The 55,770-nt window shown below is 71.7% G+C and carries 55 protein-coding genes and 1 pseudogene (1 of these 56 running past the window's edge); 34 read left to right on the top strand and 22 right to left on the bottom strand.

The annotated features are described in order from the left end of the window. The 3 genes in view from ACZ7EC_RS30900 to ACZ7EC_RS30890 are tightly spaced (at most 13 nt apart) and all read left to right on the top strand, a layout consistent with a single transcriptional unit that may run on beyond the window. Positions 1-730 carry the 3' portion of an ABC transporter permease gene (locus tag ACZ7EC_RS30900; protein WP_471067898.1) on the top strand. Its footprint begins 251 nt before the window's first position, so only the last 730 of its 981 coding nucleotides appear in the window; the start codon falls outside the window, past its left edge; the stop codon is at positions 728-730. Positions 731-743: 13 nt separating this feature from the next. Further along, positions 744-1,766: an ABC transporter ATP-binding protein gene (locus tag ACZ7EC_RS30895; RefSeq protein ID WP_471067897.1), complete on the top strand. Its 1,023-nt coding sequence runs from the start codon at positions 744-746 to the stop codon at positions 1,764-1,766. Positions 1,767-1,778: 12 nt separating this feature from the next. After that, the gene (locus ACZ7EC_RS30890) at positions 1,779-2,918 is read left to right on the top strand and encodes an ABC transporter ATP-binding protein (RefSeq protein WP_471067894.1); all 1,140 of its coding nucleotides are present in this window, start codon (positions 1,779-1,781) and stop codon (positions 2,916-2,918) included. Positions 2,919-3,073: 155 nt separating this feature from the next. On the opposite strand, the gene ACZ7EC_RS30885 is transcribed toward ACZ7EC_RS30890, so the two are convergent. The 5 genes from ACZ7EC_RS30885 to ACZ7EC_RS30865 all read right to left on the bottom strand — a co-directional run bounded on the left by ACZ7EC_RS30885 (position 3,074) and on the right by ACZ7EC_RS30865 (position 9,199). Further along, on the bottom strand, positions 3,074-4,117 hold the full coding sequence (locus tag ACZ7EC_RS30885) for an ABC transporter ATP-binding protein (protein ID WP_471067892.1): 1,044 nt from the start codon (positions 4,115-4,117) through the stop codon (positions 3,074-3,076). 25 nt (positions 4,118-4,142) lie between these two features. Beyond that, positions 4,143-5,174 (bottom strand): ABC transporter ATP-binding protein, encoded by a 1,032-nt coding sequence (locus tag ACZ7EC_RS30880; protein ID WP_471067890.1) that lies wholly within the window; start codon positions 5,172-5,174, stop codon positions 4,143-4,145. 52 nt (positions 5,175-5,226) lie between these two features. After that, entirely contained in the window at positions 5,227-6,207 is a 981-nt protein-coding gene (locus ACZ7EC_RS30875; RefSeq protein WP_471067887.1) for an ABC transporter permease, read from the bottom strand. A gap of 119 nt (positions 6,208-6,326) precedes the next feature. After that, positions 6,327-8,090, bottom strand: a complete 1,764-nt coding sequence (locus tag ACZ7EC_RS30870) for an ABC transporter substrate-binding protein (protein ID WP_471067884.1) — start codon at positions 8,088-8,090, stop codon at positions 6,327-6,329. An 80-nt stretch (positions 8,091-8,170) separates the two neighbouring features. Beyond that, complete coding sequence (locus ACZ7EC_RS30865; protein ID WP_471067881.1) at positions 8,171-9,199, bottom strand: ABC transporter permease; 1,029 nt, start codon at positions 9,197-9,199, stop codon at positions 8,171-8,173. 474 nt (positions 9,200-9,673) lie between these two features. Here ACZ7EC_RS30865 and ACZ7EC_RS30860 point away from each other — a divergent pair, with 474 nt between their 5' ends. Genes ACZ7EC_RS30860 through ACZ7EC_RS30840 form a run of 5 tightly spaced genes read left to right on the top strand, consistent with a single transcriptional unit; the run spans position 9,674 to position 15,228 of the window. Continuing rightward, positions 9,674-11,290: a peptide ABC transporter substrate-binding protein gene (locus ACZ7EC_RS30860; protein ID WP_471067879.1), complete on the top strand. Its 1,617-nt coding sequence runs from the start codon at positions 9,674-9,676 to the stop codon at positions 11,288-11,290. A 5-nt stretch (positions 11,291-11,295) separates the two neighbouring features. After that, the gene (locus tag ACZ7EC_RS30855) at positions 11,296-12,219 is read left to right on the top strand and encodes an ABC transporter permease (protein WP_397984209.1); all 924 of its coding nucleotides are present in this window, start codon (positions 11,296-11,298) and stop codon (positions 12,217-12,219) included. Next, positions 12,212-13,192, top strand: a complete 981-nt coding sequence (locus ACZ7EC_RS30850) for an ABC transporter permease (protein ID WP_471067877.1) — start codon at positions 12,212-12,214, stop codon at positions 13,190-13,192. Before ACZ7EC_RS30855 ends, ACZ7EC_RS30850 begins: the two co-directional genes overlap by 8 nt. 7 nt (positions 13,193-13,199) lie before the next feature. Beyond that, entirely contained in the window at positions 13,200-14,183 is a 984-nt protein-coding gene (locus ACZ7EC_RS30845) for an ABC transporter ATP-binding protein (protein WP_471067875.1), read from the top strand. Continuing rightward, entirely contained in the window at positions 14,167-15,228 is a 1,062-nt protein-coding gene (locus ACZ7EC_RS30840) for an ABC transporter ATP-binding protein (RefSeq protein ID WP_471067873.1), read from the top strand. The genes ACZ7EC_RS30845 and ACZ7EC_RS30840 overlap by 17 nt, the downstream gene beginning before the upstream one ends. A gap of 128 nt (positions 15,229-15,356) precedes the next feature. On the opposite strand, the gene ACZ7EC_RS30835 is transcribed toward ACZ7EC_RS30840, so the two are convergent. Beyond that, positions 15,357-17,471: a S9 family peptidase gene (locus ACZ7EC_RS30835; protein ID WP_471067870.1), complete on the bottom strand. Its 2,115-nt coding sequence runs from the start codon at positions 17,469-17,471 to the stop codon at positions 15,357-15,359. Between the two features lie 177 nt (positions 17,472-17,648). Between ACZ7EC_RS30835 and ACZ7EC_RS30830 the strand changes: the two genes are divergently transcribed. The 8 genes from ACZ7EC_RS30830 (at position 17,649) to ACZ7EC_RS30795 (ending at position 25,232) form a co-directional block, all read left to right on the top strand. Beyond that, positions 17,649-17,843 (top strand): hypothetical protein, encoded by a 195-nt coding sequence (locus tag ACZ7EC_RS30830; RefSeq protein WP_037659963.1) that lies wholly within the window; start codon positions 17,649-17,651, stop codon positions 17,841-17,843. A 40-nt stretch (positions 17,844-17,883) separates the two neighbouring features. Beyond that, positions 17,884-18,762, top strand: coding sequence for an N-acetyl-1-D-myo-inositol-2-amino-2-deoxy-alpha-D-glucopyranoside deacetylase (gene mshB, locus ACZ7EC_RS30825; protein WP_471067866.1), 879 nt, complete (start codon positions 17,884-17,886; stop codon positions 18,760-18,762). Positions 18,763-18,797: 35 nt separating this feature from the next. After that, positions 18,798-19,190, top strand: a complete 393-nt coding sequence (locus ACZ7EC_RS30820) for a DUF6113 family protein (protein ID WP_471067995.1) — start codon at positions 18,798-18,800, stop codon at positions 19,188-19,190. 209 nt (positions 19,191-19,399) lie between these two features. Next, the gene (locus ACZ7EC_RS30815) at positions 19,400-21,607 is read left to right on the top strand and encodes a hypothetical protein (protein WP_471067863.1); all 2,208 of its coding nucleotides are present in this window, start codon (positions 19,400-19,402) and stop codon (positions 21,605-21,607) included. A gap of 145 nt (positions 21,608-21,752) precedes the next feature. Next, complete coding sequence (locus ACZ7EC_RS30810; protein ID WP_471067860.1) at positions 21,753-22,688, top strand: ABC transporter ATP-binding protein; 936 nt, start codon at positions 21,753-21,755, stop codon at positions 22,686-22,688. Continuing rightward, complete coding sequence (locus tag ACZ7EC_RS30805) at positions 22,685-23,422, top strand: ABC transporter permease (protein WP_471067857.1); 738 nt, start codon at positions 22,685-22,687, stop codon at positions 23,420-23,422. The genes ACZ7EC_RS30810 and ACZ7EC_RS30805 overlap by 4 nt, the downstream gene beginning before the upstream one ends. After that, positions 23,419-24,621, top strand: a complete 1,203-nt coding sequence (locus ACZ7EC_RS30800) for a sensor histidine kinase (RefSeq protein ID WP_471067853.1) — start codon at positions 23,419-23,421, stop codon at positions 24,619-24,621. Before ACZ7EC_RS30805 ends, ACZ7EC_RS30800 begins: the two co-directional genes overlap by 4 nt. Then, on the top strand, positions 24,618-25,232 hold the full coding sequence (locus ACZ7EC_RS30795) for a response regulator (RefSeq protein WP_471067849.1): 615 nt from the start codon (positions 24,618-24,620) through the stop codon (positions 25,230-25,232). Before ACZ7EC_RS30800 ends, ACZ7EC_RS30795 begins: the two co-directional genes overlap by 4 nt. A gap of 19 nt (positions 25,233-25,251) precedes the next feature. On the opposite strand, the gene ACZ7EC_RS30790 is transcribed toward ACZ7EC_RS30795, so the two are convergent. Further along, a complete protein-coding gene (locus ACZ7EC_RS30790) occupies positions 25,252-26,118 on the bottom strand; it encodes a transglutaminase family protein (RefSeq protein WP_471067846.1) in 867 nt (288 codons plus the stop codon). A 28-nt stretch (positions 26,119-26,146) separates the two neighbouring features. Next, a complete protein-coding gene (locus ACZ7EC_RS30785) occupies positions 26,147-27,220 on the bottom strand; it encodes a GNAT family N-acetyltransferase (protein WP_471067843.1) in 1,074 nt (357 codons plus the stop codon). A 140-nt stretch (positions 27,221-27,360) separates the two neighbouring features. Here ACZ7EC_RS30785 and fdxA point away from each other — a divergent pair, with 140 nt between their 5' ends. Together fdxA and ACZ7EC_RS30775 are read left to right on the top strand one after the other, a co-directional pair. Beyond that, a complete protein-coding gene (gene fdxA / locus ACZ7EC_RS30780; RefSeq protein ID WP_018561461.1) occupies positions 27,361-27,681 on the top strand; it encodes a ferredoxin in 321 nt (106 codons plus the stop codon). A 121-nt stretch (positions 27,682-27,802) separates the two neighbouring features. Next, positions 27,803-28,897: a bifunctional succinyldiaminopimelate transaminase/glutamate-prephenate aminotransferase gene (locus ACZ7EC_RS30775; RefSeq protein ID WP_471067840.1), complete on the top strand. Its 1,095-nt coding sequence runs from the start codon at positions 27,803-27,805 to the stop codon at positions 28,895-28,897. Positions 28,898-29,007: 110 nt separating this feature from the next. Here ACZ7EC_RS30775 and ACZ7EC_RS30770 read toward each other — a convergent pair whose 3' ends face one another. Then, positions 29,008-29,421 (bottom strand): ATP-binding protein, encoded by a 414-nt coding sequence (locus ACZ7EC_RS30770; RefSeq protein WP_471067837.1) that lies wholly within the window; start codon positions 29,419-29,421, stop codon positions 29,008-29,010. Positions 29,422-29,711: 290 nt separating this feature from the next. Next, on the bottom strand, positions 29,712-30,704 hold the full coding sequence (locus ACZ7EC_RS30765) for a VldE C-terminal domain-containing protein (RefSeq protein ID WP_471067834.1): 993 nt from the start codon (positions 30,702-30,704) through the stop codon (positions 29,712-29,714). Between the two features lie 97 nt (positions 30,705-30,801). On the opposite strand from ACZ7EC_RS30765, the gene dapE reads away from it, so the two are divergent. Further along, positions 30,802-31,881, top strand: a complete 1,080-nt coding sequence (dapE, locus tag ACZ7EC_RS30760; protein WP_471067831.1) for a succinyl-diaminopimelate desuccinylase — start codon at positions 30,802-30,804, stop codon at positions 31,879-31,881. A 106-nt stretch (positions 31,882-31,987) separates the two neighbouring features. After that, positions 31,988-32,746 (top strand): LOG family protein, encoded by a 759-nt coding sequence (locus ACZ7EC_RS30755; RefSeq protein ID WP_471067828.1) that lies wholly within the window; start codon positions 31,988-31,990, stop codon positions 32,744-32,746. A gap of 177 nt (positions 32,747-32,923) precedes the next feature. On the opposite strand, the gene folP is transcribed toward ACZ7EC_RS30755, so the two are convergent. Continuing rightward, on the bottom strand, positions 32,924-33,784 hold the full coding sequence (gene folP, locus ACZ7EC_RS30750) for a dihydropteroate synthase (protein ID WP_471067825.1): 861 nt from the start codon (positions 33,782-33,784) through the stop codon (positions 32,924-32,926). Positions 33,785-33,922: 138 nt separating this feature from the next. Here folP and ACZ7EC_RS30745 point away from each other — a divergent pair, with 138 nt between their 5' ends. Continuing rightward, positions 33,923-34,279 (top strand): DivIVA domain-containing protein, encoded by a 357-nt coding sequence (locus tag ACZ7EC_RS30745; protein ID WP_471067992.1) that lies wholly within the window; start codon positions 33,923-33,925, stop codon positions 34,277-34,279. After that, entirely contained in the window at positions 34,276-34,848 is a 573-nt protein-coding gene (locus ACZ7EC_RS30740; protein WP_471067823.1) for a DNA-3-methyladenine glycosylase I, read from the top strand. The genes ACZ7EC_RS30745 and ACZ7EC_RS30740 overlap by 4 nt, the downstream gene beginning before the upstream one ends. Before the next feature lie 37 nt (positions 34,849-34,885). On the opposite strand, the gene chcB is transcribed toward ACZ7EC_RS30740, so the two are convergent. Then, entirely contained in the window at positions 34,886-35,689 is an 804-nt protein-coding gene (chcB, locus tag ACZ7EC_RS30735; protein WP_471067821.1) for a 2-cyclohexenylcarbonyl CoA isomerase, read from the bottom strand. A gap of 374 nt (positions 35,690-36,063) precedes the next feature. On the opposite strand from chcB, the gene ACZ7EC_RS30730 reads away from it, so the two are divergent. After that, positions 36,064-36,231: a DUF3117 domain-containing protein gene (locus ACZ7EC_RS30730; RefSeq protein ID WP_018544333.1), complete on the top strand. Its 168-nt coding sequence runs from the start codon at positions 36,064-36,066 to the stop codon at positions 36,229-36,231. A gap of 144 nt (positions 36,232-36,375) precedes the next feature. Here ACZ7EC_RS30730 and ACZ7EC_RS30725 read toward each other — a convergent pair whose 3' ends face one another. Further along, positions 36,376-37,077, bottom strand: coding sequence for an O-methyltransferase (locus tag ACZ7EC_RS30725; RefSeq protein WP_397987184.1), 702 nt, complete (start codon positions 37,075-37,077; stop codon positions 36,376-36,378). A gap of 233 nt (positions 37,078-37,310) precedes the next feature. On the opposite strand from ACZ7EC_RS30725, the gene sigE reads away from it, so the two are divergent. The 5 genes from sigE (at position 37,311) to ACZ7EC_RS30700 (ending at position 42,251) form a co-directional block, all read left to right on the top strand. Then, a complete protein-coding gene (gene sigE, locus ACZ7EC_RS30720; RefSeq protein ID WP_397984183.1) occupies positions 37,311-38,024 on the top strand; it encodes an RNA polymerase sigma factor SigE in 714 nt (237 codons plus the stop codon). Beyond that, complete coding sequence (locus ACZ7EC_RS30715; RefSeq protein WP_471067819.1) at positions 38,021-39,097, top strand: zf-HC2 domain-containing protein; 1,077 nt, start codon at positions 38,021-38,023, stop codon at positions 39,095-39,097. Before sigE ends, ACZ7EC_RS30715 begins: the two co-directional genes overlap by 4 nt. A 116-nt stretch (positions 39,098-39,213) precedes the next feature. Further along, positions 39,214-40,815, top strand: a complete 1,602-nt coding sequence (locus ACZ7EC_RS30710) for a S1C family serine protease (RefSeq protein WP_471067816.1) — start codon at positions 39,214-39,216, stop codon at positions 40,813-40,815. Between the two features lie 84 nt (positions 40,816-40,899). Further along, on the top strand, positions 40,900-41,355 hold the full coding sequence (locus ACZ7EC_RS30705) for a sec-independent translocase (RefSeq protein ID WP_471067813.1): 456 nt from the start codon (positions 40,900-40,902) through the stop codon (positions 41,353-41,355). 233 nt (positions 41,356-41,588) lie between these two features. Continuing rightward, entirely contained in the window at positions 41,589-42,251 is a 663-nt protein-coding gene (locus tag ACZ7EC_RS30700) for a hypothetical protein (protein ID WP_471067811.1), read from the top strand. Positions 42,252-42,315: 64 nt separating this feature from the next. Here ACZ7EC_RS30700 and ACZ7EC_RS30695 read toward each other — a convergent pair whose 3' ends face one another. The 3 genes from ACZ7EC_RS30695 to ACZ7EC_RS30685 are packed head-to-tail and all read right to left on the bottom strand — an operon-like array spanning position 42,316 to position 45,383. Next, positions 42,316-43,449, bottom strand: a complete 1,134-nt coding sequence (locus tag ACZ7EC_RS30695; protein ID WP_471067809.1) for an Mrp/NBP35 family ATP-binding protein — start codon at positions 43,447-43,449, stop codon at positions 42,316-42,318. A gap of 43 nt (positions 43,450-43,492) precedes the next feature. Next, positions 43,493-44,095: a DUF1003 domain-containing protein gene (locus ACZ7EC_RS30690; RefSeq protein ID WP_471067806.1), complete on the bottom strand. Its 603-nt coding sequence runs from the start codon at positions 44,093-44,095 to the stop codon at positions 43,493-43,495. Continuing rightward, positions 44,085-45,383, bottom strand: a complete 1,299-nt coding sequence (locus ACZ7EC_RS30685) for a magnesium transporter MgtE N-terminal domain-containing protein (RefSeq protein WP_471067803.1) — start codon at positions 45,381-45,383, stop codon at positions 44,085-44,087. Before ACZ7EC_RS30685 ends, ACZ7EC_RS30690 begins: the two co-directional genes overlap by 11 nt. A 261-nt stretch (positions 45,384-45,644) precedes the next feature. On the opposite strand from ACZ7EC_RS30685, the gene ACZ7EC_RS30680 reads away from it, so the two are divergent. Continuing rightward, complete coding sequence (locus ACZ7EC_RS30680) at positions 45,645-46,394, top strand: hypothetical protein (RefSeq protein ID WP_471067799.1); 750 nt, start codon at positions 45,645-45,647, stop codon at positions 46,392-46,394. A gap of 44 nt (positions 46,395-46,438) precedes the next feature. Here the strand turns inward: ACZ7EC_RS30680 and ACZ7EC_RS30675 are convergent, their stop codons facing one another. Continuing rightward, positions 46,439-46,954, bottom strand: a complete 516-nt coding sequence (locus ACZ7EC_RS30675; protein WP_471067796.1) for a hypothetical protein — start codon at positions 46,952-46,954, stop codon at positions 46,439-46,441. A 22-nt stretch (positions 46,955-46,976) separates the two neighbouring features. Beyond that, positions 46,977-48,104, bottom strand: coding sequence for a magnesium and cobalt transport protein CorA (locus tag ACZ7EC_RS30670; protein WP_471067793.1), 1,128 nt, complete (start codon positions 48,102-48,104; stop codon positions 46,977-46,979). 496 nt (positions 48,105-48,600) lie between these two features. Between ACZ7EC_RS30670 and ACZ7EC_RS30665 the strand changes: the two genes are divergently transcribed. After that, complete coding sequence (locus ACZ7EC_RS30665; protein ID WP_471067790.1) at positions 48,601-49,185, top strand: suppressor of fused domain protein; 585 nt, start codon at positions 48,601-48,603, stop codon at positions 49,183-49,185. 21 nt (positions 49,186-49,206) lie between these two features. Here ACZ7EC_RS30665 and ACZ7EC_RS30660 read toward each other — a convergent pair whose 3' ends face one another. Beyond that, on the bottom strand, positions 49,207-50,430 hold the full coding sequence (locus ACZ7EC_RS30660; RefSeq protein WP_471067787.1) for an MFS transporter: 1,224 nt from the start codon (positions 50,428-50,430) through the stop codon (positions 49,207-49,209). A 164-nt stretch (positions 50,431-50,594) separates the two neighbouring features. On the opposite strand from ACZ7EC_RS30660, the gene ACZ7EC_RS30655 reads away from it, so the two are divergent. From ACZ7EC_RS30655 to ACZ7EC_RS30645, 3 genes are all read left to right on the top strand, one after another. Next, complete coding sequence (locus ACZ7EC_RS30655; RefSeq protein ID WP_471067784.1) at positions 50,595-51,245, top strand: DUF6758 family protein; 651 nt, start codon at positions 50,595-50,597, stop codon at positions 51,243-51,245. A gap of 149 nt (positions 51,246-51,394) precedes the next feature. Next, complete coding sequence (locus tag ACZ7EC_RS30650; protein ID WP_471067781.1) at positions 51,395-52,252, top strand: PHP domain-containing protein; 858 nt, start codon at positions 51,395-51,397, stop codon at positions 52,250-52,252. A 72-nt stretch (positions 52,253-52,324) separates the two neighbouring features. Further along, complete coding sequence (locus ACZ7EC_RS30645) at positions 52,325-52,930, top strand: MarC family protein (protein ID WP_111584815.1); 606 nt, start codon at positions 52,325-52,327, stop codon at positions 52,928-52,930. Between the two features lie 74 nt (positions 52,931-53,004). Here ACZ7EC_RS30645 and ACZ7EC_RS30640 read toward each other — a convergent pair whose 3' ends face one another. Beyond that, on the bottom strand, positions 53,005-53,157 hold the full coding sequence (locus tag ACZ7EC_RS30640) for a hypothetical protein (protein WP_086805833.1): 153 nt from the start codon (positions 53,155-53,157) through the stop codon (positions 53,005-53,007). 236 nt (positions 53,158-53,393) lie between these two features. Here ACZ7EC_RS30640 and ACZ7EC_RS30635 point away from each other — a divergent pair, with 236 nt between their 5' ends. Continuing rightward, positions 53,394-54,290: an NYN domain-containing protein gene (locus tag ACZ7EC_RS30635; RefSeq protein WP_471067777.1), complete on the top strand. Its 897-nt coding sequence runs from the start codon at positions 53,394-53,396 to the stop codon at positions 54,288-54,290. Here the strand turns inward: ACZ7EC_RS30635 and ACZ7EC_RS30630 are convergent. Together ACZ7EC_RS30630 and ACZ7EC_RS30625 are read right to left on the bottom strand one after the other, a co-directional pair. Continuing rightward, positions 54,287-55,177, bottom strand: coding sequence for an alpha/beta fold hydrolase (locus ACZ7EC_RS30630; RefSeq protein ID WP_471067774.1), 891 nt, complete (start codon positions 55,175-55,177; stop codon positions 54,287-54,289). The two genes, ACZ7EC_RS30635 and ACZ7EC_RS30630, sit on opposite strands and share 4 nt — an antisense overlap. A 105-nt stretch (positions 55,178-55,282) precedes the next feature. Further along, a pseudogene (locus tag ACZ7EC_RS30625) lies at positions 55,283-55,770 on the bottom strand (DEAD/DEAH box helicase); the annotation flags it as partial.

The raw sequence follows: 55,770 nt of genomic DNA, 5'->3' as shown, positions 1-55,770 counted from the left end.
CCCGGCACCGTGCTTCGGATACTCGTACCACACCAACGACCCGGTCTGGTCCACCCTGATGGACCGGCTGCCCACCACCGTCTCGCTCACCCTGGGCGCGGCCGTCTGCTTCCTGGTCGTCGGCCTCGGCACCGGCCTGCTCGCCGCCTGGCGGCGCGGCACCCTGATCGACAAGACGGCCACCGCGGGCGCCATGGTCATCAGCGCGCTCCAGATCTACTTCCTCGGCCCGCTCGCCCTCGCGATCCTCGTCTACCAGACCCACTGGTTCGACAAACCCGCCTACAACGACTTCACCGGCGACCCGGTGAGCTGGTTCACCGGGCTGATCATCCCCTGGGTGGTGCTGTCCACGATCTTCGCCGCGCAGTACACCCGTATGGCGCGCTCCGCGATGATCGAGCAGCTCCAGGAGGAACACGTGCGCACCGCCCGCGCCAAGGGCATGTCCCGCAGATACGTCTTCTTCCGCTACGCCTGGCGCGGCTCGCTGATCCCGATCGTCACCATCTTCGGCATCGACCTCGGCTCCCTGCTCGGCGGCGCCATCATCACCGAATACACCTTCGGACTGCCGGGGCTCGGCCAACTCGCCGTGCAGTCCGTGTTCTTCAGCGATCTGCCGCTGCTGCTCGGGGTGATGCTGTTCGCCGCCACCATGATCCTGGTCTTCAACATCGTCGTCGACGCCGCCTACGCCTTCATCGACCCGCGCGTGCGGCTGGCCTAGAGGAGAGACACCCATGAGCACCCCTCTCCTGTCCGTGCGGGACCTGCACGTCAGCTTCAAGACCGAGGACGGCGTCGTACGGGCCGTGGACCGGCTCTCCTTCGACCTGGAACGGGGCCGCACGCTCGGCATCGTGGGCGAGTCCGGCTCGGGCAAGTCGGTGACGAACCTGACCGTCCTCGGCCTGCACAACCCGATGTTCACCACCGTCGAGGGCGAGATCCTGCTGGACGGGCAGGAGCTGACCACCGCCCGCGAGCCGGAGCTGGAGAAGCTGCGCGGCAACAAGGTGGCCATGATCTTCCAGGACCCGCTCACCGCGCTCTCCCCGTACTACACCGTCGGCCGGCAGATCGCCGAGCCGTACATGAAGCACAACGGCGCCTCCAGGAAGCAGGCATGGGAACGCGCCGTCGAGATGCTCGGCAAGGTCGGCATCCCCCACCCCCGGCAGCGGGCCAAGGACTACCCGCACCAGTTCTCCGGCGGCATGCGCCAGCGCGCCGTGATCGCCATGGCCCTGGTCTGCGATCCCGACCTGCTCATCGCGGACGAACCGACCACCGCGCTCGACGTGACCGTGCAGGCGCAGATTCTCGACCTGTTGAAGGACCTGCAACAGGAGTTCGGATCGGGCATCATCTTCATCACCCACGACTTGGGGGTGATCGCCGACATGGCCGACGACATCATGGTGATGTACGCGGGCAGCGCGGTCGAGCGGGGCACCACCGGACAGGTGCTGCGCTCGCCCCAGCACCCGTACACCTGGGGACTGCTGAACTCCATGCCGCGCCTGGACTCCGACACCGGCGCGCGGCTGTCCCCGATTCCGGGCGCCCCGCCCTCCCTGCTGCACCCGCCGTCCGGCTGCCGTTTCCATCCGCGCTGCGCCTTCCGGGACCGGGTGGCGGGAGCGGACCGCTGTACGACCGAACGCCCGCCGCTCGCCACCGACCGGGCGTCCGCCTGCCATCTGACCGCGGACCAGAAGCGCACCATCTTCATCGAGGAGATCAAGCCCCGCCTGGGCTAGGAGGACACTGTCATGACAGAGGACCTGGTCCTCCCGGCCCAGCGCCCGCAGGGCCCCGGCCCGGACGGCGAACCGCTGCTCGAAGTCACGGGCCTGACCAAGTACTTCCCGGTCAAGGGCGGCTTCCCGATCCGCCGCACCGTCGGGCAGGTGCAGGCCGTGGACGGCATCGACCTGAGCGTGCACACCGGCGAGAGCTTCGGTCTCGTCGGCGAGTCGGGCTGCGGCAAATCCACCACGGGCCGGCTGATCACCCGGCTCATGGAGCCGACCGCCGGCACCGTCACCTACCGCGGCCGGGACATCAGCCACGCCTCGCGCAAGCAACTGGCGCCGATCCGCTCCGAGATCCAGATGATCTTCCAGGACCCGTACTCGTCGCTGAACCCGCGGCAGACGGTCGGCACCATCATCTCCGGGCCGATGGAGATCAACGGCCTCAAGCCGGCGGGCGGCCTGGAGAAGCGGGTGCGCGAACTCCTGGAGATCGTCGGGCTCAACCCCGAGCACTACAACCGCTTCCCGCACGAGTTCTCCGGCGGCCAGCGCCAGCGCATCGGCGTGGCACGGGCGCTGGCCCTGGAGCCCAAGCTGATCGTGGCCGACGAGCCGGTCTCCGCGCTGGACGTCTCCATCCAGGCCCAGGTGGTCAACCTGCTCCAGCAGGTGCAGAACGACCTGGGCATCGCGTTCCTCTTCATCGCCCACGACCTCGCGGTGGTACGGCACTTCTCGCAGCGGGTCGCGGTGATGTACCTCGGCAAGATCATCGAGGTGGGCGACCGGGACTCCATCTACACCCGCCCCCGGCACCCCTACACGCACGCCCTGCTGTCCGCGGTCCCGGAGGTCGACCTCACGGACGAGGGCACGGGCGGCCGCGAGCGCATCCGGCTGGCCGGCGACGTGCCCTCGCCGATCAACCCGCCGTCCGGCTGCCGCTTCCGCACCCGCTGCTGGAAGGCCCAGGACAAGTGCGCCGCGCAGGAGCCGCCCCTGGTCCGGATCCCCGGCAACCACGAGGGCCACCTGACGGCCTGCCACTTCCCGGAGGAGCCGACGATCGAGGGCCGCGACGAGGACATCGTGCTGGACCCGGCCCTGGCGGCGCTGGAGGACACGGGACCGGCCGAGGGGGAGAACCAGCCGTAACACCCGAGGGCGCGCCGGCCGCCCGGCCCTGGACACGCAGAAGGCCCGTGCGGATGCGCACGGGCCTTCGCTCCCCTGGGAGCGGACGGTCATGGGCTCGGGTCAATGGGCCGCACAGTCCGTTCCACGGCGGGACGGTCGACGAAAGGGGTGTGTCAGACCGCTGCCTCGGGGTCCTTGGAGAGACGGGGGGCCGGGACCGTCTCCGCCGTCTCGGGGTAGTGGCACGCCGTCAGGTGGCCCGGCTTGTTGCCCTCGACCTGGACCAGCGGCGGGGCCTCCGAGGCGCACTTCTCCGTCGCCTTCCAGCAGCGGGTGCGGAAGCGGCAGCCGGACGGCGGGTTGATCGGCGAGGGCACGTCGCCGACCAGGCGGATGCGCTCGCGCGGCACCTCGTCCACCGTCGCCTCGGGCACCGCGGACAGCAGCGCGCGGGTGTAGGGGTGACGCGGGTTGCCGTACAGGTCGTCGCGGTCGGCGATCTCCACGATCTTGCCGAGGTACATCACCGCGACCCGCTGCGAGAAGTGCCGGACGATCGCGAGGTCGTGGGCGATGAAGACGAACGCGATGCCCAGTTCCCGCTGGACCTTCTGGAGCAGGTTGACGACCTGGGCCTGGATGGAGACGTCCAGCGCGGAGACCGGCTCGTCGGCCACGATCAGCTTCGGGTCCAGGGCCAGCGCGCGGGCCACGCCGATGCGCTGGCGCTGGCCGCCGGAGAACTCGTGCGGGAAGCGGTTGTAGTGCTCGGGGTTGAGCCCGACGATCTCCAGGAGTTCGCGCACCCGCTTCTCGCGGCCGCCCGCCGGGTTGATGTCGTTGATCTCCATCGGCCCGGAGATGATCTTGCCGACCGTGTGCCGCGGGTTCAGCGAGGCGTACGGGTCCTGGAAGATCATCTGGATCTCGGAGCGGATCGGCGCCAGTTCCCTGCGGCCCGCGTGCGTGATGTCCTGCCCGCGGTAGGAGATCTTGCCGGCGGTCGGCTCCAGCAGGCGGGTGATCAGCCGGCCGGTGGTCGACTTTCCGCAGCCGGACTCGCCGACCAGACCGAGGCTCTCGCCCTCGGAGACCTGGAAGTCCAGCCCGTCGACGGCCTGTACCGCGCCGACGGTCCGCCGGATCGGGAAGCCGCCCTTGATGGGGAAGTGCTTCGTGAGCCCGGAGACGTCCAGAAGGGGGTTCGTGTTGCTCATGGGGGTGAAGTCCCGTCTCTTTACGTCAGTGGGCCTTGGCCGGGTCGGCGAGGTACTCGAGCCGCTGCTCGTCCGTCAGATGGCAGGCGTTGCCGCGGCCGTCCACGATCTCCAGCACCGGGCTCTCCTTGGCGCACCTGCCGCCCTCCACCTTGTCGGCGAAGACGCAGCGCGGGTGGAAACGGCAGCCGGTGGGCGGGTTCAGCAGCGAGGGCGGCGAACCCGGAATCGGGTTCAGCGGCACGTCCACGGGGCCGTCCAGGCTCGGCATGGAGCCCAGCAGGCCGAAGGTGTACGGGTGCTGGGGAGACGTCAGCACCTCGCGCTTCGTGCCGCGCTCCACGCACCGGCCGCCGTACATCACCAGCACGTCGTCGGCGATGTCCGCGATCACGCCCAGATCGTGGGTGATGAAGATGATCGAGGTGCCGAACTCCTGCTGGAGGTCCTTGAGCAGGTCCATGATCTGGGCCTGCACGGTCACGTCGAGCGCGGTGGTCGGCTCGTCGGCGATCAGCAGCTTCGGGTCGCACACCAGGGCCATGGCGATCATCGCGCGCTGGCGCATACCGCCGGAGAACTCGTGCGGGTAGTTGTCCACCCGCTGGTCCGGCTGCGGGATGCCGACGCGCTTCAGCATCTCGATCGCCCGCGCGCGGGCCTCCTGCTTGGAGGCGCCGGTGTGCTTGCGGTACACCTCGCCGATCTGCGTGCCGATGGTGTGGTACGGCGACAGCGAGGCCAGGGCGTCCTGGAAGATCATCGCCATCTTGTTGCCGCGGAGGCGTTCCAGGGTCTTCTCGGAAGCCCCGTTCAATTCCTCGCCGTCGAGCTCGATGGAGCCCTCGACCGTGGTGCTGTCGGGGTTGTGCAGGCCCAGGATGGTCAGGTTGGTGACCGACTTGCCCGACCCGGACTCACCGACGATGCCCAGCGTCTTGCCGCGTTCGAGGTCGAAGGAGAGACCATCGACGGCCTTGACGATGCCGTCCTCGGTCGAGAAGTGCACCTTCAAGTCCTTGATGGACAGAAAGGGCTGCGAATCGGTGCTCGTCACGGGGACGCTCCAGGAGGGGTGATGCGGGGTAGCAGGTGGGGGCGAGGCGGGGTCAGGCGAGCCGGATCCGCGGGTCGATCAAGGCGTAGACGGCGTCCACGATGATGTTCGCGAAGATCACGAACGCGGCGGTGATGATCATGACGCCGAGCAGCATGGGCAGGTCGTTGGTGGTCACCGACTTCACCGCCAGCATGCCCAGGCCCTGGAGGCTGAAGGTCTTCTCGGTGATCATCGCGCCACCGAGCAGAACGCCCAGGTCGATGCCGAAGATGGTGACGATCGGTCCCATGGCCCCGCGCCAGGCGAAGCGGAAGAAGACGTTGCGTGCGGACAGGCCCTTGGCGCGGGCGGTGCGCACGTAGTCCTCGCTCAGCGTCTCGACCAGCTGCGAGCGGGTCATACGGGTGTAGTTGGCGGTCCAGATGAGCGCCAGTACCAGCCACGGCACGAGCAGTCCGGTGAACCAGGAGGCCGGGTCGCTGGTGAAGGGAGTGTACGCGGGCTGGTCGAGCAGGTGCGTCTGGTAGACGAGGAGGTACAGGGCCAGCGGGCCGACGAAGTAGATCTGCATCGACGAGGCGACCAGCGAGGAGGAGCTGGCGATCTTGTCCACGGACTTGCCCTGCTTCACCGCGGCCAGCATGCCCATGCCGATACCGAAGATGAGGAAGACGACCGCGGAGCCGAGGGCCAGGGAGGCCGTGGTCGGGAAGCGGTCCCAGATCGTGGACCAGACGGGCTCGCGGTTGATGAACGAGTAGCCCAGGCACGGGGCGTCGCAGTTGCCGAAACCGGGGTAGTTGCGGCCCGCGAAGATGCCGGTCAGCCAGTGCCAGTACTGCAGCGGCAGCGGCTGGTCGATCCCCATGTTGTGCCGGATGACGGCGAGCGTCTCCGGCGTGCAGACCTTGCCGCAGGCGATCCGGGCCGGGTCGCGCGGCACCGCGTAGAAGAGCATGAACGTGATCGCGCTGATGATCAGCAAGGTGACCAGGGCGCCGAGGACTCGGCGGACGAGGAAGCGAAGCATGGGGGTTGGCTTTCCTGGGAGGGCCGTCGTACGGAGCGGGCCGGGCCGGGGTGACCGGAGGCCCGGTGGACGAGCCGAGGGTGGGGCGGCCGGCGGCCGCCCCACCTCTCAGGGATGGATCAGGACTTGACGTACATCTGGTAGAGCATGCAGCCGTCGAAGTTCGGGTCCATCCGCACGTTGCCGAGCTTGGAGCCGTGGATGTACAGGCGCTTCATGTAGACGTCCGGGATGAAGGTGGCCAGCTCGGTCACCTGCTTGTCCAGGGCGGCCCACATCTCGTTGGCCTTGTTCTGGTCGACCTCCGCCGTGGCGGCCTTGATGGCCGCGTCGACGTCGGCGTTCTTCAGGTGGCAGTAGTTGGTGCCCTCGTCGCGGACCTGGTCGCCCTCGAACAGCGGCTGGAAGACCGAGTAACCGGTCGGCCAGTCGGCGCTCCAGCCGCCCCAGAAGATGTCGAAGCCGCTGTCGAGCTTGCCGGTCTGGTCGTACCAGGTGGTCGAGTCGATGGCCTTGGTGACGACCTTGAAGCCGGCCGCGGTCAGCGCGTTGCTGACGATGACCTTGATCTTGGCGTTGGTCGGGTCGTCCTGGTAGGCGTAGACGACCTTGGTGCCGAGCTTGCCGGCCTTCTTCAGGATCTCCTTGGCGGCCTTCGGGTCGCCCGCCGGGTTCTTCAGCTTGCCCCAGACGTCCTGCGACTTGTAGCCGGCGACGAGCGGGCTCATGATGCCGGTCGCGTAGTCACCGCGGTGCACGCCGCCCTGGAGCGAGCGGATGCCGGCGGTCGGCCAGGCGCGGATGATGGCCTCGCGGACCGTGATGTCCGGCTGGGTGGTCGTGTTGATCCAGTAGACGCTGGTGCCGCTGCTCAGACCCTCGAAGAGGCGGTCCTTGGCGTTCGCGGTGGCCTGCTGGACCCGCTCCTGCGGGACCGTGCGCCAGGAGACCGCGTACTGGTCGTTGCCGTTGTCGGCGATGATGCGGTCGGTGGCGGTGTCCGCCTGGATGCCGAAGGAGAAGTCGAACTCGTCCGGGTAGGCGTTGCGGATCGGGTCCGTGTTCGGGTCCCAGTGCTCGTTGCGCACCAGCACCATGGACTTGTCGGTGACGTGCGACTTGATCCGGTAAGGACCGTTGGAGAACGGCTTCTTGTCGTAGTTCTGCTTGGTGTCGTGCTTGACCGGGGTCGGCGCGTACGACTGCATCGCGAGAACGTAGTTGAAGTCCGGGCGCGCTTCCGCGAGGTGGAAGGTGATGGACTTGCCGTTGGTCTCGATCGACTTCAGGTGCTTGCCACCGTAGGGACCGGGGTAGGTCTTACGGTAGCTGTCGGTGCCCGACAGCCAGGTCGGGATGTACGTGGCGCCCTCGGTGATGAAGCTGGCGTAGGCACGCTCGATGCCGTGGCGGACGTCGTCGACGGTGACGGGCGAGCCGTCCTCCCACTTGATCCCGTCCTTCAGCGTGAAGGTCCAGGTCTTGCCGCCGTCCTTCATGGTGCCCGTGTCGGTGGCGAGGTCGCCGACCAGGGTCATGTTGTCGCCCTCGCCGACCTTGTAACCGGTCAGGGTGCGGGAGAGGACGATCGCGGCCAGCGAGTTCCAGGCGTAGTAGACGCGCTGCGGGTCGAGGTGCGAGAAGTCGTCGTCGTTCAGCAGGTAGACCTTGCCGCCCTTGGTGGCGCCGGAGACCGCCGGAGCCGGGCCCTTCGAGTCCTCCGCAGTGCCGATCTTGACCGTGCTCTCGTGGGCCCCGGCCGCCTTCTGCTGGCCCGTGCCGCTGCCGCTGCTCGAGTTGCCGCTGCTGCACGCGGACAGCAGGGTGCTGGAGGCGGCGGCAACGCCAGTGGCTATCAGGAAGTTTCTGCGGGAGAAGGACATCGCATCCTGCCTTGAATGTGGGTTGATGAGAGAAGTCCGGCACGCCGGCGTCGTCGCCGAGGTCCTGAAGAGGGCCGGAATCAGCGCTTGCTTTTCGGGTCGAGTGCGTCGCGCACCGAGTCGCCGAGGAGGTTGAACGCCAGCACGAAGATCACCATGGTGACGCCGGGGAAGCACAGGAAGGTGATGTCGTCCTGGAAGAACTGGGCCGCGTACCCGATCATGACGCCCCAGTCGGGGGTCGGGTCCTGTACGCCGACGCCGAGGAAGGCCAGGCCCGCTTCCGTGGTGACCATCGTGGGCAGCAGCAGCGTCCCCTGGATGAGGATCGGCGTCCAGAGGTTCGGCAGCAGCTCCTTGAAGATGATGCGGGCCGGAGACGCGCCCGTGACCTTGGCCGCCTCGACGAACTCCCGCTCGCGCAGGGCCAGTACCTGGCCGCGCAGCAGTCGGGCGATGGAGGCCCAGCCGAAGAGGGTGAGCAGGATGATCAGGCTGGTCACGGTGAGCCAGGTCGGCGTGTTGTCGGTGGGCTTCACGAACAGCGCGATGACCACGGGCGTGAAGGCCACGAAGAACAGCTGCTGCGGGAAGGCGAGCAGCAGGTCGATGACCCGGCCGAGGAACCAGTCCGTCTTGCCGCCGAGGTAGCCGGCCGTCACACCGATCACGACACCGACGATCATGACGAGAAGCGTGATCGCGGTGGCGATCAGCAGCGAGTTGCGGATGCCGTACAGCAGGAACGTGAAGACGTCACGGCCGAGCTGCGGGTCGATGCCGAACCAGAAGTTGCTGTCGATACCGCCGTTGGGCTTCGCCGGCAGGCTGTTGTCGCCCAGCAGGCCGGGGGTGTTCATGCCGTACGTCGTGTACGGGTTCTTGCCGTACAGCTTCGCTATGAGCGGCGCGGCGAGGCCGATCACGAAGAAGGCGATCACGATGATCGCCGAGATCACGCCGGTGCGGTCGCGCTTGAAGCGACGCCACGCAAGCTGTCCCGGCGTCCTGCTTTCGGAGCCCTTCGAACCGGAAGAGTCGGACGACTTCGCCGCAGTCTCGTCGGTCACCTCAAGCGGGGCGGCCGCGGATGGAGTAGGGGGGGTCATGGTGCTCCTGGCCCAAGGGAGGGTCTGATGACTCCGCAGGGCGCTCCCCTACGGGCTACGCCGGACTTTTTCAACGCAATTCATTCAAGGTCAATAAATTCTCGACCGACTTGGGCTTGTCTTTACCTTCTTTACTCCTACTTGGTTGAACTGTAGCTACGCGGGTAGCGCGCTGTAATCAATCCGTGCTTCACATCGGACCAATTGGACTAATCCGGCAAGATGTTCGTTATGCGGACGGTCGAGTGTCGAAATACGTACATCGGCCGGTTCGAATCCAACGTTTCGGCAACGTTACGCGGAGATCCGTTGCGTGCGCCGCACAAGATCAACAGGTGTCCGGGGCGGGGTGCCTGCATTCGGCCGACGTGTCCCTCTAAAGGTCCCTCAATCCGGTAATGCGTATGCGGTATGTGTCGTATGAGCTGATATTGACCGGGTAGTGAATCCGATGATCGCCACGAGGAGGCGCCCATGCGGGGACCGATGCGTGTCGGACGGGCCGCGTGTGCTATTGCCGCCGCGCTGACGATGGCTGGATGTGGTGGCGGCGGCTTCGGCGGAGCCGGGGTGCTCACCTCGTCCTGGGGCGACCCGCAGAACCCGCTGGAGCCGGCCAACACCAACGAGGTCCAGGGCGGCAAGGTGCTGGACATGGTCTTCCGGGGCCTGAAGAAGTACGACCCCCGCACCGGCCGGGCCGTGAACATGCTCGCCGAACGCATCAGCACCCCGGACTCGCGCACCTTCACCGTCACCGTCAAGGACGGCTGGCGCTTCAGCAACGGGGAGCCGGTCACCGCCCGGTCCTTCGTGGATGCCTGGAACTACGGCGCGAGCCTGCGGAACAACCAGAAGAACGCCTACTTCTTCGGCTACATCGAGGGCTACGACAAGGTCCACCCCGACAGCGGCCGGCAGCGCGCCGACACCCTGTCGGGGCTCCGGGTCACCGGACCGCGGACCTTCACCGTCCGCCTGAACCAGAAGTTCGCCGGCTTCCCCGACACCCTCGGGTACGCCGCCTACGCGCCCCTGCCGCGCGCCTTCTTCACCGACCACGCCGGCTGGCTGCGCAAGCCGGTCGGCAACGGGCCCTACCGGATCGCCTCGTACACCAAGGGCTCCGCGATGACCCTGAAGAAGTGGAACGGCTATCCGGGCCCCGACCCGGCGCGCAACGAGGGTGTGACCCTGCTCGTCTACACCGACAGCAACACCGCGTACACCGACGTGCTGGCCGGGAACCTCGATCTCGTCGACGACGTGCCCGCCACCCAGCTCAAGAACGTCCGCACCGACCTGGCCGGCCGCTACATCAACACCCCGGCCGGCATCCTGCAGACCCTGGCCTTCCCCTATTACGATCCGAAGTGGAACACCGAGGGGGCGCGCAAGGTCCGCACCGGGCTGTCCATGGCGATCAACCGCAAGCAGATCACCGAGACCATCTTCCGGCGCACCCGCACCCCGGCCACCGACTGGACCTCCCCGGTGCTCGGCACGGCGGGCGGCTTCCAGGCCGGACTGTGCGGACACGCCTGCGACTACGACCCGGCGGGCGCCCGCAGGCTGGTCCGGGAGGGCGGCGGCATCCCCGGCGGCCGGCTGAAGATCACCTACAACGCGGACACCGGCTCGCACAAGCAGTGGGTGGACGCCGTGTGCAACTCCATCAACAACGCCCTCGGCGACGACACGGCCTGCGTCGGCAACCCGGTCGGCACCTTCGCCGACTTCCGCAACCAGATCGCGCAGCACCGGATGAGCGGCCCCTTCCGGGCCGGCTGGCAGATGGACTACCCCTTGATCCAGAACTTCCTCCAGCCGCTGTACTACACGGACGCCTCCTCCAACGACGGCAAGTGGTCGGACAAGCAGTTCGACCGGCTCGTGGACCGGGCCAACGCCGAGACCGACCGGGCGGCCTCCGTGCGGCTGTTCCAGCAGGCCGAGAAGGTCGTCCGCGACAACATGGCGGCCATCCCGCTCTGGTACCAGAACGGCAGCGCCGGCTACACCGCCCGGCTCTCCCATGTGACGCTCAATCCGTTCAGCGTCCCGGTCTACAACGAGATCAAGGTCGGCTGAGCCGCATGGGCCGCTATGTCGCGAGGCGACTGCTCCAGATGATCCCCGTCTTCATCGGGGCCACCCTGCTGATCTTCCTCATGGTGAACGTGATGGGCGACCCGATCGCCGGCCTGTGCGGCGAGCGCGCCTGCGACCCGGCGACCGCCGCCCAGCTGAAGCGGGAGTTCGGCCTCGACCAGCCGCTGTGGCGCCAGTACGTCACCTATATGGGGAACGTCTTCACCGGAAACTTCGGTACCGCCTTCAACGGACAGCCCGTCACCGAGCTGATGGCGGCGGCGTTCCCGGTCACCATCCGGCTCACGATCGTGGCCATCGCCTTCGAGATCGTCATCGGCATCGCGCTCGGCGTCGTCACCGGGCTGCGGCGCGGCCACCCCGTCGACACCGGCGTCCTGCTGGCCACTCTGGTCGTCATCTCCGTCCCCACCTTCGTCACCGGCCTGCTGCTGCAACTGCTGCTCGGCGTCGCCTGGGGCTGGATCAAACCGTCCGTCTCGCCGGCCGCCGCGTTCGGCGAGCTGATCGTGCCGGGACTCGTCCTCGCCTCCGTCTCCCTCGCCTACGTCACCCGGCTCACCCGCACCACCATCGCCGAGAACAAGCGCGCCGACTACGTGCGCACCGCGACCGCCAAGGGCCTGCCCCGGCGCCGCGTCGTCACCCGGCACCTGCTGCGCAACTCGCTGATCCCCGTGGTCACCTTCATCGGCACCGACATCGGGGCGTTGATGGGCGGCGCCATCGTCACCGAGCGGATCTTCAACATCCACGGCGTCGGCTACCAGCTCTACCAGGGCATCCTGCGCCAGAACACCCAGACGGTCGTCGGCTTCGTGACCGTCCTCGTGCTGGTCTTCCTGCTCGCCAACCTCCTCGTCGACCTCCTGTACGCCGTACTCGACCCGAGGATCCGCTATGCCTGAACAGCCGTACGAGCCCGAAGGGGCCATCGCCGGGACCGGCATGGGCGGCGCCATGGACCTCGGCGCGAGCGAGGCCGCCACCCTGGAGCCGGGCCCCGGCGCGCCGGCCGGCGGCGGTCCCGCGGGGCGGCCGCGCTCGCTGTGGTCGGACGCCTGGCGGGACCTGCGCCGCAACCCCGTCTTCCTGCTCTCCGCCCTGGTCATCCTCTTCCTGGTGTTCGTCTCCCTGTGGCCCTCGGCGATCGCCTCCGGCAGCCCGCTCAGCTGCGACCTGGCCAAGTCCCAGGACGGTCCGGGGCCCGGCGCGCCCTTCGGGTACGACGGGCAGGGCTGCAACGTCTACACACGCACCGTCTACGGGGCTCGTACGTCCGTCACGGTCGGCGTCCTGGCCACCCTGGGGGTCGCGGTCCTCGGGTCCGTCCTGGGCGGTCTGGCGGGGTATTTCGGCGGATGGTGGGACGCGCTGCTGTCCCGCACCACCGACATCTTCTTCGCCATCCCCGTCGTCCTCGGCGGCCTCGTGCTGCTGTCCGTGGTCACCAGCAACACGGTCTGGCCGGTAATCGGCTTCATGGTGCTGCTCGGCTGGCCGCAGATCTCCCGCATCGCGCGCGGCTCGGTCATCACCGCCCGCCAGCACGACTACGTGCAGGCGGCCCGCGCCCTCGGCGCCTCCGACTCCCGCATCCTGCTGCGGCACATCGCGCCGAACGCCGTCGCACCGGTGATCGTGGTGGCGACCATCGCGCTCGGCACCTACATCTCCCTGGAGGCGACCCTGTCCTACCTGGGGGTGGGCCTCAAGCCGCCCAGCGTCTCCTGGGGCATCGACATCTCCGCCGCCTCCCCCTACATCCGCAACGCACCGCACGCCCTGCTGTGGCCCTCCGGTGCCCTCGCGGTGACCGTCCTGGCCTTCATCATGCTCGGCGACGCGGTGCGCGACGCCCTCGACCCCAAGCTGAGGTGACGACGCCATGCTGCTCGAAGTCCGCGATCTGCACGTGGAGTTCAGGACACGGGACGGGGTCGCCCACGCCGTCAACGGGGTGTCGTACGCCGTGGACGAGGGCGAGACGCTGGCCGTGCTCGGCGAGTCCGGATCGGGCAAGTCGGTGACCGCGCAGGCCGTGATGGGCATCCTCGACATGCCGCCGGGGCGGATCACCGGCGGCGAGATCCTCTTCCGGGGCCGGGACCTGCTGCGGATGAAGGAGGAGGAACGGCGGGAGCTGCGCGGCGCCCAAATGGCGATGATCTTCCAGGACGCGCTGTCGGCCCTCAACCCGGTGCTCTCCGTGGGCGATCAGCTCGCCGAGCTGTTCACGGTGCACCGGGGGCTGTCGCGGAAGGCCGCGCGGGCGAAGGCCGTCGAGCTGATGGACCGGGTGCGCATCCCGGCCGCCGCCCAGCGGGTGCGGGACTATCCGCACCAGTTCTCCGGCGGGATGCGCCAGCGGATCATGATCGCCATGGCGCTGGCCCTGGAACCGGCCCTGGTGATCGCCGACGAGCCGACCACCGCCCTGGACGTCACCGTGCAGGCGCAGGTCATGGACCTGCTCGCCGAGTTGCAGCGCGAGTACCGCATGGGGCTCGTCCTCATCACCCACGACCTCGGGGTGGTGGCGGACGTGGCCGACCGGATCGCCGTGATGTACGCCGGGCGGATCGTGGAGTCGGCGCCGGTGCACGACATCTACAAGGCGCCCGCCCACCCCTACACCCGCGGCCTGCTCGACTCCATCCCGCGCCTGGACCTCAAGGGGCGGGAGCTGTACGCCATCAAGGGCCAGCCGCCGAACCTGGCGCACATGCCCGCGGGCTGCTCCTTCCACCCGCGCTGCCCGATGGCACGGGAGGTCTGCCGCAGCGAGGTGCCCCCGCTGTACGAGGTGTCCGAAGTCCGCGGCAGCGCCTGCCACTTCTGGAGGGAGTGCCTGGATGGCGACGAGCGGTGAACCGGTCCTGGAGGTCAGCGGGCTCGTCAAGCACTACCCGCTGACCCGCGGCGTCCTGTTCAAGAAGCAGATCGGCGCGGTCCGGGCGGTCGACGGCGTCGACTTCGCCCTCGGCCGGGGCGAGACCCTGGGCATCGTCGGTGAGTCGGGCTGCGGCAAGTCGACGGTCGCCAAGCTGCTGTGCAACCTGGAGCGGCCCACCGCCGGGTCCATCCGGTTCAAGGGCGAGGACATCACGCGGCTGTCCGGGCGCGCCCTGAAGGCGGTGCGCCGCAACATCCAGATGGTCTTCCAGGACCCCTACACCTCCCTCAACCCCCGGATGACCGTGGGGGACATCGTGGGGGAGCCGTACGAGATCCACCCCGAGGCGGCCCCCAAGGGGGACCGGCGCCGCCGGGTCCGGGAACTGCTGGACGTGGTGGGGCTCGACCCGGACTTCGTCAACCGCTACCCGCACCAGTTCTCCGGGGGGCAGCGCCAGCGCATCGGGATCGCGCGGGGGCTCGCGCTGCGCCCGGAGGTCATCGTGGCCGACGAGCCGGTGTCCGCGCTCGACGTGTCGGTGCAGGCACAGGTGATCAATCTGCTGGACCGGCTCCAGGCGGAGTTCGAGCTGTCCTATGTGTTCATCGCGCACGACCTGTCGATCGTGCGGCACATCTCGGACCGGGTCGGGGTCATGTACCTCGGCCGGATCGTGGAGATCGGGCGGGACGCGGAGATCTACGAGCATCCGACGCACCCCTACACCCAGGCGCTGCTGTCCGCGGTGCCGGTCCCGGACCCCGAGGCGCGGGAACACCGCGAGCGCATCATCCTCGGCGGGGACGTGCCCTCGCCCGCGGACATCCCCTCCGGTTGCCGCTTCCGCACCCGGTGCTGGAAGGCGCGGGAGCGGTGCGCCCTGGAGGTGCCGGCGCTCGCGGTGCCGGCCGTCTTCCGTGAGGGACCGGCCGCCCACGACTCGGCCTGCCACTTCGCGGAGGAGAAGCGGGTGGTGCCGCCGAAGGCCACGGAGGCGAACGGCAACGGGCCGGGATGACATGGCGCACCCCGGCCCGTTCACGGCACCCGCACGGCCGTACTCCGTACAGCCTGGCCTGTCCGTATATCGCGGCCGCTTCCGCCGAGTTGCCCGCGTGTTAACGCCGTCGACGGATGCCGTCCGCCTCAGCCCAGGGACCGCCGCAGGAAGTCCAGCTGGAGGTTGAGCAGGTTCTCCGCGACCGTCTCCTGCGGGGTCATGTGGGTCACCCCGGACAGCGGCAGCACCTCGTGCGGGCGGCCCGCCGCCAGCAGCGCGGAGGACAGCCGCAGCGAGTGCGCGACCACCACGTTGTCGTCCGCCAGGCCGTGGATGACCATCATCGGGCGGTGCTGCCCCGCCGCGTCCACCAGACCGGCGTCGTCGATCAGCGAGTTGCGGCGGTAGACCTCGGGCTGCTCGGCCGGGTCGCCCAGGTAGCGCTCCTGGTAGTGGGTGTCGTAGAGCCGCAGATCGGTCACGGGCGCGCCGACCACCGCCGCGTGGAAGACGTCCGGGCGGCGCAGCACCGCCAGCGCGGACAGGTAACCGCCGAAGGACCAGCCCCGGATGGCCACCCGGCCCAGGTCCAGGGGGAATCGCCCGGCGAGCGAGTGCAGCGCGTCCACCTGGTCCTGGAGCACGATCCCGGCGATGTCGTCCTTGATCTCCTTCTCCCAGGCGGGCGAGCGCCCCGGAGCGCCCCGGCCGTCGGCGACCACCACGGCGAAGCCCTGGTCGGCGAACCACTGGGAGGTGAGGTGGGCGTTGTGCGCGGCGACCACCCGCTGGCCGTGGGGGCCACCGTAGGGGTCGAGCAGCACCGGCAGGGGAGTGTCACCGTGGTAGTCCCGTGGCATAAGCACGGCGCACGGAATTCGGCGTGCGCCCCCCTCGGTGAGGGTGACCCTGGGGGACAAACCGGGGTCTTCGGCGTACGAGCGGACAGTCGCCGTCGGCTTTCCGTCAGCCAGCACCTGGACACGCGTGCCCGGCCTGTCAAGCGTCGCGGACACCAGTACGGTCACGCCCCCGGCGCGCACGGCGGAGTGCACGCCGGGTTCCTGCGACACGCGCTCCACGCCCAGCTCGTTCACCCGGTACACATGGATCTCGCCGATCTCGGGATCCTCCGCATCGGCTCCGGCGGAGGCGGTGACGAGCGTGTCGTCCGCACCCACGTCCAGAACCGCACGGATGTGCAACAGGCTGCTGGTCAGCGGGCGTTCACCCACGGCGAGCACGCGGGCGCCGCCCTCGTCGGCGATCCGGACCAGCTGTCCGGAGGGGCTCCAGGACGGCACCCCGGCGAAAAGTTCCAGCCAAATTGGGTCCTCGTCGGCGTGCACCATCCGGGTCGTGCCGGTGTCCGGGTCCACCGCCAGGTACAGCAGGCTCCGCTGGTCCCGCGACTGCACCAGGACCAGCGGCGCACCCGCCTGTGACCAGTGCACTCGGGCGAGGTAGGGGTAGCGGGCGCGGTCCCAGAGCACCTCCGTGCGCTCCCCGCCGAGGCCCAGCACGAACAGCCGTACGTCCGCGTTAGGGGTGCCCGCCGCGGGGTACGCGATTTCGTTGGGCTTGCGCTCGGGGTGGGCCGGATCGGAGATCCACCACCTGGCCACCGGCGTGTCGTCCGCGCGGGCCACCAGCAGCCGGTCGCCGTCCGGCGCCCACCAGAAGCCCCGGTTGCGGCCCATCTCCTCGGCCGCGATGAACTCCGCGAGCCCGTAGGTCACCTGCTCCGTCTCCGGCTCGGCGAGCGCGCGGTCGCCCTCGCCGCCGGCGCCCACCACGCGCAGGGCGCCCCGCGCGACGTAGGCGATGTGCCGGCCGTCGGGCGCCGGACGCGGGTCGATCACCGGTCCCCGCACGGGGAGTTCACGACTCTCGCCGGTCTTCAGGTCCGTCGTGAAAAGCCGCCCTGACAAGGCGAAAGACGCCAGCTGGACGGCGGCGTCGGTGGCGTAGCCGACGATGCCGGCCCCGCCCTCCCTGCTGCGCTCCCGGCGGGCCCGTTCCTCGGGCGAGAGCTGCTCCAGGGCGCCGTCCAGCAGGGCGCCCGGATCGGCGGCGCGGCGTTCGGTGCCGTCCGGGAGGTCCAGCACCCAGAGGGAGTTGGCCCGGTCGGTGCCGGAGCCGGAACGCAGGAACGCGACACGCGTGCCGTCGGGTGCCACGGCGAACCCGCGCGGCGCGCCGAGGGTGAACCGCTGGGTCCGCGCGTGTCTGCGGGGGAAGGAGTCGGACTCGGTCGTCATACCCCGACCATATTGGCCATGCGCCCCCTTGTGCGGCCGTGCGCCGAGAGATGCGCGAGTACGGATAGTTATGATCACTACCGCTGCGTGGGTATGAACCTGCCGGTGTCCGCATGGACTTGCTCTACCGATCTTTCCGAACAGCCGTGTCCCTGGGATCTTTGGAGGTGAGCCGCCGTGGCACTCTCGATTTCGGCGGTGGTGCTGCTGGCGATCATCGTCTTCCTGCTGATGAAGAAGTCGGGACTGAAGGGCGGCCACGCGGTCGTCTGCATGCTGCTCGGCTTCTACCTCGCCTCCTCGACCATCGCGCCCACGATCAGCCAGCTGACCACCAACGTGGCGAGCATGATCGGCAGCATCAAGTTCTGACGGCCGGGCGGGCGGCGGCGGGCCTGCGTAGGGTGGGGGCATGACGGAACTGCCCCCCTCCGGTCCGCGCGCCGCCCGGCGGCTGTTGCTGGTGCACGCGCATCCGGACGACGAGTCGATCAACAACGGCGCCACCATGGCCAGGTACGCGGCCGAGGGCGTCCATGTGACGCTGGTCACCTGCACCCTGGGGGAGCGCGGGGAGTGCATCCCGCCCGGCCTGCGCCATCTGACCGGCGCCGCGCTCGGCGCACACCGGCGCGACGAGCTGGCCGCCGCCCTGCGCGAGCTGGGGGTCACCGACGCCCGGCTGCTCGGCGGCGCGGGCCGCTACGGCGACTCCGGGATGATGGGCACCGCCGACAACGAGGACCCCGGCTGCTTCTGGCAGGCCGAGGTGGACGAGGCCGCGGAACACCTGGTCCAGGTGATCCTGGAGGTCCGCCCCCAGGTCCTCGTCACCTACGACGACAACGGCGGGTACGGCCACCCGGACCACATCCAGGCCCACCGCGTCGCCATGCGCGCCGCCGACCTCGCCGCCGGACGCGGGCACACGATCGACAAGGTCTACTGGAACCGCACCCCGCGCTCCGTCGCCGAGGCCGCCTTCGCCCGCCTCCAGGACGAGCTGCCGGCCCTGCCCTTCGAGAAGATCGCGGCCCTGGAGGACGTGCCCGGCGTGGTGGACGACGCGCGCGTCACCACCGCGGTGGACGGCACCGCCCACGCCGCCGCCAAGGCCGCCGCGATGCGCGCCCACGCCACCCAGATCGAGGTGGCCGGGTCCTGTTTCGCGCTCTCGAACGAGCTGGCCCAGCCGCTGTTCACCACCGAATACTACGAGTTGGTGCGCGGCACCGCCGCTTTGGGCGAGAGCGACCTGTTCGCCGGGATCACCGCCGGGGAGGCGCCGTGAGCGGCACCGGGCGCGGCACCGGCACTCCGGGCCCGATGCTCGCCCAGCCGCTGCGCCCGCCGTCGCCGGGCCGGGCCCTCGCCTGTCTCGGCCTCTTCCTGCTCGGCGCGGTCGTCGCGGTCGCCGGCACCCTGGTGCAGGCGGCCTGGTTCCCCGGCGGGCTGCTGCTCGCCCTCGCGGGCGCCCTCGGGGTCTTCCTGGGCGGTGCGTACGCCACCCGGAGCCGGGGCGGTGCGATGGCCCCGGCGGCGGGCTGGATCGTCACCGTCATCCTGCTCACCTCCTCCCGCCCCGAGGGCGACTTCCTCTTCGGCGCGGGCGGCGGCTCCTATCTCTTCCTGTTCGGCGGTATGGCCCTCGCTGTGATCTGCGCCACCCTCGGTGCCACGAGGCAACCGCGCCCCGGCTCCGCCCGACTTGGGAAGTGACGTACCGCTTTCCGGTGCGGCCCGCGTGCGGCCCGCGTGCGAGTCGGGTGTGGGTTTCCTCAGCGGTCGGGGGATACGCGCCAGAGGCGGCCAGTATGGTGGTGCGCGCCGCCGAGCCTTCCCCGTGCTCTCGACCCCGTTCGAGCCGGGGGGACCGCCGAAGCAGTGAGGTCAGTGTCGGGCGGCGGAGCCAACTGGGAGAACCTGCCTTGAGTCGTGAAACTGACACTCCGTCCTCCGGGCCCAACGGGCGCGGCGGAGCCGCATACCCGTCCGGCACCCCGCCGTACGGGACCCCCATGGCTTCCGACGACGGTGCGGACGCGGGCCGTTCGGGCGCGCAGTCCGAGGAACGCAAGACCGAGACCACGCTGACGACCCGGATCCGGATCAACATCCCCGGATCCCGGCCCATCCCGCCGGTCGTCGTGCGCAAGCCCGTCGGCGACGGCGAGTCCGCCGACTCCGCGCGGGACGACGGGCCCGCGGCCGAGGCGAGCGCCCCGGCCGCGCCGGCGCCCGCCGCCGAGGCTCCGGCCGAGCCGTCGGCCCCGGCCGAGGAGAAGACCAGCGACTGGTTCGCGCCCCGCAAGCCGGGCACCCCCGCCAAGGGCGGCGCGGGTGCCAACGGGGCCAAGAACCCAGGTGGTTCCGCCGGCGCGCCGGGGGCGCGGGGAACCGGGGGCCCGGCCGGTGGCACCGGCGCCCGCCCCGGTGGTGTGGTCGGTTCCATGAGCGTGCCCGGCCGCGGCTCCGGCAAGACGAACGGCTCGGGCCTGCCCGGCGCCACCGGTGGCCCGGTGGCCCCCGGACACGGCGGCGGCACCGGCTCCTTCGACGTCACCGAGGCGCTGGCCGCGGGCCCGCTGGCCGGCGGCTCCCGCTCCGCGGACGCGGGTGGCGGCGAGCCGCGCCGCGACGATCTGCCGTACTTCTCGGAGAACGGCGGCGCGGGCGGCGGCCAGGACCCCTTCGGCAGCGCCGCGGGCGCGGGCGGCGCGAACGGCATGGGCGGGCAGGGCGGCCGGGGCGGCCCGCAGGGGCCCGCCGGGCCGACCGGCGGTCCGGTCACCGGGGACAGCCCGCTGCGGCCGGGCGCCGAGGGCTCCTACGGGCAGCGGGCCGAGGGCCCCTACGGGCAGCAGGGTGCCGGGGGCGGCGCCCGCACGGACCTCGCCGATCCCGACGGACCGGCCGGGGGGCCGGGCGGCGGGCTCGGCCCCGGCGGCGGGCTCAGCGACGACACCGCGATCCTCACCCCGCAGAAGCCGGCCCCGGAACCGGGCACGCCCGGCTACCGGGCCCCGGACAACGTCTCCGGACACACCGTCACCAGCGGCATCCCGGTCGTTCCGGGCGCGAACGGCGCCCCGTTCGGCGCCGGCGGTCCCGGCGGCCCGGCCGCCCCGGCGGCGCCCAAGCCCGAGCCGGCCGCGGCGGCGCCCAAGGCGGCGGCCAAGCCGAAGAAGAAGGGCCGCAGCAAACTGGTGCTGCTCGCCGCCGCCGTGGTCGTGATCGCGGGCGGTGTCTACGGCGCCGGGCTGCTGATGAACCACACCGACGTGCCCAAGGGCACCACCGTGCTCGGCGTCGACGTCGGCGGCGGCACCCGCGACGACGCCGTCAGGAAGCTGGACGACGTGTTCGGCGCCCGCGTCGCCAAGCCGCTGAAGCTCTCCGTGGGCGGCCGCACGGTCATGCTCACCCCGGCCAACGCCGGTCTCCAGTTCGACTTCCAGGCCACCGCGAGCGCGGCCGCCCAGAGCGACTACAACCCGGTCTCCGTGGTCGGCACGCTGTTCGGGCAGCAGCGCGTGGTCGAGCCGGTCATGCCGGTGGACGAGGAGAAGCTCCAGGCCGCGCTCCGGCAGGCGGGCGGCGGCTCCGGCGCGGGCGCGGTGGTCGAGGGCGGCATCAAGTTCGAGGCCGGCAAGGCCGTCGCCGTCTATGGCAAGGCGGGCACCGCCATCGACGCGGCCCGCTCGACGCAGGCGATCGAACAGGCGTACCGCACCGCGGTGGAGACGGGTGATCCCGCGACGGTCACCGTGCCCACCACCAACCGGCAGCCCGCGGTCTCCAACGCCGAGGTCGACCGCGAGATGAAGGAGTTCGCGGAGCCGGCGATGTCGGCCAAGGTGACGGTCATGACGGACGCCGCGCACGCGGTCCCGATGAGCCCGCAGAACTCGCTGTGGAAGTTCCTCCGGGTGACCGCCGTCAACGGCAAACTGGTCGACAAGCCCGATCTGGCCGCCCTCCAGCAGCTGTACGGCAAGGCCTTCGACGGCGTCCTCATCACCCGCGGCAACGGCCAGAAGACGCCGGTCACCCCGCAGGACGTCTACGGCGCCCTGCGCCAGGCACTGATGAGCAAGACCAACCGGGTCGCGGTGATCAGCACCAACCCCGACTAGACGCGAGGCCCACCCGTGAGGGGCGCCCGGTGTGCCGCCGGGCGCCCCTCACGGGTCGTCACCCTCCACGACATGACATCTGTCATCCGGCATCCGGGACCCCTGACACTGCCGGTGCCCGTCCCGCCACGGCACCATGGACGGCATGACAACGACAGCGGTACCGGCCACCTCCACCTCCACCGAGGTGGTCGGGTTCGACCAGGTGACCAAGACGTACGGGACGGTACGGGCCGTCGACGGGCTCACGCTGCGGCTGCACCCCGGAGAGACCGTCGCCCTGCTCGGCCCGAACGGCGCGGGCAAGTCCACCACCCTCGACCTGCTCCTCGGCCTCAAGCAGCCCGACGCCGGCACGGTGTCCCTGTTCGGCACCAGCCCCCGCGAGGCGATCGTGGCCGGGCGGGTCGGGGCCATGCTCCAGAGCGGCGGGCTGATGGACGACGTCACCGTCGCCGAACTGGTCAAGCTGTCCTGCTCCCTGCACCCGCGGCCGTACCAGCCCGCCGAGGTGATGGCCCGCGCCGGCATCGCGCAGATCGCCGACCGCAAGGTCAACAAGCTCTCCGGCGGCCAGGCCCAGCGGGTCCGCTTCGCGCTCGCCACCGCGGGCGACAGCGATCTGATCATCCTGGACGAGCCGACCACCGGCATGGACGTCTCCGCCCGCCACGCCTTCTGGGCGACCATGCGCGAGCAGGCCGACCAGGGCCGGACGGTCCTGTTCGCCACGCACTACCTCGAAGAGGCCGACGCCATAGCCGACCGGGTCCTGGTGCTGCACCGCGGCCGCCTGCTCGCCGACGGCACCGCCGCCGAGATCAAGGCCCGCGCGGGCGCCCGGCGGATCTCCTTCGACCTGGCGGGCGCCATCGACGAGGCCGCCCTGCGCGCCCTGCCGTTCCTGACCGCCGTCGACGTGTCCGGCCAGACCGTGCGCATCCAGTCCGCCGACGCCGACGCCACCGTGCACGCCCTGTACGGCCTCGGCGTCTACCCCCGCAACCTGGAGGTCGCCGGCCTCGGCCTGGAGCAGGCGTTCGTCGCCATCACGGAGGCCGAGGAGGCCAAGCAGTCATGAACAGTCTCATCAAGCTGGAACTGACCCGCGCCCTGCGCAACAAGAAGTTCCTGTTCTTCTCGGTGCTCTACCCGGCGGTCCTCTTCCTGATCATCGCGGGCAACGCCGACAACACCAGGATCGACGGCACCGGGCTGACCCTGGCCACCTACATGATGGTCTCCATGGCCTCCTTCGGCGCCCTGACCGCCGTGCTGATGGGCAACAGCGAGCGCATCGCCAAGGAACGCGAGAGCGGCTGGGTGCGGCAGCTGCGGCTGACCCCGCTGCCCGGCCGCGGCTACGTCCTCGCCAAGACCGCCAGCGCCGCCGTGGTGAGCCTGCCGTCCATCGTGGTGGTCTTCCTGGCCGCCGCCGTGATCAAGGACGTACGGCTCGACGCCTGGCAGTGGCTCGCGCTCACCGGGGTCATCTGGGCCGGCAGCCTGGTCTTCGCCGCGCTCGGCGTGGCCCTCGGCTACCTCGCCACCGGGGACGCGGTCCGCCCCATCACGATGATCGTGTACTTCGGCCTGTCGATCCTCGGCGGCCTGTGGATGCCCTCGACCACCTTCCCGCAGTTCCTCCAGGACATCGCCAAGTGGCTGCCCACCCACGCCTACGCCGCGCTGGGCCGGGCCATCGAGCAGAGCCAGGCCCCGCACACCGCGGACATCGCCGTCCTCGTCGCGTACTTCGTCCTCTTCGCGGGCGGCGCGGCCTGGCTGTACCGGAAGGACACGCTGAAGGCGTGAGCACCATGGCGGAAGACCCGAAGGCGGCCGGGGCGCAGCCGGAGACACGAGTCCGGATCGGACAGGGCGTGCAGGGCCGGCGCGAGCTCGTCGTGAAGGCGATGTGGATCGCCGTGTGGCTGGTCTTCCTCAGCTCCCCGACGCAGGACCTGATCGGTGGCCGGCACACCACGGCCGGCACCGTGGCGGGGGCGGTCGGCCTCACCGTCTTCGTGGGCGTCTACCTCGTCCTGGTCTTCCGGCAGCTCGGGGCGCCCTTCGCGCCGCGGACCGTGGCCCTGCTGCTCGGCACCCTCTTCGTCCTCGCGCCCGCCCTGACCTACGGCCTCGGCACCCAGTGGAGCACGCTGTTCGTCTACCTCTCGGTGGCCTGCGGAGCGACCCTGCCGCTGCGCCTGGCGAACTGGGCGATTCCGGGCTCCGCCGTGGTGATGTACCTGGTCGGGCTGCACTGGGGCGTCTACACGGTCGACGACGACATGCTGATGGTCGTGTTCATCGGGTTCGCCATGGTCGGCGTGGGCCAACTGGTCCGCACCACCATCGATCTGCGCAAGGCGCGGGCCACCGTCGCCCAGCTCGCCGCCAACGAGGAGCGGCTGCGGCTCGCCCGCGACCTGCACGACCTGCTGGGCCACTCGCTCTCCCTGATCACGCTCAAGAGCGAGCTGGCCGGGCGGATGCTGCCCGACCACCCCGACAAGGCGGCCCAGCAGATCGGCGACATCGAACAGGTCAGCCGCCAGGCGCTGGTGGACGTGCGGGAGGCCGTCACCGGCTACCGGCGCCCGCGGCTCGCCGTCGAGCTGGCCGGCACCCAGGTGGCGCTCACGGCCGCGGGCGTCACCGCCGAGCTGCCGTCCGAACCCGACCTCGCCCAGGTGCCCGAGGAGGCCGAGTCGGCGCTCGCCTGGGCGCTGCGCGAGGCGGTCACCAACGTGGTGCGGCACAGCGGCGCCGACCGGTGCGCCGTACGCCTCACGCACCACCAGACGCTGGCCGGGCCGATGCTCGAACTCGCCGTCGAGGACAACGGGTCGGGCGTCGGGACCGGCGGCTTCGGCAACGGTCTGACCGGGCTGACCGAACGCCTGCAGAAGGCCGGCGGGACGCTGGAGGCGGGCCGGGTCAGGCAGGGGTTCCGGCTGGTCGCCCGCGTGCCCGTGGCCCCCGCGGGGGACGTAGGATCCGGGGCATGACGAGCCCCATCAGGGTCCTGCTGGCCGAGGACCAGTCCATGGTCCGCGAGGCGCTGGCCGCGCTGCTCGGGCTGGAGGACGACATCGAGGTCGTCGCGCAGGTGGCGCGCGGGGACGAGGTGCTCGACGCGGTCCGGGCGCACGACGTGGACGTGGCGCTGCTGGACATCGAGATGCCGGGCTGTACCGGCATCGAGGCAGCGGCGCGGGTCCACCGGGACTTCCCGGCCGTCGGACTGGTCGTGCTCACCACCTTCGGGCGGCCCGGCTATCTGCGCAGCGCCATGGAGGCCGGCGCCGACGCCTTCCTCGTCAAGGACGCGCCCGCGGCCCAACTCGCCGCCGCCGTCCGCAAGGTGCTCGCCGGGGAGCGGGTCATCGACCCCTCGCTGGCCGCCGCCGCGCTCGCCGAGGGCGCGAACCCGCTCACCGAACGCGAGCGCGAGGTGCTGCGCGCCGCGGCCGACGGCTCCACCAACGCCGAGCTGGCCAAGGCCCTGCACCTGTCCCAGGGCACGGTCCGCAACTACCTCTCCACGGCCATCCAGAAGCTCGCCGTCCGCAACCGCGCGGAGGCGGTGCGCACCGCGCGGGAGAAGGGCTGGCTGTAGAAGCCGCGGGTACGGCCGGTCAGTTGAGCTTGGCGCGGGCGGTGCGGGCCTGTCGCCGTACCCGCTCGGCGGCCGGTTCGTCGACCACCTCGATCAGCTCGGCATAGGCGTCCAGTTCGTCCGCCCCGGCCGTGAACTGCCCCCGCTGCACCAGCAGTTGCCCGCGCTCGTAGCGCAGCCGGGCCGGGTGGGCGGGGATCAGCAGCGACAGCTCCACCGCGCGCAGCGCCACGTCCGAGTGCTCGGGGCGGGCCGCGGCCCACGCGCGGATGTTGTTCAGGATGCGCTGGACGACCTCCAGCGGGGGCGCGGGCTCCATCATCGCGGGGTCCGGCGGCGCGCCGGTCGCCCCGACCACGAGCAGTTCGGCGTCCGGGCCGGTGAGCACCCGGCCGCCCTCGAACGGGTCGGCCAGCACCCGCTCCCCGGCCGCCCCGAACCCGACCACGAAGTGCCCCGGCAGCGCGACCCCGTACACCGGGGCCCCGGCCCGCCGGGCCACCTCCAGCCAGACCACCGACAGCAGGATCGGCAGCCCGCGCCGGCGCCGCAGCACCTCGTGCAGCAGCGAGGACTCCAGGCGCTGGTAGTCGCCGGGCGTGCCGTGGAACTCGTAGCGCCCGCCGAGCAGCCGCCGTACCGCCTCGGCCCAGGCGCGCGGGCCGCCGGGCCGGTACGGCAGCTCGCCTGAGAGCCGGTCCAGCTCCGCCTGCGCGGTGTCGATCCCGGCCTCGTCCAGCGAACCGTCCGCCTCCGCGGCGATCAGCAGGCACAGCGCCGCCAGATCCGGCCGCTCGGAGCGCGCCTGTTCGGCGAAGCGCGCCCGCACCTCGGCGGAGCGCTCGGGCGGCGGCGGGTACGGGGGCGGCAGATACGGGTGAGGCATGGCGGTTCCCGCCCTTCCGACGGAGGGTCTACGACGGGCCGTGGGCGGGCTGTTCCCGCGGCTCCCGGTAGTGGTGGTAGGCGTGGTGCCGGGAGAAGCCCAGCGCGGCGTACAGGGCCTTCGCGGGCTCGTTGCCGGTCTCCACCTGGAGCCAGCCGGCCGAGGCGCCCTCGGCCAGCGCCCGGCGCGCGAGCGCGGCCATCACCTCGGTGGCCAGGCCCTGCCGCCGCCTGGCGGGGTCCACCTCGACGGCGGCGAACCCGGCCCAGCGCCCGTCCACGACACACCGCCCGATCGCCGCCGGGACCCCGTCCGGCCCGCCCGGTACGGAGGCGAACCACACCGAGGGGCCTCCGGTGAGCACCCGCAGCGCCACCTCGCTCACCCCCTTGCGCCCATACCGCGCGAGCCACGCCTCGTCCGCCTCCCGGCCGAGGACCACCTCGGCGCCCTCGGGCCGGTCCGCCGGCGGGGCCAGCGCGCCGATCCACACCTCCGCGCTCACCTCCCGCACCCAGCCGCGCCGCTCCAGCTCCGCGCAGAGCAGCTCCTGCGTGCCCTCGGCGCCCGTCGCGGCCTGCACGCGGGCCGGCAGCCCGCGCTCGCCGTACCAGCGTCGTACGGCGTCCAGGGCCGCGTCGAGCGGAAGTCCGGGATCACCCAGCGGCAGCACGCTGTTGGCGCGCCGGGTGAAGCCCTCCCGCCGCCCGGCCGCCACCCCGGCCGGCCGCGTTTCGCGCGGCTCCCTCCCGACCGCGGCCCGCAGCTCCCAGTCGCCCAGCCGTTCGCTCTCCACCGGGCGCCAGCCGCGCGAGACGGCCCGCGCCAGCTCCGCGTAGCCGGCCGCCGGGCCCCTGCGGCGCGCCGGGGCGGCCGGGACGACCTTGCCCGCCACGAGCGAGGTTTCCGGAAACCGCACACTTGTACCGCTCCGCTGTGTGATCATGAGCACGCCATGATCCCACGATGTGAGAACACCCACCGTGTCGGTGAACTTCTCCCGCGCCGCTCCGGCCTCGCTCAAGCGCCGCACGGAGACGCGTTTACCCACGTCAGCGGGGGTGATTCGGACTTCCAGGCGCCCTTGTGCCGAGATTTCCACCGGTCAGTTCACCCCTCCTGTTCGGATCATGCTCCGGAACGGAGATACTAGGGGCGGGCATCGACGACGCCGCGCTCCCGCGCGCCAGGCGGCGGAGCCTGCGGAGGCCCGCCAGCGCCCTATCGAGGAGGAACGACAGCGTGACCTACGTCATCGCGCAGCCTTGTGTCGACGTCAAGGACAAGGCGTGCATCGAGGAGTGCCCGGTCGACTGCATCTACGAGGGCCAGCGGTCCTTGTACATCCACCCGGACGAATGCGTCGACTGTGGTGCCTGTGAGCCGGTCTGCCCGGTCGAGGCGATCTTCTACGAGGACGACACTCCCGAGGAGTGGAAGGACTACTACAAGGCGAACGTCGAGTTCTTCGACGAGCTGGGCTCGCCCGGCGGTGCCAGCAAGCTGGGGCTGATCGAGCGCGACCACCCCTTCATCGCCGCGCTGCCCCCGCAGGGCGAGTGACCGTTTAGCTCCCAAGCGGCCCGCACCGCGCCGCCTCGGTCCCGTACGGCCCCGATCGCCCAGATCACCGCCGCACGGGACCGAGGCGTTTGCCGCACCAGACGAAAGTGAGCCACTGATCGTGTCCGCAGTCTCCGACCGGCTTCCCACGTTCCCCTGGGACAAGCTGGAGCCGTACAAGAAGACGGCCGCGGCCCATCCGGACGGCATCGTCGACCTCTCCGTCGGCACTCCGGTCGACCCGGTCCCCGAGCTGGTCCAGAAGGCCCTGATCGACGCGGCCGACTCGCCGGGCTATCCGACCGTCTGGGGCACGCCCGAGCTGCGGGACGCGATCAGCGGGTGGCTGGAGCGGCGCCTGGGCGCGCGCGAGGTGACCCACCGGCACGTGCTGCCGGTCGTCGGCTCCAAGGAACTGGTGGCCTGGCTGCCGACCCAGCTGGGCCTCGGCCCCGGCGACAAGGTGGCCTACCCGCGCCTCGCCTACCCGACGTACGAGGTCGGCGCGCGGCTCGCCCGCGCGGAGTACGAGACGTACGACGACCCGCGCGAGCTCGACCCGGCGGGCCTGAAGCTGCTCTGGCTGAACTCCCCGTCCAACCCGACGGGCAAGGTGCTGGCCAAGCGGGAGCTGACGGAGATCGTCGCCTGGGCCCGCGCCCACGGCGTCCTGGTCGCCTCCGACGAGTGCTACCTGGAGCTGGGCTGGGAGGCCGACCCGGTCTCGGTGCTGCACCCGGACGTCAACGGCGGCTCGTACGAGGGCATCGTGGCCGTCCACTCCCTCTCCAAGCGCTCCAACCTGGCCGGCTACCGCGCCGCCTTCGTCGCGGGCGACCCGGCCGTCCTCGGCCCGCTCCTGGAGATCCGCAAGCACGGCGGCATGATGACCTCGGCGCCGACCCAGGCCGCCGTGGTGGCCGCGCTGGGCGACGACGCGCACGTACGGGAGCAGCGCGCCCGCTACGCCGCCCGCCGCGAGGCGCTCCGCCCGGCCCTGCTGTCCCACGGCTTCCGCATCGAGCACAGCGAGGCCAGCCTCTACCTGTGGGCCACCCGCGACGAACCCTGCTGGACCACCGTCGCCCACCTCGCCGACCTGGGCATCCTGGTCGCCCCCGGCGACTTCTACGGCTCCGCCGGCGAGAGCTTCGTCCGCGTGGCCCTGACGGCGACGGACGAACGCGTCGCGGCGGCGGTCGCCCGCCTGCGGTAAGCCCCGCACTGCCGCCACCGCCGTGCCGGTGGTCCGGCCCTCGCCGGAGCGAAACGCCGAACGGGGTCCAGGGGACATCCCCTGGACCCCGTTCACCGGGCGGTGCCGGCTCAGGTGAGGGGCAGGCCCTGCATCGGGAGGTTGGCGGTCGGCAGACCGCCCTTCGTGGCGCCGGCGGCCGCGTCGCCCAGGGCGTTGCCCGCGGCACCGGCGACGCCGCCCGCGGCCTGCTGGGCCGCCGGGGCGGCCTTCTTCACGGCGCCGCCGGCCGTCTTGCCCGCGGCCGGCACGGCCGACTTCACGGCGTTGCCGCCCGCGTTGCCCGCCAGCGAGGTGACGTGCTCCGCGGCACCGTCGACGGTGTCGCCGACGTGCGCCGCGTCCAGCGCGGTCAGGCCGCTCAGGTTCGCGGCCGGCAGGTTCGTGGCCGCACCGGCGGAGCCGGCCGCACCGACCCCGGCGGCCGCTCCCGCTGCGACGAGCAGCGCGGCACGGGCGATCCGGCGGGTCAGGGGGAGGGACATGATGCTCCATTCGACGGGAGAAGAACGATCTGTGTCATCCGGACCCGGCACCGGGCTCGGACGCCATGACTACCGCTCGAAGCCCCCGAAGGTTGCGGACGCCCCAGGTAAAGAACCGATAACGCATCGCATTATCAGGTGGGGATAAAAACGGGCAAAGGGCGTCTGCGGGAACGCCCAGCAGAATCCTTCCGCCCCTTGCGTCCCAAGGGGTCTAGGCCGAATTCCCAAGCTCGCCCGTTTGGCCGCGTGTGAAACGCCGACGCCACCCGCCGGCGTGACGACCCGTACTACTGTCCGGTCACGATCCGGACAACGCTCACGGACCCCTCCGCCCCCGCGGCTCCCTGCGAGCGCACCTGCTGCCACGCCCCGCCGTCGCTGCCGGCGATCCACACCCGCCCCGCGTACGTCACCCGCTGGATGTGCAGCGCCGAGGAGTTGGCGACCGCCCAGTGCGCGAGCTGCCACCCCCGCTCCCGCTCGTCGCGCCCGCTCGCGTCCGTCCGCGTGCCGAGCGGCACCGGCACGGTCACCGTCCGCCCGCTCGCCGTCGCCGTCACGCTCGGCGAGGGGGACGGCGAGGGCACCGGCGCCCCGCCCACCTCCGCGCCGGTCTCCTGGAGCGCGTCCCGCCCGAAGTCCCGTACCAGCGCGGCCCGTACCGCGTCCGGACCGACCGCGGCGGCCGTCGTGTCGAACCGCCCGTCACAGGTCAGCGTGGCCGCCGCCTGCCCGGTCAGCGCCGCCGACAGCAGCTCGGCGTCCGGCTCGTGCTTGGCGTACGCCTCCGGGAAGCCGCTGCGCTGCACCTTCTGCGCGGCCACGGTGAGCGGCAGATCGGTGTAGTCGGGCACCTTGGCGAGATGGGCGTAGAAGATCCCGGCGGCGTACGTCGGGTCCATGATCTGCCGCTCGCTGCCCCAGCCCTGCGAGGGCCGCTGCTGGAACAGGCCGAGTGAATCCCGGTCGCCGTGCTCGATGTTGCGCAGCCCGGACTCCTGGAGCGCGGTGGCCAGCGCGATGGTCACGGCCCGCTCGGGCATGTTCCGGCCGGTGCCGACGGCGGCGATCGTCGCCGCGTTCGCCGCCTGCTCGGGCGTGAACTCGTACGACGCTCTGGCGCCGGTGGCCGAGACCACCTTGCAGCCGCGTGCCCCGCCGCCTCCGGTGACGTACTGCACCACGAGGTAGGCGGCGACACCGCACAGGACCAACAGGGCCGCGGCGAACCGGAGAAGCCGGCCGCGGCGCTTGCGACGGGTGGGGGACGGCTGTGACACGCGTACAAGGTAGCGGAGGGATCACCACCGTTCACCAGCGGTCCGCCGCCGCGCGCGGGGCGGGGGGTGCCGGGGCGGGCGCGCTAGGGTCGAGGCCATGGCCGACACCTCGCTTGACCTCACGCTGGACGCCGCCACGCTCACCGCGCGGCTCGTGGACTTCGCCTCCGAGAGCGGCACCGAGAAGCCGCTCGCCGACGCGATCGAGACGGCGCTGCGCGCCCTGCCGCACCTGGCGGTGGACCGCTACGGCAACAACGTGATCGCCCGCACGAACCTGGGCCGCGCCGAGCGGGTCGTGCTGGCCGGGCACATCGACACCGTGCCGATCGCGGACAACGTGCCCTCGCGCCTGGACGAGGACGGCGTGCTGTGGGGCTGCGGCACCTGCGACATGAAGTCGGGCGTGGCGGTCCAGCTGCGCATCGCCGCCACCGTGCCCGCCCCCAACCGCGATCTGACCTTTGTGTTCTACGACAACGAGGAGGTCGCCGCCCACCTCAACGGCCTGCGCCATGTCGCCGAGGCCCACCCGGAGTGGCTGGCGGGCGACTTCGCGGTGCTCCTGGAGCCCTCCGACGGCGAGGTCGAAGGCGGCTGCCAGGGCACCCTGCGGATGCTGCTGCGCACCGAGGGCGAGCGGGCGCACTCGGCGCGTTCCTGGATGGGCGCCAACGCCATCCACGCGGCCGCGCCGATCCTGGCCCGCCTCGCGGCCTACGAGCCCCGCTACCCGGTGATCGACGGCCTGGAGTACCGCGAGGGCCTGAACGCCGTGCGCATCGAGGGCGGGGTCGCGGGCAACGTCATCCCCGACGCGTGCGTGGTCGCCGTCAACTTCCGCTACGCCCCCGACCGCACCGAGGAGGAGGCGATCGCGCACGTCCGCGAGGTGTTCGCGGACTGCGGGGTCGCCGAGTTCGTGGTCGAGGACCACAGCGGCGGCGCGCTGCCCGGTCTCTCCCACCCGGCCGCGGCCGCCTTCATGGAGGCGGTCGGCGGCACCCCGCGCCCCAAGTACGGCTGGACGGACGTCTCCCGCTTCGCCGCGCTCGGCATCCCCGCGGTCAACTACGGCCCCGGCAACCCGCACCTGGCGCACAAGCGGGACGAGCGGGTGGAGACGGCCAAGATCCTCAAGGCGGAGGAGCGGCTGCGCGGCTGGCTGACCGCCTGAGCCCGCCGCGCGCGGCGCACGCCTGGCCGACATGCGTATGTCCCCCCTGCGTAACCCGTGTGGATCTAGGCTGAGAACGAACCACCGGCAAGCGGAGGGAGCGCACATGCCTACCGGGAACCCCGAGGGGAAGAAGCAGCCGCCGGACGAGCAGCGGCTCGGGCCGGTCCTGCGGCGGCGGGGCCAGGTGACGCCGAGCACGACCGACCAGCGGCTGCTGGACGCGGGCGGCCCCTCCGACTGGGTCCACACCGATCCCTGGCGGGTGCTGCGCATCCAGTCGGAGTTCATCGAGGGCTTCGGCACACTGGCCGAACTCCCGCCCGCGATCAGCGTGTTCGGTTCGGCCCGCACGCCCGTGGACTCGCCCGAGTACGACGCGGGGGTGCGGCTCGGCCGCGGTCTGGTCGAGGCCGGCTGGGCGGTGATCACCGGCGGCGGCCCCGGCGCGATGGAGGCCGCGAACAAGGGCGCGTGCGAGGCGGGCGGCGTCTCGGTCGGGCTCGGCATCGAGCTGCCCTTCGAGCAGGGGCTGAACCCCTACGTCGACATCGGGCTGAACTTCCGCTACTTCTTCGTCCGCAAGATGATGTTCGTGAAGTACGCCCAGGGCTTCGTGGTGCTGCCCGGCGGCCTCGGCACCCTGGACGAGCTGTTCGAGGCGCTGACCCTGGTGCAGACCCAGAAGGTCACCCGCTTCCCGATCGTCCTCTTCGGCAGCGCCTACTGGGGCGGCCTGGTCGACTGGCTCAAGAACACCCTGGTGGCCAGCGGCAAGGCCCTGGAGAAGGACCTCCTCCTCTTCCACGTCACCGACGACGTGGAAGAGGCGGTCGCCCTGGTCTCCAAGGAGGCCGCGCGCTAGGGCCTCTCGTTTGGATCATGCCGGGCTCGCGGGCCCTGGCACCGCGCCTCGCGGCGTTGTCGTCGGTTGCCATGGCTCCGCCATGTCGCCCTCCTCCGCCTTGCGACGCACGGCACCAGACCCCGCTCCCTGATCCGGCCTGATCCAAACGAAAGACCCTAGGGGTCCGCCCGTCCGTCAGGCCAGGCCGCGCCGGGCCACCGCAGGGGGGCGGTGGCCCGCGATGGAGGAGACCATGTCGAGGACCTGGCGGGTCTCGGCGACTTCGTGGACGCGGTAGACCATCGCCCCGAGCCAGGAGGACACCGCCGTCGTCGCCAGCGTGCCGATCAGCCGCTCCTTGACCGGCCGGTCCAGCGTCTCCCCGACGAAGTCCTTGTTGGACAGCGACACCAGCACCGGCCAGCCCGCGGCCACCATCTCGTCCAGCCGCCGCGTCGCCTCCAGGCTGTGCCGGGTGTTCTTGCCGAAGTCGTGACCGGGATCGATCAGCACCGACTCCCGCGGCACCCCGAGCGCCACCGCGCGCTGGGCGAGGCCCACGGTCACCTCCAGGACGTCCGCCATGACGTCGTCGTACTCCACCCGGTGCGGGCGGGTGCGCGGCTCGGCGCCGCCCGCGTGCGTGCACACCAGGCCCACCCGGTGGCGCGCCGCGACCTCGGCGAGAGCGGGGTCCGCGCCGCCCCACGCGTCGTTCAGCAGATCGGCGCCCGCCGCGCACACCGCCTCGCCGACCTCCGCCCGCCAGGTGTCCACGCTGATCACCACGTCCGGGAACCGGCGCCGCACCTCCGCCACGAAGCCGACCGTGCGCCGCGCCTCCTCCTGTGCGGAGACCTCCTCGCCGGGGCCCGCCTTCACCCCGCCGATGTCGATGATCGCGGCGCCCTCGGCCACCGCCTGCTCGACCCGCGCCAGGGCCGGCTCGTCGCGGAACGTCGCCCCCCGGTCGTAGAAGGAGTCGGGGGTCCGGTTCACGATCGCCATGATCACCCGATCGTGCGGTCCGAATTCCCGCCTGCCCAGCCTGAGCATCCGCTGTGACCTCTTCCTCGCGTGTCCGGCACTGCGACCGCCAGTGACCCTAACCGTCGCAGGCGCATGGCACGATCGGAGCTGACAGATTCCGCGTCCGGCGACAGCGCCGGCACCCGAGCAGGGGGCCCCGAGACGATGGTGATGTTCCTCTTCCTGGTCGTCGCACTGGCCGTCGTGGTCGCCGCGGTGACCCTCGCCGTGGTGGGCGGCGGCGAGAGCGGCCCGCTGCCCGACGCCGCGCCCGAGCGGCTCCAGGACCCGCTGCCCGACGACCGGCCGGTGGGCCGCGAGGACGTCGAGAGCCTGCGCTTCCCGCTCGCCGTGCGCGGCTACCGCATGTCCGACGTGGACGACGCCCTCGGCCGCCTCGGCGCCGAACTCGCCGAGCGCGACGCCCGGATCGCGGGCCTGGAGTCCGCGCTGGCCGGAGCGCGCGCCGCCGCCGACCGCCCCGCCCCGGACACCGACCGGCACCCGGAGGATCAGCAGTGACCGCCGCCATCGCGGGCCCGGACGGCGCGCCGCGCTGCCCCTGGGCCCTGTCCACCGACGACTACGTGTCGTACCACGACGAGGAGTGGGGCCGCCCGGTCCACGGCGACGACGCCCTCTTCGAGCGGCTCAGCCTGGAGGCGTTCCAGTCGGGCCTGTCCTGGATCACCATCCTGCGCCGCCGGCCGGGCTTCCGCGCAGCCTTCGCAGGCTTCTCCATCGAGAAGGTCGCCGCCTTCACCGACGAGGACCGCGAGCGCCTGCTGGCCGATCCGGGCATCATCCGCAACCGCGCCAAGATCGACGCCACCCTCGCCAACGCCCGCGTCCTCGCCGGCTGGGCCTCCGGCGAGCTGGACGACCTGATCTGGTCCCACGCCCCCGACCCGGCCGGCCGCCCCGCCCCGAAGACCCTGGCCGACGTCCCGGCGGTCACCCCGCAATCCACGGCCCTGTCCAAGGAGTTGAAGAAGCGGGGCCTGAAGTTCGTCGGCCCGACGACGGCGTACGCGCTGATGCAGGCGTGCGGTCTGGTCAACGACCACCTGGAGACGTGCGTGGCCCGCTGACGCGCCGACGGGGCGCGGGGCGGTGCCCCACGGCGCGTCACCGCCCCGAGTACTTCGGCTTCTCCTTGTCGACGAACGCCTGCACCGCGATCGCGTGGTCCTCGGACTGCCCGGCCCGCGTCTGGAGTTCGTCCTCCTTCTCCAGCGTCTCCTCCAGCGTGTGCGTCAGCCCGAACGCCACCGCCTCCTTGACCGCCGCGTAGGCGACCGTCGGCCCCGACGCCAGCTTCCGCGCCACCTTCTCCGCCTCGGCCCGCAGCTCGGCCGCGGGCACCACCCGGTTGGCGATCCCCAGCTCCAGCGCGTCCTGCGCGCCGATGCTGCGCGGGAACAGCAGCAGATCCTGCGCGCGGCTCGGCCCGACCACCCGCGGCAGCGTCCAGGAGATCCCGGAGTCCCCGGTCAGGGCGACGCCCACGAACGACGTGTTGAAGGACGCGGTGTCGGCGACGACCCGGTAGTCCGCCGCGAGCGCGAACCCGAACCCGGCCCCCGCCGCGACGCCGTTCACCGCGGCGACGACCGGCTTCGCCGCCCCCGCCAGTGCCCGCACGATCGGGTTGTAGTGCTCGCCGACCGTGCTCATCGTCTGCCCGGACCCGGTCTCCCGGTCCTGCGCCAGCAGCCCGATGTGCTCCTTGAGGTCCTGGCCCACGCAGAACGCCCGCTCCCCGGCGGCGGTCAGCAGGATCGCCCGTACGGCCGTGTCCCCGGCCGCCTCCTCGGCCGCGTCCCGCAGCGCGACCTTGGCGGCCACGTTCAGCGCGTTCATCGCCTCGGGGCGGTTCAGCGTGATCGTCGCGAGCCCGTCGCTCACCTCGTAGAGCACGGTGTCGGCCATGGCGCATCCCCTCCGGTTCGCGGTGGCGGCGTACCGCTCGGTACGCCCCTGTCCGATCACAGCATGGCGGAGATCACCGGCCGAGGGCCTGCCGGCGGGTGTGAGCTGCGTCAAAGAAAACCGGACCCCGGATGACCGGAGGGCGTCCGTGCGGTGGCGCAGTATCGCAGCCACATCCCCGAATTGAGTGGTTTTGCTCGCGCGCGTTGCCCAAGCGATGCCTACCGATGTTGGTCATCGGGTCCTGAGATGCGGGATAATGGCTTGGAAGCAATGTGTTCGATGCCGGTGTCGCGTGTCCGGTTCGGTCCCGCGGGTGCCCGCCGGGTGCCATTTCGGCAGACGATGAGCTGGTTTCAGGAAGGGGAACGAGCATGGCGGCCATGAAGCCGCGGACGGGCGATGGTCCGCTCGAGGTGACCAAGGAGGGGCGGGGCATCGTCATGCGCGTTCCGCTCGAAGGCGGCGGTCGACTCGTCGTCGAGCTGACCCCTGACGAGGCCGAGGCGCTCGGCGACGCGCTCAAGAAGGTCGTCGTCTGACGCGCGCACGAGTCAGTCCTCACGGCTGCCCCGGCATCGTACGCGGTGCCGGGGCAGCCGCGTTCCCCGGCCCGGCACGCTCGCCGGGCCCGACCCGCCCGCCGGGACCGGTGCGCCCGCCGCACCGCGGTCCCCGCCGCGCCGTCACCGCTTGACGGCGCACAGCAGCCCGTCGCCGACCGGCAGCAGCGAGGAGACCAGCTCCTGGCTCTCGCGCACCGTGCGCAGCAGCTCGCGCAGCCGCAGCACCTCCGAGGGCTGCGGCCCCGAGCCGACCGTACGGCCGCTCGCGAAGACCCCCTCGAAGACCACCAGGCCGCCGGCGCGCAGCAGCCGCAGCGACTCGGCGAGGTACTCCGGGTACTCGTGCCGGTCCCCGTCGCAGAACACGAGGTCGTAGCCCGCGTCCGCGAGCCGGGGCAGCACCTCCAGGGCGCGGCCGGGGATGAAGCGGGCCCGGTTGCTGGCGAAGCCGCAGGCGCGGAACGCCTGCCGGGCGAACTGCTGGTGCTCCGGCTCCGGATCGACCGTGGTCAGCACCCCGTCCGGGCGCATGCCGTGCAGCAGATGGATTCCGGACACCCCGCAGCCCGTGCCGATCTCCGCGACCGCCTTCGCGTCCACGGAGGCGGCGAGCAGGCGCAGCGCGGAACCCGTGCCGGGCGACACCGAGCGCAGTCCTGCGTCGAGGGCGCGGTCGCGGGCCCACAGCAGTGCTTCGTCCTCGGCGGCAAAGGCGTCGGCGAAAGCCGAGCTCGTCTGCCGGTTGCCGGTAATGACCCTCTCCTGTCGTCCCCATGGATGCCTCGGCGTGACTGTATCCGTTGGCGTCGGGAACCCGCAGATGGGACCGGGCGTTTAGAAGGAAGAGACAGGGCTGGGGACGCTTCGGGGGGCGAGAGGTGGAGCAGAGCACCGCACAAGTGCTGACGCAGCGGCGCGAGCCGCACCAGCGAGTACCAAATTCTCGTAAAAACGCTTATCCGGAGCTAACGGGCGAGGTGGCTATGGTAGGGGCTCCACTGGACACCACCAGAGCCGACAGGGGAGGTGCGGCCACGCCCGAGGACCGGGGCGGAGTGCTACGGCGCTTCCTCGGATCGGCGGGCAGGCCGAAATCCGTGACCGACACCGCTGCTGACAGCCACGCCACCGGCTCCGCCGTGCGCGACACCCAGACCGCGACCTTCACCAGTGACGCGGACGGGCAGGCGTGGACCCCGCCCACCTGGGACGAGATCGTCAGCACCCACAGCGCCCGCGTCTACCGCCTGGCCTACCGCCTCACCGGCAATCAGCACGACGCCGAGGACCTCACCCAGGAAGTGTTCGTCCGCGTCTTCCGCTCCCTGTCGACGTACTCGCCGGGCACCTTCGAGGGCTGGCTGCACCGCATCACCACGAACCTCTTCCTGGACATGGTCCGGCGCAAGCAGCGCATCCGTTTCGACGCCCTCGGCGAGGACGCGGCCGAGCGCCTGGCCAGCCGCGAACCCACCCCCCAACAGCTGTTCAACGACGCGCACTTCGACGCCGACGTCCAGCAGGCCCTGGACACCCTCGCGCCCGAGTTCCGCGCGGCCGTCGTCCTGTGCGACATCGAGGGGCTGTCGTACGAGGAGATCGCCGCGACCCTCGGCGTGAAGCTCGGCACCGTCCGCTCCCGTATCCACCGCGGCCGCTCCCAGCTCCGCAAGGCCCTCGCGCACCGCTCCCCGGAGGCCCGCGCGGCCGAGCGGCGCTCGTTCATGGCACGGGTCCCCGCACTGGGGGGAGGGGGCGCGACGGCGTGAGCGGATCACGGCAGAATCCGGCCGAGGCACACCTCGCCGAGCAGCATCTGGGAGACCGGCTCTCCGCCCTGGTGGACGGAGAGCTCGGCCATGACACGCGCGAACGCGTCCTCGCCCACCTGGCCACCTGCGCCCGCTGCAAGGCGGAGGCGGACGCCCAGCGCGCGCTGAAAAGCGTGTTCGCGACGGCGGCCCCGCCCCCGCCCTCCGCGAGCCTGCTGGCCCGCCTCCAGGGCCTGCCCGGCGGCGGCGACGGCGAGCCCGGCGGGCTGGTCGGGCCCGGCCCCGAGACCCGGACCCCAGGCGACCCGGACACCTTCGGCATGCGCCGGGGCTTCTCCTTCGGCTATGTCCCGGCGCGCGCACAGGGCCCCGGCCCCGAGCGGAGCGACGTCCACCGGGAGCCCCGTTTCCGCGGGGAGAACGGTTTCGGCGGACCGGGCGGCCCCCTCGGCGAGGGCGGCTTCCGCATCCATCCCGTCGGCCGCCCGGACGACGGCCGCTCCGCCTCCCGCGGACTGCGCTTCGCCTTCGCCGCCGCCGGAGCGGTGTCACTGGCCGCGGTCGCCCTCGGCGGCGTCACCACCGCCATCCCCGGCTACCCGGCCGCCGACGCCCGCGGCACCGGCAGCAATGTGATCCCGGCCCGCACCACGGGCACCGGCGGCGCGGGCGCGACGACGTCCGCCGACGCCCAGCGCCGCCGGCAGGGCCCGCAGGCGGCCCAGGGCGGCGGGGCGCTGCTCGGGCGTACGTCACCGCCGCCGGCCGCCGTGGCCGCGCCGCTGGTGCCGGGCGCGCCGGACACCCCGGCCGGGCAGTCCCAGGGCACCGGAGGCCGCGTGGTGGGCCCGCTGATGGCGGGCATCAACGCCGTCACCCCACTGATACGCCCGCTGGACAAGGCCATGGACCTGCCGCTGAGCAAGTGGTCCACGGCGCCCATGATCCCCGGCATGCTGACCGGCACCGGCCCGCAGCCGGCCCCGCGCGCCCCCCTGCGTTCCGCCGCGTCCTCGGCCCCGCTGGCGTCACCGCTGGCGGCTCCGGTCACGCCCGGCCCGACGCCCTGAGCCGGGCATTACGGGCCGCTCCGCGCCACGGCCCGCGACCTGGTTGAATCCGGCCAGGTAGTCGATGTTCCGGGGCCGCCGCCCGTGCGCGGGGCCCCGGTCAGCTTGGGGAGAGCATGAACGAGGGGAACCGCGTTCCGCCGGGGGCGGAGCCGGACGGAGCGGCGGGGGCCGGGCCGATGCCGGACGGCGACTTCGAACTGGCCAGGCCGGAGCGCCCCACGCCGTTGCACGAACCGGACCCCTACAGCACCCCGCCGTACGGCGAACCGGGCCCCTGGGCCCCCGCCCCACCGGTCCAGCACCCGGCGGCGGCACCGGCACCGGGGACCGCCGCCCCCGCACCACCGGCCCCGGCGCCGATACCCGCCCCCACGCCGCCTACAGCCCACCCGCCGATACCCGCGCCCTCCGTACCCGCAGCCGCGCCGACACCCGCGCCCGTCGCGGCCCCGTCCGCTCCCGGACCCGTCGCACCCCCCGCGCTCGCGCCCTCGGTGCCCGCACCCGCGCACCGGTCCCAGGCCGACCCCTGGCGGCGCTACCACCCCCGGGCCGCGGTGCCGCTCCAGGGGCCCGGTGCCGTGCCTCTGGAGCGTTCGGGAGGGCCCGGCCGGCGGCGCCGCATGGGCGGATGGACGCTCGTCGTCGTCCTGGTCGCGGCCGCGGTCGGCGGGCTCGTCGGGGGCTGTGTCGAGCGCGAGGCACTCGGCGGCGACGCGCGGACGGCGCAGGCCGGAAGCGTGCCGGCCGGGCGGGCGCCGGACAGCGCGGCCGGGATCGCCGCCCGCGCCCTGCCCGGCGTCGTCACCCTGCATGTCGCCGGCACCGACGAGGAGGACACCGGCACCGGCTTCGTGCTGGACGACCGCGGGCACATCCTCACCAACAACCATGTCGTCGCGCCCGCCGCCTCCGGCGGCCGGATATCCGCGACCTTCAGCGACGGGACCTCCGCCAAGGCCACCGTCGTCGGCCGGGACAGCGGTTACGACCTCGCCGTGGTGCAGGTCAGCGGCGTGCACGGGCTCACCCCGCTGGCCCTCGGCAACTCCGACGACGTCCGGGTCGGCGACCCCGTCGTCGCCATCGGCGCCCCCTTCGACCTGGCCGACACCGTCACCGCGGGCATCATCAGCGCCAAGGAGCGGCCCATCACCGCGGGCGGCGAGGAGAGCGACGGCAGCGATGTGTCGTACGTGGACGCCCTGCAGACCGACGCGCCGATCAATCCCGGCAACTCCGGCGGTCCGCTGCTCGACTCCCGAGCCCGTGTCATCGGCATCAACTCCGCCATCCGCTCCGCCGACAACGGCTCCGCGACCGGGAGCGGTCAGGCCGGCTCCATCGGCCTGGGCTTCGCCATACCGGTCAACCAGGCCAAGCGCGTCGCCGGGGAACTGATCGCCGACGGCCATGCCACCCACCCCGTCATCGGCGTCGACCTCGACATGGGCTACACCGGCGACGGCGCCCGCGTCGACAGCCGGGCCCCGGACGGCGGCCCCGCCGTGGTCCGGGGCGGTCCGGCCGAGCGGGCCGGGCTCAGGCCGGGCGACGTGATCATCGGGGTGGACGGCGAGCGGGTGCACACCGCGGCGGAGCTGATCGTCAGGATCCGCGCCCACCGGCCCGGCGACCGGCTGAGCCTGACGGTCGAACGCGGCGGGGCCCCGCGGGACGTCTCACTCGTCCTGGGCACCGCGGAGCAGAACTGACACAAGTCTCACCTCGGGACGGTACCGGTCGGACCAGAACGCCGGGTACCGTTGAGCGACCGAGGACATCGCAAGGAGCGTCAGGTGTTCAATGACATAGGGCCAATGGAGCTACTGACGATCATCGTCATCGCGGTGCTCGTGTTCGGCCCGGACAAGCTCCCCAAGGTCATCCAGGATGTCACCCGGACGATCCGGAAGATCCGCGAGTTCTCGGAGAGCGCGAAGCAGGACATCCGCAGCGAGCTGGGGCCCGAGTTCAAGGACTTCGACTTCGAGGACCTGAACCCCAAGACGTTCCTGCGCAAGCAGCTCGGCAACGAGGATCTGGGCCTCCAGGAGATCCGCAACGGCTTCGACCTGAAGAAGGAGATGGCCGAACTCACCGACGCGGTGAACGGCCGTGACACCGGTTCCCCGGCCGCCTCCTCGGACTCCTCGCCGTCCGCGCCGGCCACCGGCGGGAAGATCGACATGACCAAGAAGCCGGAGGAGTCCGGCAAGGACGACCGGCCGCCGTTCGACTTCGACGCCACCTGAGCCGCATCCGCCCCGCCCGACGCCCCGACACGCCTGCGTGACACGCGTCATAGCGCGCGCCCGCCTCGAACGGCGTGAACAGGCCGTTCGAGGGACCCGGTGATCCAGTGCCTGCCCGGCGGCTCTCAGCGGTGTGGATATGCTGCCGAGTTGTTGTGCGGACCGGACGAGTACGCCCGAAGGGGGGCGGGCCGTCGCTTCGGTCCGACGAGCGCGAGGAGGCGTCCGGGCAGATGGAGACGACGAGTCGGGTGGGCGCGACGGCGCCGGCCACGGAGGGCGGACAGGGTCTCGCCGCCGACCGCGGCACGGTCGACGGTTACCTGCGGGCGCCCTTCCCCTGGTACGGGCTCGACGAGGCGTTCACGGGGCCGCGCTGGCTGATGCAGGTCGGCATGGCCTCCGACGGGGCCGTGGAGCACGGGTCGATCGGGCACGGCGACACGCCGTCCGTGCTGCACGACGGCGTTTCCGCCGAGCCCAGGGAGAAGTTCACGGCCGTGGTGACGGTCGCGGCGCATCCGTCCCGGCGGGTGGCCGACGGCTCGGGGATGCTGGAGGCGACGTCCGTGTCGTCGGCGGCGTGGCTCGCGGGCGTCGGGCTGCTGTCCTTCACCTGGCCGGGCCAGATGGACCACGCGCTGCGGGACGACTGGCTGGCGCAGCAGACCGAGGCGGCCTGGGAACTGGCCGACGATCTCGACGGGCCGGAGTGGTCCAGGCTCTCGCTGCCGGTGGACGGGGTGGCCGCGTCCTTCCATTACCGGGAGTCGGAGTTCGGCTGGGTGCTCGCCGGGACCACGGACGCGGGGGTGCATCTCGGGGCGTACGGGCGGGGGATGAGCGCGTACGGGCTGGGATTCGCCGTGGTGCAGGACATCTCCGCGTACGTATGACGGGCGCGTCCGTATGACAAAGGGGCGCCGGTGGTTATCGGCGCCCCTCTCCGTGCCGTGCGGCTCAGAACTTGTTCTTCGGGGTCAGCCCCAGCGACATGCCCGACAGGCCGCGCTGGCGGCCGCCCAGCTTGCCCGCGATGGAGCGCAGGGCGGCGCCCGCAGGGGAGTCGGGGTCGGTCAGCACGACCGGCTTGCCCTCGTCGCCGCCCTCGCGCAGCCGGACGTCGATGGGGATGGAGCCGAGGACCGGGACGCTCGTGCCCGTCGTACGGGTGAGGCCGTCGGCGACCAACTGGCCGCCGCCCGTGCCGAAGACGTCGACCATCTCGCCGCAGTGCGGGCAGGGCAGCCCGGACATGTTCTCGACCACGCCGACGATCTTCTGGTGGGTCTGCACCGCGATGGAACCCGCGCGCTCGGCCACCTCGGCGGCCGCCTGCTGCGGGGTCGTGACGACCAGGATCTCGGCGTTCGGGACCAGCTGGGCCACGGAGATCGCGATGTCGCCGGTGCCGGGCGGCAGGTCGAGCAGCAGGACGTCCAGGTCGCCCCAGTACACGTCGGCCAGGAACTGCTGGAGCGCGCGGTGCAGCATCGGGCCGCGCCAGACGACCGGCGCGTTGCCCGGCGTGAACATGCCGATCGAGATGACCTTCACGCCGTTCGCCGACGGCGGCATGATCATGTTCTCGACCTGGGTGGGACGGCCCTGCGCGCCCAGCATGCGCGGCACCGAGTGGCCGTAGATGTCGGCGTCCACCACGCCCACCTTGAGACCGTCGGCCGCCATCGCCGCCGCGAGGTTCACCGTGACCGAGGACTTGCCGACGCCGCCCTTGCCGGAGGCGACCGCGTAGACACGCGTGAGGTTGCCCGGCTTGGCGAAGGGGACCTCTCGCTCGGCCTGGCCGTCCCGCAGGGCCGCCGCCAGTTCCCTGCGCTGCTCGTCGCTCATCACGTCGAGCGTGACGTCCACACGGGTGACGCCCTCGACACGCGAGACCGCCTCGGTGACCCGCTGGGTGATGGTGTCGCGCATGGGACAGCCGGAGACCGTCAGGTACACGGTGACCGCGACCGCGCCGTCCTCCCCGATCTCCACCGATTTGACCATCCCCAGCTCGGTGATGGGGCGGTTGATCTCGGGGTCGTTCACCGTCGCCAGTGCCTCGCGCACCGCGTCTTCCGTAGCCATAAGGACGATGGTACGGCGCGCCGAGGGCCCTGCGGGTAGCCCCTCAGCGGTCGTCTGCGTCACGTCCCGGCGGGCGTTCCGTCCGTTCCGCCGGGAATACGACCGGGCCGCCGTGGCCGGCCCGTTCCTCCATCTCCTTGAGCATGTCCTGCAGCTCGGCCCGGATCCAGTCGCGGGTGGCGACCTCGCCGAGGCCGATGCGCAGCGCGGCGATCTCCCGCGTGAGGTACTCGGTGTCCGCGATGGACCGCTCGTTCTGCTTGCGGTCCTGCTCCAGGTTGACCCGGTCGCGGTCGTCCTGCCGGTTCTGCGCGAGCAGGATCAGCGGGGCGGCGTAGGACGCCTGGAGGGACAGGGCCAGGGTCAGGAAGATGAACGGGTACTCGTCGAACCGCAGATGGCCGGGCACGCTCACGTTCCACACCACCCAGGCGATGATGACGATCGTCATCCAGACGATGAAGCGTCCCGTGCCGAGGAAGCGGGCGATGCGCTCCGACAGCCGGCCGAAGGCCTCCGGGTCCCACTCGGGCAGGAACCGGCGCCGGGGCGGCCTCGGCTGGTCGAGCCGGGGCGTGCGCGGGCGGCCGGCGGCCGTGGCACCGGTGGGCGTGCGCTCGCGGGTGCTGTCGCGCTCAGCGGGCATCGCCGGCCCCCTTGTCGTCCGCGGGGCTCTCCGCCAGGTGGAACTCGGTCTCGCGCCAGTCTTCGGGCAGCATGTGGTCCAGTACGTCGTCGACGGTCACCGCGCCCAGCAGCGACCCGGCCTCGTCCACCACGGGCGCCGCCACCATGTCGTAGGTGGCGAAGAACCCGGCGATCACCGGCAGCGAGGCGTCCGGGGACAGCGGCTGGAGATCGTCGTCCAGGAGCGAACTGACCAGGGTGTACGGGGGATCGCGCAGCAGCCGCTGGAAGTGGGCGGTGCCCAGGTACTTGCCGGTCGGCGTCTCGTCCGGCGGCCGGCAGACGTAGACCTGGGCGGCGAGCGCGGGGGAGAGGTCGGGGTTGCGGACGCGGGCGAGCGCGTCGGCGACGGTGGCGTCCGGGCGCAGCACGATCGGTTCGGTGGTCATCAGACCGCCGGCGGTGTGCTCCTCGTACGACATCAGGCGCCGCATGTCGGCCGCGTCGCCGGGCTGCATGAGGCTCAGCAGCCGCTCCTTGTCCTCCTCCGGCAGCTCGGAGAGCAGGTCGGCCGCGTCGTCCGGGTCCATGGCCTCCAGGACGTCGGCCGCGCGCTCCTCCTGGAGCTTGCCGAGGATCTCGATCTGGTCGTCCTCCGGCAGCTCCTCCAGGACGTCGGCGAGCCGGTCGTCGTCCAGGGCGGCGGCGACCTCGGCGCGCCGCTTGGGGGAGAGGTGGTGCAGCACGTTGGCGAGGTCGGCGGGGCGCAGCTGCTCGAAGGTGGCGAGCAGGTTCTCGGCGCCCTGCCCGTGCTCCTCCAGGGAGAACCCGGAGACGGCGGACCAGTCCACGGTCAGCGTCTCGCCCTTGACCCGGCGGAAGGCGCTGCCCTTCCTGCCCTTGCGCACGAAGACGCGGTCGATCTCCCAGTCCCGGCGCGCGGGCAGCTGCTGCACGGACATGTCGAGGACGGTGGCCTCCTCGCCGGTCTCCACCAGGGTGACCCGCCGGTCCAGCAGCTCGCCGAAGACCAGGCGCTCGGTGGGCCGCTGTTCGAAGCGGCGGACGTTCATGACGCCGGTGCTGATGACCTGCCCGGACTCGATGCCGCTGATCCGGGTCATGGGCAGGAAGATGCGGCGCCGGGTGGACAGTTCGACGACGAGGCCGAGCACGCGCGGGGGTCTCCTGCCCACGCGCAGCATCACGACGAGATCGCGTACGCGGCCCACCTGGTCGCCGTTGGGATCGAAGACGGGGACCCCGGCGAGGTGCGAGACGAAGATCCGGGGGGCTCCGGCTGCCATGGTTCTGCTTCCTTGTCAGGGAACGTGCGGACGAGGTGTGCGACGAGGGTTTACATCGGACTGGGCGAAGTCGTGTACGACAGGGATTGCTTTTGTCGGTGAATTGCTCGGATTTGCCCGCACGGTTGCGCTTCAGGCTAGCCCGTACCGGTCGGATACGCCCTGGTGGGGGGTCCGGACGGACGGGCTCCGCCGGGTGGCCGGGGCCCCGGTACGCTGCGGTACGCCGCTGCAGGAACCGTCGGAAAGGCGACCTCACCCGTGACTGCGATTCCCCCCGGCCGTACCCGCCCGGTGACCGCGCTGTGCGCGCTGGCCGTGACGGGCGCGGTGGTGCTGACCGGATGCGGCGGCGATCCGGACGCGGGCACGAACGGGGTCGGCAAGCTGTCCGCCGACAGGATCCAGGCGCGGACCCGGTCGGCGGCACAGACGGCTTCGGCGGTCCGGCTCTCCGGGACCGTGGTGACCAGCGGCGTCACGTACCGGCTCGACATGCGGCTCAAGGACGACGGCGGCACCGGCTCGGTGACCTCCGGCGCCGATACGTTCAGGCTGCTGCGGGTCGGCACGCAGCTGTACCTGAAGGCCGACGCGGCTTTCTGGGCGCAGGCGGACGGCAAGGGCGACGGGAGCGGGGGCGGCGGAGGGGCCGCGGCCAAGCTCGACGGCAAGTACGTGAAGGTCCCGCAGCAGGACCCCGCGTACCGGAAGTTCAGCGGCTTCACGGACAAGGACGTCCTCCTCTCGGGTCTGCTGACACTGCACGGCTCACTGGCGACCGACGGCCGGCACAGCGAGGCGGGTACCCCGACGGTCCGGATCACCGGCGACCACGGTGCGGGCGGCACCCTCGACGTCTCCCTCAAGGGCAGCCCCTACCCCCTGGCCCTCACCCGCGCGGGCAACGCGGGCACGCTCCGCTTCTCCGAGTGGGGCAGGAACTTCACCGTCACCGAGCCCGCGGACTCCGAGACGGTGGACTACGGACAGCAGCTGCCGGCGTCGTAGCCACGACGGAGCGGACCGGCTGCCGGATCTGCTCGGTGCCCGCGTCAGCGGCCCTTGCGGCGTTTGGCGAGGAGCTTCGGGAGGGCGGCCGGGACCGGGCGGCGGGTGGTCGCCGGGGTCGGCACCGGTCTCTGCGCCAGATCCCCGTCGGGCAACGCGGCCACCGCACCCGTGGGCGCCAGCCGCAGCACCCGGCACTCGCCCGCCCAGCGCTCCGTCATCCGCTCGGCGTCGGGGGCGTTCAGCCGCTTGCCCTTCAGCTCGGCGACCGCCGCCTCCCACTCCGGCGTACCGGCCGCCAGCTCGCTCACCGCGGCCGTGAAGGAGACCAGCCGGCCCCCCTTGTCCTTGCTGCGCACGGTCACCTCGGCGGCGCCCCCGTCGGCCAGCCCCGCGAGCGGCTGCTCGCCGGGCCCGTCGCCGACCAGGCACACCGCGCCCTCGTGCCACACATGCCACACGGCGCGCGGGGCGGACGCGTCCGCGCCCCGCACCCACAGCAGGCCGGACTTCTTCGCGGCCTCCTCGATGAGAGCCCTTTCGAGCAGCTCGCCAGTCATGCGTCCACCCTATCCACGCCGCTCACAGCCACCCGTTGCGCTTCAGCACCCGGTGGATGCCGACACACACGGCGACCGTGAAGGTCAGCACCATGGGGTAGCCGTACTTCCAGTGCAGTTCCGGCATGTGCTCGAAGTTCATCCCGTACACACCGGTCACCATCGTCGGTACCGCGATGATCGCGGCCCACGCGGTGATCTTCCGCATGTCCTCGTTCTGCGCCACGGACGCCTGCGCGAGGTTGGCCTGGAGGATGGAGTTGAGCAGCTCGTCGAAGCCGACGACCTGCTCGTGCACGCGGGCGACATGGTCGGCGACGTCCCGGAAGTACTTCTGGATGTCCGGGTCGATCAGCCGCATCGGCCGCTCGCTGAGCAGCTGCATGGGCCGCAGCAGCGGCGCCACCGCCCGCTTGAACTCCATGACCTCGCGCTTGAGTTGGTAGATCCGCGCGGAGTCCACACCGCGCGAGACCCCGCCCCGGCCGGGGGAGAAGACCTCGGTCTCCACCTCGTCGATGTCGTCCTGCACCGCGTCCGTCACCGCGATGTACCCGTCCACCACGTGGTCCGCGATCGCGTGCAGCACCGCCGAGGGGCCCTTGGCGAGCAGCTCCGGATCGTCCTGGAGCCGGTGCCGCAGCGCCCGCAGCGAGCCCTGGCCGCCGTGCCGCACGGTGATGAAGAAGTCCCGGCCGGTGAAGCACATCACCTCGCCGGTCTCCACCACCTCGCTGTTCGCGGTCAGTTGGTCGTGCTCGACGTAGTGGATGGTCTTGAAGACGGTGAACAGCGAGTCGTCGTAGCGCTCCAGCTTCGGCCGCTGGTGCGCCTGCACCGCGTCCTCGACGGCCAGCGGATGCAGCCCGAACTCGCCCGCGATTCCGGCGAATTCGGCCTCCGTCGGTTCGTGCAGCCCGATCCACACGAAGCCGCCGTCGCGCCGCACCAGACGCATCGCCTCCTGCGGGGTCAGCGGCTTCTCGCTCGTGAGGCGCCGACCGTCGCGGTAGACGGCGCAGTCGACCACGGCGGACCGGGTGGCGGGGTCGCGCGTGGTGTCGTACGGCGCGGACGGCGTGCTCGTGGCCTTGCGCAGCGAGACGCGGGACGGACGGACCACGGCGCGCAGGTCGCGGATCATCGACATGGGCAGGCTCCTTCGCGACAGGCAGCGAAAGACCGCCGAAAACGGGTGGAACTACCCGGAATGAGGACGTCCTCCGGAGATTTCCCCGGCCGGGGCGGGGGAAGGACGTTTGGCTCGTCCACAAAGCGGGGAGCACCGCACCGTCGCGGTGGCGATTTCGCTGCTGATGCAGAACTGATGCAGATCAGGCAAAGCGAGACGAAGTGCTCTTCCGAACAGTGACGCGCACGGGAAGGCGGTAGCCGGCCAGAAGGGAAACCGGTCAGTGGCTACGACAGCCAGTGACTACATTCAGCGGCCGAAAGAGCGAGTGGTACTACCAGGTCGACTTCGATCCATGACAGCCCCACCTCCTCCGGCCGGTCCCTCGTAAGGGAGTTCCCAGGGTTCCGGGGCACCATCAGCGCGCCGCCCCTAACCACCGGCTCAGAGTACCAGCCGCCCTCGCTGTCAAGGTGCCGCTTTGCCCGTCGGTGACGAGTTCTATGCTCACCGCATGGTTGATGTTCTTCCTCTGGTCGAGGCACGGTTGACCACCGCGCTGGGCGCCCCGGACGCACGCGCGGCCGTCACCTTCCTCGGCACGGACCGCATCGAGGTGCTCCGCTTCACCGAGGGGGACGTCGTCCGCTACGCGACCCTCGGCATGTCCGCGCACCCCATGAGCGATCCCACCGCGCTGGTCACCGATCCGCTCAGGGGACCCCGCGCCGAACTGGTCCTGTCCGTGCGCGCGGGCGTCGCCGACACCGACAAGGTGCTCCGCCCGCTCGCCGTACTCGCCGCCTCCCCGCAGGTCGAGGGGCTGATCGTGGCGCCCGGCGCCGCCCTGGACGTGGGCGATCCGCTGTGGCCCGGCGCCCCCTTCACCTCGGTCCTGGTGGGCGAGGGCGGCGGCCTGGTCGAGGATCTGGAGCTGGACGAGCCGCTGGAGCCCGTACGGTTCCTGCCGCTGCTGCCGATGACCCCGAACGAGGCCGCCTTCAAGCGCGTGCAGGGTGCCCAGGCCCTCCAGGAGCGGTGGCTGGCACACGGCACGGACCTGCGGGATCCTGTCCGCAGGTCCGTACCGCTGCAGTGAGCAAGCTCACCGCGCCACACGTCAGTTGGCGAAGACCGTGACGCCGTCCTCGGTGGCGTGCCGGGGTGCCAGCTCCGCCGCCTCGCGGGTGAGGGCGCGGCGCCGTACGACGACCACCACGGCGCCCAGCAGCGCGGTGACCGCGGCCACCGCGAACGGGACGTGGATGTCGGTCCACTCCTCGATCTTCGGCGCGAAGTAGGGCGCGGCCGCCGCGGCGAACCAGCGGACGAAGTTGTAGCCCGCGCTCGCCACCGGGCGCGGGGCGTCGGAGACGCCGAGCGCCAGCTCGGTGTAGACGGTGTTGTTCACGCCGATGAAGGCGCCGGACAGGATGGTGCAGACGATCGCGGCGGTGTGGTCGCCGTAGCCGAGCACCAGGACGTCGGCCGCGAGCAGCACCAGCGAGCCGCCGAGCACCTTCAGCGAGCCGAACCGCTCCTGCAGGCGCGGGGCGACGAGCACCGAGAAGACCGCGAGCAGCACGCCCCAGGCGAAGAACACCCCGCCGGAGCGGTACGGGGTCATGTCCAGCACGAACGGCGTGAAGGCCAGCACGGTGAAGAAGGTGTAGTTGTAGAAGAACGCCGAGACCGCCGCCGAGGCCAGACCGCCGTGGCCGAGCGCCTTGAGCGGGTCCAGGATCGAGGTCTTGCGGGCCGGCTTCGGCTGCTCCTTCAGGAACACCGTGATGCACAGGAAGCCGATCGCCATCAGCGTGGCGGTGCCGAAGAAGGGGTAGCGCCAGCTGATGTTGCCGAGGACCGCGCCGAGCAGCGGGCCGCAGGCCATGCCGAGGCCGAGCGCGGACTCGTAGAGCAGGATCGCCGCCGCGCTGCCGCCGGCCGCGGCGCCGACGATGACCGCGAGCGCGGTGGAGACGAACAGCGCGTTGCCGAGGCCCCAGCCCGCCCGGAAGCCGACCAGCTGGCCGACCGTGTCCGAGGTGCCGGCGAGACCGGCGAAGACGACCACGAAGGCGAGGCCGAGCAGCAGCGTCTTCTTGCCGCCGATCCGGCTGGAGACGAAGCCGGTCAGCAGCATCGCGACCGCGGTGATCAGGAAGTACGAGGTGAAAAGCAGGGACACCTGACTGGGTGTGGCGTCGAGGCCCTGCGCGATCGACGGCAGGATCGGGTCGACCAGGCCGATGCCCATGAAGGCGACGACGGAGGCGCCGGCCGTGGCCCAGACCGCCTTGGGCTGCCGCAGGATGCTGCCGGCTCCCGCGTCCAGGGGATCCATGTGCTTCTCCCGTTCTGCTGGATAGCGCGTAGATAGTTGGCTTATACACATACTAAGTTAGCCGTGCTAATTAATGCAAGAGGCATCTACTTTGCCCTGGTCAGGGCGCCCGGACGGGTGATCGTCCTTGACGTGGACCGGCCGGGGTAGGACCGTGGAGCCCTATGAGGGGCGAACCCAGTTGCCCGCGGTGTGGTGGCCGGGTCAGGGCTCCCGGCCTCTTCAGCGACACGTGGCAGTGCGATGTGCACGGGGCGGTGTTTCCGCTGCAGCCCGTGATCCCGCCCAGCGTCGAGGCCCTCGCTGCGGTGGCGCGGCGCACGCATGTCCCGCTGTGGATGCCGTGGCCGCTGCCGGTGGGCTGGCTTTTCACCGGGGTGGCGTACGCGGGCGACGACCGCAGCGGCGGCCGCGCGAGCGCCGTCGCCTGCTCCGGACCCGGCCCGCTCGGCGGCCCCGGCGAGCTGATCCTGGTGGCCGAGGAGATGGGCGTCGGCCTCGGCGCGCGGTACGCGGGCATCGACGGACCGGATCCGGGGCCGTACATGAACGTCGAGAAGCCGCCCCAGGCCAAGGTCCTCGCCGCCGGCCGCCCCACCCCGCTCTGGCACGTCTACCGCACCCCCGACGACCGCGCCGTCTTCGCCGGTGAGGCGCTCGGCATGTGGCTGTGGGCGGTGGTGTGGCCCGAACAGGCGGGCCTGCTCCTGTACGACGAGCTGGTGCTGACCGATCTGCGCGACGCGGGCGCCGAGCTGGACCTGGTGCCCTGCGGGGCGCTGTCGCCGCGGCTGCTGCGCCCCCAGGGGCCGTAGGAGGCGTCTTGCCGGGACGCGCCCGCCCACGTGGGCGGGCGCGCATCGTTGTAGGGGGCGCACCCCCGCCGCGGTCGTGACAGAACGGGTGTCCGGGGCGGTTATCCTGAGGTGTCCTCTTCCGTCCCCGCGGCCCGTCTGGAGTCACCGTGCGCATCGATCTGCACTGTCACTCCTCGGCATCCGACGGCACGGACACCCCCGCCGAGCTGGTGCGGGGCGCCGCCGCGGCCGGTCTGGACGTCGTCGCGCTGACCGACCACGACACCACCCGCGGCTACGCCGAGGCCATCGCCGCGCTGCCCGCCGGACTCACCCTGGTCCCCGGCGCCGAGCTGTCCTGCCGTATCGACGGCATCTCGATGCACCTGCTGGCCTACCTCTTCGACCCCGAGGAGCCCGCCCTGCTGGCCGAGCGCGAGCTGGTCCGGGACGACCGGATACCGCGGGCCAAGGGCATGGTCGCCAAGCTGAACGCGCTGGGCGTACCGGTCTCCTGGGAGCAGGTCGAGCGGATCGCCGCCGGCGGCTCGGTGGGGCGTCCGCATGTCGCCTCCGCGCTGGTCGAGCTGGGCGTGGTGGAGACGGTGAGCGACGCGTTCACCGAGGAGTGGCTCGCCGACGGCGGCCGCGCCTACATGCCGAAGCACGAGACCGACCCCTTCGAGGCGATCCGGCTGGTCAAGGCCGCCGGCGGGGTCTGCGTGTTCGCGCACCCGGCCGCCGCCAAGCGGGGCCGCACGGTCCCCGAGGCCGCGATCGCCGAGATGGCCGCGGCCGGCCTGGACGGCATCGAGGTCGACCACATGGACCACGACGACGCGGCCAGGGCCCGGCTGCGCGGCCTGGCCAAGGACCTCGGTCTGCTGGTCACCGGCTCCTCGGACTACCACGGCAGCCGCAAGACCGTCGCGCTCGGCGACTACACCACCGACCCCGAGGTGTACGGGGAGATCACCCGCCGGGCCACCGGCGCGTTCCCGGTTCCCGGAGCCGGCGGAGCCTGAGGCCGCCTCCTCGCGGCCGACGCGCGCTCACACCCTCAGTTCTTCTTCTTTCAGCAAGGCCAGTACTTCCGCATGTTCGACATCGCCGTCTTCGGCTCTCTGTTCCTGACCCTTTTTGTCATCATGGATCCCCCTGGGATCACCCCGATCTTCCTTGCCCTGACCGCGGGCCGGCCCGCGAAGGTGCAGAAGCGGATGGCGTTCCAGGCCGTCTGCGTCGCGTTCGGGGTCATCGCCGTCTTCGGCGTCCTCGGGCACCAGATCCTCGACTACCTGCACGTGTCCGTGCCGGCTCTGATGATCGCGGGTGGTCTGCTGCTCCTGCTGATCGCGCTCGACCTGCTCACCGGCAAGAACGACGAGCCGAAGGCCACCAAGGACGTCAACGTGGCCCTCGTGCCGCTCGGCATGCCGCTGCTCGCGGGGCCCGGCGCGATCGTCTCCGTCATCCTGGCCGTGCAGAAGGCCGGCAGCGTGAGCACCCAGATATCGGTGTGGGTCGCGATCCTCGCGATCCATGTGGTGCTGTGGCTGGTGATGCGCTACTCGCTGCTGATCATCCGGATCATCAAGGACGGCGGCGTGGTCCTGGTGACGCGGCTCGCGGGGATGATGCTCTCCGCCATCGCGGTGCAGCAGATCATCAACGGGATCACCCAGGTGATCCACGGAAGCTGACGCTCAGGTGATCCGGGGGGACCGGGCCGTCGTACACGGCTCGGTTCCCCCGGAAGGCTTGAGCGGGAACCCCGTTACGAGGCCGGGGTCTCGGCCGGGCGGATCCACAGGCGCTGCCCCACTGCCGCTGCCTGCTGAACGATCCGGTTGACGGAGGCGGCGTCCACGACGGTGCTGTCCACGGTGGTCCCGTCGACCTCGTCGAGTCGCATGATTTCGAAGCGCACAGGCTTCTCCCTTCGTCTGGTCATCCTCCTGCGGAGAACTGCTTGGCGCGCCGGATGCGTATCCGGCGTCGTACTGAGTGAACCCCTCCCGTGTTACAAACATTCCCTACGCTAAAGAAATTTTTCGAACGCCTAACTACCGACCGGTAAGTAGTGGTCGGTGACTGTGTGAGAACGCCTGGGACTGCGCGGGACCGGTTGTGTTCACACTGTGACGACGAGGAGAATGGGGGGCGATGAACGACGACCTGGCGCATCTCGCCACCCGTATCGACCGTACGAACGAGCTGCTGGAACGCATGCTCGCCGAGGTGGCGAAGACACCCTCGACCCACGCGATCTTCGTGGACGCCGGGTACCTGTACGCGGCCGCCGGCCGCCTGATCGCCGGGACGGAGGACCGCCGGGCCTTCGACGTGGACGCCGAGGGCCTGATCGACGCGCTGATCGACCGCGCCCGCACCGTCTTCGCGGACAGCCGGCTGCTGCGGGTCTACTGGTACGACGGCGCCCGGCGCCGCATCCACACCGCCGAGCAGCAGACCATCGCCGAACTCCCCGACGTCAAGGTCCGCCTCGGCAATCTCAACGCCAACAACCAGCAGAAGGGCGTCGATTCACTGATCCGCACGGATCTGGAGTCGCTGGCCCGGCACCGCGCCATCAGCGACGCCGCCCTGCTCGGCGGCGACGAGGACCTGGTCTCCGCGGTCGAGGCCGCCCAGGGCTACGGCGCCCGCGTGCACCTGTGGGGCATCGAGGCACCCGAGGGCCGCAACCAGGCCGAGCCGCTGCTGTGGGAGGTCGACAGCCAGCGCACCCTGGACCTGGAGTTCTTCAAGCCGTACGTCTCCCGGCGCACGGCCGCCGCCTACGAGGCCGGCACCGGGGCCCGGCCCACCCGCGAGGACGTCCGCTTCGTCGGCGCCCAGATCGCGGCGAAGTGGCTGGCCTCCCGAGGCCGCGAGGCCCTGGTCGAACTGCTGCCCGGCCACCCCTATCTGCCCGGCTCCGTCGACCAGGACCTGCTGGTCGAGGCGGAGGGCCTGCTCCAGTACTCCCTGCGCGGCCAGGCCGACCTGCGCCGGTCCCTCAGGGACGGGTTCTGGGACCACTTGCAGGCCCAGTACTAACCGGCTTCGCCCGCGGGCCCCGTCCCGTCCCAGAAGTCGGCGAGGGCGCGGGCGGTCTCCAGCGGGCGTTCGGTGTTGGGGGAGTGCTCGGTGCCCTCGATGATCGTGCGGTGCGCGCCGAGTCGTTTCGCCATGCCGTCCAGCAGGGGCACCGGCCAGGTGTCGTCGTGGGCACCGGAGACGACGTGGAACGGCAGGGCGACGGCGGCCAGTTCCGCCACCCGGTCCGGTTCCGCGCACAACTGGCGCCCGGCGGCGAGGAGTTGTGCGGGCTTGGTGCCCATCCAGCGGCGGCGCATGTCCTCCTGGATGTCCGGGGTGTCGCCCGGCTCGGGCGTCCCGGTCTGCTCGGGCGCCTCCATCTGCCGCATCGCGTCCCACACCTGCGCCATGGTCATCACGGCGAGCGCGTCCCGCAGCAGCCGTACCCGCTCCTGCTGGGACTCCGAGATCCGCGCCGGTCCCGATGCCATCAGGGTCAGCGACCGGAAGGGCGCCGGGTCCAGCAGGACGGCGGCGCGGGCGACCTGCCCGCCGAAGGAGTGGCCCAGCAGATGCACCGGCTCGCCGATCGCCGCGGCCTGTGCCAGTACGTCCGCCGCCAACTCGCCCTGCGCGTAGGCTGATTCGTCTCCCTCGGGACCGTCCGACTCGAACTGCCCGCGTCCGTCCACGGCCACGGTCCGGTACCCGCGTGCGGCCAGCGGCACGTGCAGCGGGTTGAAGTCCTCCTTGCTGCCGGTGAATCCGGGCAGCAGCAGGGCGACCCCCTTCGCCTCGACCCCCTCGGCCACCGGGGCGTCGACGACGGCGAACTCCCCGCGCGCGGTGCGCAGCGGGTACGCGCGGGCGCCGGGGGGCGGGACGAAGGTATCGGGCCTGCTCATGGGGGAGAGGTTAACCGGAGGGTGGCGGGAGAACGCCGACGGCCCGGTCCACCGAGGTGAACCGGGCCGTCAGGGCTGCGGTGCCGCCGCGCGGGCGGCGCCGGATCAGGCCTCCGGGGCCTCCGCGGCGGCCGTCGCCTTGCGGGTACGGCGGCGCGGCGTGGCCTCCGGCTCACCGGTGGCCTGCGCCGGGATCTCCGCGGTGGCCGTCTTGACGGCGGCCTTGCGGGTCCGCCGCGCCTTCGGAGCGGCGGCCTCGGTGTCCTCGGTCGGCTCGGCGGCTGCGGTGGTCTTCCGCGTGCGGCGCGGCTTGGCTTCCGCGGCCTCGGCGGTGTCCGTCGTGGCCTCGGCCTTCGCCGCGGTCTTGCGGGTGCGGCGGGGTTTGGCCTCGGCCTCGGGGGCGTCGGCCTCCGGCTTGGCGGCGGCGGTCTTGCGGGTGCGGCGCGGCTTGGCCTCGGCCTCGGCGGTCTCCGCGGTGGCCGTCTCGGCGACCGGTTCGGCGGCCTTGCGGGTCCGCCGCGCCTTCGGAGCGGCGGCCTCGGTGTCCTCGGTCGGCTCGGCGGCTGCGGTGGTCTTCCGCGTGCGGCGCGGCT

This window comes from Streptomyces sp. NPDC037203 (assembly GCF_055605065.1).
Note: the sequence above shows the minus strand (reverse complement) of the source record. Positions and strands in the feature narration are given on the sequence as shown.

Coding starts and splice junctions, on each gene's coding strand:
- ACZ7EC_RS30895 (WP_471067897.1), top strand. CDS start 744: ATGAGCACCCCTCTCCTGTCCGTGCGGGACCTGCACGTCAGCTTCAAG.
- ACZ7EC_RS30890 (WP_471067894.1), top strand. CDS start 1,779: ATGACAGAGGACCTGGTCCTCCCGGCCCAGCGCCCGCAGGGCCCCGGC.
- ACZ7EC_RS30885 (WP_471067892.1), bottom strand. CDS start 4,117: ATGAGCAACACGAACCCCCTTCTGGACGTCTCCGGGCTCACGAAGCAC.
- ACZ7EC_RS30875 (WP_471067887.1), bottom strand. CDS start 6,207: ATGCTTCGCTTCCTCGTCCGCCGAGTCCTCGGCGCCCTGGTCACCTTG.
- ACZ7EC_RS30870 (WP_471067884.1), bottom strand. CDS start 8,090: ATGTCCTTCTCCCGCAGAAACTTCCTGATAGCCACTGGCGTTGCCGCC.
- ACZ7EC_RS30865 (WP_471067881.1), bottom strand. CDS start 9,199: ATGACCCCCCCTACTCCATCCGCGGCCGCCCCGCTTGAGGTGACCGAC.
- ACZ7EC_RS30860 (WP_471067879.1), top strand. CDS start 9,674: ATGCGGGGACCGATGCGTGTCGGACGGGCCGCGTGTGCTATTGCCGCC.
- ACZ7EC_RS30855 (WP_397984209.1), top strand. CDS start 11,296: ATGGGCCGCTATGTCGCGAGGCGACTGCTCCAGATGATCCCCGTCTTC.
- ACZ7EC_RS30850 (WP_471067877.1), top strand. CDS start 12,212: ATGCCTGAACAGCCGTACGAGCCCGAAGGGGCCATCGCCGGGACCGGC.
- ACZ7EC_RS30845 (WP_471067875.1), top strand. CDS start 13,200: ATGCTGCTCGAAGTCCGCGATCTGCACGTGGAGTTCAGGACACGGGAC.
- ACZ7EC_RS30840 (WP_471067873.1), top strand. CDS start 14,167: ATGGCGACGAGCGGTGAACCGGTCCTGGAGGTCAGCGGGCTCGTCAAG.
- ACZ7EC_RS30835 (WP_471067870.1), bottom strand. CDS start 17,471: ATGACGACCGAGTCCGACTCCTTCCCCCGCAGACACGCGCGGACCCAG.
- mshB (WP_471067866.1), top strand. CDS start 17,884: ATGACGGAACTGCCCCCCTCCGGTCCGCGCGCCGCCCGGCGGCTGTTG.
- ACZ7EC_RS30820 (WP_471067995.1), top strand. CDS start 18,798: ATGCTCGCCCAGCCGCTGCGCCCGCCGTCGCCGGGCCGGGCCCTCGCC.
- ACZ7EC_RS30810 (WP_471067860.1), top strand. CDS start 21,753: ATGACAACGACAGCGGTACCGGCCACCTCCACCTCCACCGAGGTGGTC.
- ACZ7EC_RS30805 (WP_471067857.1), top strand. CDS start 22,685: ATGAACAGTCTCATCAAGCTGGAACTGACCCGCGCCCTGCGCAACAAG.
- ACZ7EC_RS30795 (WP_471067849.1), top strand. CDS start 24,618: ATGACGAGCCCCATCAGGGTCCTGCTGGCCGAGGACCAGTCCATGGTC.
- ACZ7EC_RS30790 (WP_471067846.1), bottom strand. CDS start 26,118: ATGCCTCACCCGTATCTGCCGCCCCCGTACCCGCCGCCGCCCGAGCGC.
- ACZ7EC_RS30770 (WP_471067837.1), bottom strand. CDS start 29,421: ATGTCCCTCCCCCTGACCCGCCGGATCGCCCGTGCCGCGCTGCTCGTC.
- dapE (WP_471067831.1), top strand. CDS start 30,802: ATGGCCGACACCTCGCTTGACCTCACGCTGGACGCCGCCACGCTCACC.
- ACZ7EC_RS30755 (WP_471067828.1), top strand. CDS start 31,988: ATGCCTACCGGGAACCCCGAGGGGAAGAAGCAGCCGCCGGACGAGCAG.
- folP (WP_471067825.1), bottom strand. CDS start 33,784: ATGCTCAGGCTGGGCAGGCGGGAATTCGGACCGCACGATCGGGTGATC.
- ACZ7EC_RS30745 (WP_471067992.1), top strand. CDS start 33,923: ATGGTGATGTTCCTCTTCCTGGTCGTCGCACTGGCCGTCGTGGTCGCC.
- chcB (WP_471067821.1), bottom strand. CDS start 35,689: ATGGCCGACACCGTGCTCTACGAGGTGAGCGACGGGCTCGCGACGATC.
- ACZ7EC_RS30730 (WP_018544333.1), top strand. CDS start 36,064: ATGGCGGCCATGAAGCCGCGGACGGGCGATGGTCCGCTCGAGGTGACC.
- ACZ7EC_RS30710 (WP_471067816.1), top strand. CDS start 39,214: ATGAACGAGGGGAACCGCGTTCCGCCGGGGGCGGAGCCGGACGGAGCG.
- ACZ7EC_RS30700 (WP_471067811.1), top strand. CDS start 41,589: ATGGAGACGACGAGTCGGGTGGGCGCGACGGCGCCGGCCACGGAGGGC.
- ACZ7EC_RS30695 (WP_471067809.1), bottom strand. CDS start 43,449: ATGGCTACGGAAGACGCGGTGCGCGAGGCACTGGCGACGGTGAACGAC.
- ACZ7EC_RS30690 (WP_471067806.1), bottom strand. CDS start 44,095: ATGCCCGCTGAGCGCGACAGCACCCGCGAGCGCACGCCCACCGGTGCC.
- ACZ7EC_RS30685 (WP_471067803.1), bottom strand. CDS start 45,383: ATGGCAGCCGGAGCCCCCCGGATCTTCGTCTCGCACCTCGCCGGGGTC.
- ACZ7EC_RS30675 (WP_471067796.1), bottom strand. CDS start 46,954: ATGACTGGCGAGCTGCTCGAAAGGGCTCTCATCGAGGAGGCCGCGAAG.
- ACZ7EC_RS30670 (WP_471067793.1), bottom strand. CDS start 48,104: ATGTCGATGATCCGCGACCTGCGCGCCGTGGTCCGTCCGTCCCGCGTC.
- ACZ7EC_RS30665 (WP_471067790.1), top strand. CDS start 48,601: ATGGTTGATGTTCTTCCTCTGGTCGAGGCACGGTTGACCACCGCGCTG.
- ACZ7EC_RS30660 (WP_471067787.1), bottom strand. CDS start 50,430: ATGGATCCCCTGGACGCGGGAGCCGGCAGCATCCTGCGGCAGCCCAAG.
- ACZ7EC_RS30655 (WP_471067784.1), top strand. CDS start 50,595: ATGAGGGGCGAACCCAGTTGCCCGCGGTGTGGTGGCCGGGTCAGGGCT.
- ACZ7EC_RS30645 (WP_111584815.1), top strand. CDS start 52,325: ATGTTCGACATCGCCGTCTTCGGCTCTCTGTTCCTGACCCTTTTTGTC.
- ACZ7EC_RS30635 (WP_471067777.1), top strand. CDS start 53,394: ATGAACGACGACCTGGCGCATCTCGCCACCCGTATCGACCGTACGAAC.
- ACZ7EC_RS30630 (WP_471067774.1), bottom strand. CDS start 55,177: ATGAGCAGGCCCGATACCTTCGTCCCGCCCCCCGGCGCCCGCGCGTAC.